The organism is Streptomyces sp. NPDC059247, from assembly GCF_042754005.1.
Classification (GTDB): Bacteria; Actinomycetota; Actinomycetes; order Streptomycetales; family Streptomycetaceae; genus Streptomyces.
In genome coordinates, this window is sequence record NZ_JBHYZW010000005.1 from 1 (window position 1) to 56,279 (window position 56,279).

Sequence of the window (56,279 nt, forward strand, 5' to 3'; positions counted from 1 at the left end):
GGGGGGGTTTTTCCCCCCGGCGGGGGGGCCCCCCCCCCCGCCCCCCCGGGGGGGGGGGGGGCCCGGGGGGGGCCCCCCCCCCCCCCCGGGGCGGGGGCCCGCCCGCCCCCGCCCCCACGGCTCAGGTGCGCAGTTCCCTCGCCTCGAAACGGCCGTCACCGAGGACGAGCACGAACGTGACCTGCTGCCCCTCGGAGAGCGAGCGGTCCCCGCCCTCGATGTCCTCGGCGCGGAAGTAGACCTGCTCCCCCGACCCCACGGGGATGACGAATCCGTATCCGCCGGCGCGGTTGAAGGAATGCACGAACCCCTTGCTCCTGCCTGCCACGGCGACCTCCCGTTCCCGTGTCCTGCCGTCGTACACCTCTCCTGTTCTCCTAGGAGGTGTACCCCGTCGGGGCGCCGTTCGCCCGTCGGGGAGGGCGGGGGCCGGGGCGGAACGAGGGCGGGGCGGGGCCGGTCAGGGGGCGGCGGTCAGGGGCGTGCTCCGGGGCTGATCCGGGGTGCGTCCGGGTCAGGTCCGGGGTGTCTCCGGGTCAGGTCCGGGGTGTCTCCGGGTCAGGTCCGGGTCCAGACCGTGCCCCGGGCCTCGTACTCCAGCATGGTCTCCAGAGCGTTCGCCGCGTCCGGGCCCAGTTCGCGCCGGACCAGCCAGAGGGCCAGTTCCAGGCCGGAGGTGACACCGCCCGCGGTCACCAGATCGCCGTCGTCCACCACCCGCGCGCCCTTCAGGACCCCGCCCTGCCGCTCCAGATCGGGCCGCGCCTTGTGGTGGGTGGTGCAGGGGCGGCCACGGGTGAGTCCTGCGGCGGCGAGGAGCATCACCCCGGTGCACAGGGCGCCGACGGTCAGCCCCGGCCGGACGGCCGCCGCGAGGGCACGGGGCAGGACGCCCCGGTCGATCTCCGCCCACACCCCGGGGTCCTCGCGGCGGGCGTAGCCGCCGCCCGGTACGACGAGCAGATCGGCCCGGTGCGGGGCCCAGGGGTGTTCGACCCGCACCTTCGTGCCGTAGGCGGCGGTGACGGTGCCGGGGCCGTCCACGGAGACGTAGCGGACCTCGACCGGGCGGGCGGCGAAGAACCCGGCGGCGGAGAGCACCTCGTAGGGGGCGGCGAAGTCGAGTTCCTCGACGCCGTCGAAGAGGACGAGGTGCACCCGGAAGGGCCGGCGCGCGGCGGACCCGGCCGGTCCCCCGGCGGCCGGGGTCCCGGTCGCGGTGGTCGCCGCGGCGGCGGTCGTGACACCCGCGAGGGCGCCGCCCGCGCCGAGGGCGGTGGTCGTGCGGAGCAGATGACGGCGGTTCATGGTTCTCCCCGGGAAGACGGTCGGTCCCGATGTCTCGGTCGCGTCCAGGCAGTCGGGCGCACCCGGCCGATGGTTCCCGCCGCCCGCCGCGACGGCGGTGACGGGCGGGTCCGTCGCCCTCGCGGTCGAGGGGACGGGCGGGCGATCGAGACCACCACCGCCCAGGACGTCAGCTGCGGCGACGGGGGCGGCACCGGTCTCCACGACGGCCGAGCCGCATCGGGGGCGCGCACAACGGCTCTGGTCCGTAAGGCCGGAGAGTCCCGTGCGGGGCGAGCGGTCCCGTCGGGAGAGACGGATACCGCTCTTCACCCGAAGTGCCCCGAGGAGGGTCAAAGGTCTCCTACAATACCAATCAGTAGGTTTGATGCCGTCGGGGGACGAGCGCGCCGGGCGCGTTCCCGTACCACCGCGGCGCACGGTGTGACGGGGAGCCAGGAGTGACCAGACAGGAGCGGGCCGCACTCACCCGCGAGGCGCTGATCAGGGCGGCGGCGGCCGAGTTCGAACGGCAGGGCTACGCCTCGGCCACCCTGTCCGCGATCAGCGCGGAGGCGGGGGTGAGCCCCGGCGCGCTCCACTTCCACTTCGAGAACAAGGCGGCCGTCGCCGCCGCCGTCGAGCACGAGGCCTCCGCCCTCCTGCGCAGGACCGCCCGGAGCGTGTACGGACAGCGCTCCAACGCGCTGCAGAACCTCACCGACACGTCCCACGCCCTGGCCCGGCTGCTCCGCGAGGACGTCGTCGTCCGCGCGGGCTTCCGGCTCAGCTGCGCGCAGAACGGGCGGACCGATCTGAACCTGCGCCAGGAATGGCACAGTTGCGTACGGCAGCGGCTCGCGGAGGCGGCCGACGAGGGCCTCCTCACCCCGGACACCGGGCGTCAGCGGGACCTCGCCCGCACGGTCGTCGCCGCCACCGTCGGCCTGGAGACCCTCTGCGGGGACAACGGCGCCTGGCTCTCCGCCGAGACCGTCACCGGCCTGTGGCGAGCGCTCCTGCCGCTGCTCGCCGACCCCCGGGCACTCACCGGCCTCGACCCCTCGGGCACCCCGGCCGCCCACGCCCCGGCCCCCGCACCCGCACCGACCGGCGGAGGGCCCGCCCACCCGGTCGCGGCCGGACCCGGCCCGGCACGATGACCGGATGAGCACCATCGTCGAGTTCTTCGTGGCACCGGACGACACATCATCGACACGGAGACCGCCACGGTGATCGTCAGCGAGCCGGCCGCCCTCGTCGACGGCGCCCGCCGCCGACACCTGGGCGTCTACTGCTGGATCGCGTAGAGGTCCCGCCGGTACGGGGCCGGGCGGCCCGCGTCGGGATCGGCCCCCGGGCTTCGGTGCCCGGTGGTGTCCCGGGCGAGCGCGGAGGCGTTCCTCCCGGGCGGAACGACACAGGACAGGGACCTCAGGGAGGCGAGGATCGCCGACACCGAGGACACCGGTACCGGGGATCGCCGACACCGGGGACGCCGTACCGGGGAGCACCCGGAGCCGCTGAGCCAGTGGGGGCGAGGCCATCTGCCCGTATCCGGTGACCGACCGGCCGAGGGGCACCGGCGCGCTGCGTGCCCGGCGCCACGGGCCGGGCACCCGTCGGGCCGGGGCGTCGGGCCCCCGACACCGGGACGCCCTCGGCGACGGCCGCACGGGGCAAATCGTCATCTAATATTCGAGACGGTTCGGGGTCGCGGCCCCGGAACCGGGTACGGCGACCGTGGTGCGGTCCGGCCTGCGGCCGGGAGGACCGGGCCGCGCGGGTCCAGGGCCCAGGGCCCCGACGCGGGCCCGGCCCGGGGCGCCATGACTCCGGTCACGAGGCTCCCGGGAATCAGGTGACCACCGGCGCGCGTCTCATCGGGGCGGGCCGACCAGCCCGCCCGCGAACAGGAACCATCAGGAGAAGTGAGGTATGCCGGTGATCTGCGTCGGTGGGATGATCGGGATCGGCAAGACGAGTGTGGCCGAGCTGCTCGCCAAGGAACTCGGCAGCCAGGTCTTCTACGAGAGCGTGGAGGACAACCCGATCCTTCCGCTCTTCTACACGGCGAGCCCCGAGGAGATCCAGGCGAAGCGGTACCCCTTCCTGCTCCAGCTCTACTTCCTGCGGACACGTTTCGCCTCGATCAAGGAGGCGTACCGGCAGGGCGACAACGTCCTGGACCGGTCGATCTACGAGGACTGGTACTTCGCCAAGGTCAATCACGACCTCGGCCGGATCAGCTCCCTGGAGATGCAGGTGTACGAGGGCCTGCTCGACGAGATGATGCGCGAGATCGACGGTCTGCCCTACCGCAAGGCGCCCGATCTCATGGTCTACCTCAAGGCGGACTTCGAGACGGTGCTGCACCGCATCGGACTGCGGGGCCGTGACTTCGAGCAGGACGAGAGCCTCGTCGAGTACTACCGGACGCTGTGGTCCGGCTACGACGACTGGGTGCACGAGCACTACTCGGCCAGCGAGGTCCTCGTCGTGGACATGAACCGCACGGACGTGGTGAACGACCCCGAGGACGCGTCCCGTGTGGTGCGGGAGGTCAAGGACGCCCTGGCGCGCGGGCGGCGGCCCTGAGCCGAGGCGCGGGCGCGCCCGCACCCGGGTGAACGGCTTCCCCTCACTCTCCGGCGGCCCCGGGCGCTCGCACCCGCACCCGGGTGAACGGCGCACCGGCCCGGCCCGTGGACCGGCGGACATCCGTGGCGCGGGGCCCGTACCCGAGCAGCCGGGGCGTCCGGCGCCGGTGGCCTCCCGGGACCGGCGGACCGGGGGCCTCACCGGAGAACCGGTCGTCCGGGCGGGCCCGGCGGCCGTACTCCCTTCTCAGCCGCCCAGCAGTTCCCGGTACCACGGCAGGTGCGCGGTGACGTCCTGGCGGAAGGGCGGGCCCGGGGTGCAGCCGAGGTCCTGCCAGGGGCGGCTGTCGGCGAACCAGTGGTCGTGGGCGAGCATGTCCAGGTGGTGTCCGGCGTAGGGGACCCCGGCGAGCAGGACGCGGGCCTCGGCGACGTCGATCGCCGGGCGCCGGGGCAGGTCCGTCCCCCGGACGACCAGCGCTTCGGCCGCCGCGATCAGTTCGGCGACCGGCACCGGTTCGGGATGGCCGACGTAGTACGGGCCCGGCGCGGTCGCGGGCGAGAGCGCGGCGCCGAGCAGGACTCCCGCGAGCGCGTCCACGCCGATCAGGGAGTGCAGCGACGTACCGCAGTCGAGCGGCCCCGGCAGCGCTTCGAGGAGCCGGGCCAGCGCGGGTATCACCTGCCGGTCGCCGGGACCGTACACGAGGTGCGGCCGGAGCACGGTCCCTCCGGCGGCCCGTACGTGCCGGTCCCCCGCCGCCCGGGTGCGGCTGGTCACCGAGCCGGGGGCCATCGGCAGGCTGCCGGGGGCGGCGGCCCTGAAGGGGCCCCGGCCGTGCACGGAGGCGGTGCCGAGGGAGACGATCCGGCCGACCCCGGCGCGTACGGCCGCGTCGACCAGGGCGCGGGTGCCCTCGTCGTTGACGGCGCGGGACCGCTCCTCGTCGGCGCCTATCGCCGAGGCGCAGTGGATGAGGACGTCGATCCCCTCGACGGCGCGGCGCAGCGCGGCGGGGTCGCGGAGGTCACCCCGTACGGTCTCGGTCCTCGGGCGGCCGGGGCGCGGGGGCGTCGGGCGGACGGCGGACGGGCGGCGGACGAGGAGGCGGACGGAGGCGGGCGCGTGGTGCGCCGCCGCCGTCGCCGCGACCCGGCCGCCGATGAATCCGGTGGCGCCGGTGATGAGGATGTGGGGGCCCATGGTTCCGGTGCGGATCAGCCCGCCGACCGGCGGGCGGGGCCCGCTCCGGCCACCGCCGGTTCCCGGGACGGGGCGGTGAGCAGGGAGCGGAAGACGGGGTGGCCGTCCTGGACGCCGACGACCTGGACGGTGGTGCGGGCGGTGTCGGCGCCGGGCACGGTCTCGGCCTCGATCCAGCAGGGGCTGTCGAGTTCGGCGTACCGGAGGAAGGAGACGTTCATGACGGTGGGCAGGTGGCCGGGGTCGCCGTGGGTGAGCGTCGCCGCCTGCCGGGCGGCTTCGAGCAGGAGCATTCCGGGGACGTGGTCGTTGGGGCGGCGGAAGAGGGTGGTGTGGCCGGTGTTGACCCTCAGCCGCCACTGGCCGGGGCGGGTGCCGGGGCCCAGGACCACGTCCTCGGGGCTCTTGCGGCCGACCGCTTCCGGTGCCACCGCCGGGATCAGCGGGACCGGGCGGTCGAGCGCGGCCATCCGCTCGCCCCTGATCCTGCGGTACGCGAGGGCGGAGGTGCAGCTGCTGCGCGCGCCGCCGGTGCCGAGGAACCGGTCGCCCCGGGTGAGGTCGGCGGTGACGCGCAGGTCGCGGAGGCGTCCGCCCCGGCTGCTGAGGTCGGCGCAGACCACGTCGACGGTGACGTCCGAGGGGAGCCCGTCGACGGCGAGCGCCCCGGGGTCGACGTCGTAGTCGAGGCCCCACATGACGAACTGGTCGTCCACGGGTACTCCGAGTTCGGCATGAGCTATCAGCATGGTGGTCTGGCGTATCGTCTCGGCCACCAGGAGAGGGTCGTGCCGGTCCTCAGCCGTCGGAGAGAAGAAGGGATGTGAGGCAGGCCAGCGCGCGGAGACGGAGAACCGGTTCTCCTCCAGCCGTGTCCATCCCGTGGGGATGATGTCCGCCGGATCCTCTCGGTGAACGAACTCCCCGGGGACATGCGTCGTCGTTCCTCGACGGTTCCGATCCATGGGTCCCTCCCGCGTCCCCGCGCCCCCTGAGCGGTGGATCCGCCCGGATTAGAGTACGTACAGCGCGGTTTTCTTTTCAACGCTCCACGTCCCACGGTGAGCACAGACAGCGAGACAGCAGGAGGCGCCTTGGCGCAGCAAGCGCGTGCGATCCGCACCCGGCGGATGATCCTCGAGTCAGCCGCGACCGTCTTCGCGGAGCGCGGTTACGAGCGCACGACCATCGGCGAGATCCTGATGCGCGCCGGGGTGACCAAGGGAGCGCTGTACTTCCACTTCACTTCCAAGGAGGACCTCGCGCTGGGTGTGCTCGACGCCCAGATGCTCGACGTGCCCCTCGGTCAGCAGGAGGTCAAGCTCCAGGAGCTGGCCGACCAGGCGTTCCTGCTGACCCATCGGCTCCAGCACGACGCGCTGGTGCGGGCGAGCATCGCCCTGGCCCTGGACAGCGGCGCCATCAGCGTCGACCGCGCCGCTCCCTACCAGGCGTGGGTCGACCAGGTGTCGGAGATCCTGATGGTGTCGAAGGCGCGGGGCGAGCTGCTGCCCCATGTGAACGTGACGGACACGGCGGAGCTTTTCTCCGGCGCCTTCTCCGGGGTCCAGGCGATGTCGCAGATCATGTGCGACCGCGCCGATCTGGCCCATCGGGTGGCCGTCATGCTCCAGCATTTCGTCCCCAGCATCTGCACCCCGGCGCTGCTGACCCGGCTCGACCTGACGGAGAACCGGGCCCGGCAGCTGGGCATCGAGTACGACGCGAGCCGGCGCCGCCGGGACGAGGCCCTCGCGGACACGCACAGCTGAGAACCGACCGAACGGTTTGGCGGGCCGATCCACCGGCCCTCCGGAGCGCCCCGACGCGGAAAGCGTCGGGGCGCTCTGGCGTCGTGGCACTGAGTGTGTTTTGCTGAGGGTACTCAGTGCCACTAGCGTCTAGGGGAGCTCCACATCATGGGCAAGGACTTCGACCTGTACCGGCCTTCCGAGGAGCACGAGATGCTCCGGGAGTCGGTCCGTGCTCTGGCGGAGGCGAAGATCGCTCCGTTCGCGGCGGCGGTGGACGAGGAGGGCCGGTTCCCGCAGGAGGCGCTGGACGCGCTGGTCGCCAACGACCTGCACGCCGTGCACGTGCCCGAGGAGTACGGCGGCGCGGGCGCGGACGCCCTGGCCACGGTCATCGTGATCGAGGAGGTCGCGCGCGCGTGCGGCTCCTCCTCGCTGATCCCGGCGGTCAACAAGCTGGGCTCGCTCCCGGTGATCCTGTCCGGCTCGGAGGAGCTGAAGGCGAAGTACCTCGGCCCGCTGGCCAAGGGCGACGCGATGTTCTCCTACGCCCTGTCCGAGCCCGACGCGGGCTCGGACGCGGCCGGGATGAAGACCCGCGCGGTCCGCGACGGGGACTTCTGGGTCCTCGACGGCGCCAAGCGGTGGATCACCAACGCCGGGGTCTCCGAGTACTACACCGTGATGGCCGTCACCGACCCCGACAAGCGCTCCAAGGGCATCTCCGCGTTCGTGGTCGAGAAGTCCGACGAGGGCGTGTCCTTCGGCGCCCCGGAGCGGAAGCTCGGCATCAAGGGCTCCCCCACCCGCGAGGTCTACCTCGACAACGTCCGCATCCCCGCCGACCGCATGATCGGCGCCGAGGGCACCGGCTTCGCCACCGCCATGAAGACCCTCGACCACACCCGCGTCACCATCGCCGCCCAGGCCGTCGGCATCGCCCAGGGCGCCCTCGACTACGCCAAGGGCTACGTCCAGGAGCGCAAGCAGTTCGGCAAGCCCATCGCCGACTTCCAGGGCGTCCAGTTCATGCTCGCCGACATGGCCATGAAGCTGGAGGCCGCCCGGCAGCTCACCTACGCCGCCGCCGCCAGGTCCGAACGCGTCTCCGCCGGAAGCCAGAAGGAGGCCCTCACCTTCTTCGGCGCCGCCGCCAAGTGCTTCGCCTCCGACATCGCCATGGAGGTCACCATCGACGCCGTCCAGCTCCTCGGCGGCTACGGCTACACCCGCGACTACCCCGTCGAACGCATGATGCGCGACGCCAAGATCACGCAGATCTACGAAGGCACCAACCAGATCCAGCGCATCGTCATGGCCCGCAACCTCCCGTGACCCGTCCGAACGATCCGGCCCGTTGAAAAACGATCCAGCCCGTTGAAAGGAGACAGGCCGTGACCCTGAAGATCGCCGTCTGTGTGAAGTACGTGCCCGACGCGACCGGCGAGCGCGGGTTCGCCGACGATCTGACGACCGACCGCGAGGCCGTCGACGGCCTGCTCTCGGAGCTGGACGAGTACGCGGTCGAGCAGGCGCTGCGGATCGCGGAGGAGACCGACGGGGCCGAGGTCACCGTCGTGACCGTCGGCCCGGACGACGCCAAGGACGCGCTGCGCAAGGCGCTGTCGATGGGCGCCGACAAGGCCGTCCACGTCGACGACGAGTCCATCCACGGCTCGGACGTGATCGCCACCTCCGCGATCCTCGCCAAGGCACTGGAGAAGACCGGTTTCGACCTGGTCGTCTGCGGCATGGCCTCGACCGACGGCTCCATGGGCGTGCTGCCCGCGCTGCTCGCCGAGCGTCTGGGCCTGCCGCAGGCCACGCTGCTCTCGGAGCTGTCCGTGGCGGACGGCGTGGTGAGGGGCCGCCGGGACGGCGACGCCGCCACCGAGCACCTGGAGGCCCCGCTGCCGGCCGTCGTCTCGGTCACCGACCAGTCGGGCGAGGCCCGTTACCCCTCCTTCAAGGGGATCATGGCGGCCAAGAGGAAGCCGGTCGAGAAGCTCGGCCTGGACGATCTGGACATCGACGCCGACGCGGTGGGCCTGGCCGGGTCCTGGACCCTGGTCGACGCGGTGGCCGCGCGCCCGGCCCGCACCCAGGGCACGATCGTCACCGACGAGGGCGACGGCGGCAAGCGGCTCGCCGCGTTCCTCGCCACCCAGAAGTTCATCTGACCCGCCGTCAGCCACCTACCCGAACAGGAGCGATGATTCATGGCCGAGATCCTGGTTCTCGTGGACCACGCCGACGGCGCGGCCCGCAAGCCGGCCCTCGAACTGCTGACCCTGGCCCGCCGCATCGGCGAGCCCTCCGCGGTCGTCCTCGGCGCGGGCGGGGCCGCCGCCTCGATCGCCGCCACCGCGGGTGAGTACGGCGCGGCGACCGTGTACGTCGCGGACGGCGCCGAGTTCACCGAGCTGTCCGTGGTGCCCATGGTGGACGCGCTCGCCCAACTGGCCGGGGAGAAGGGGGTGGCGGCCGTCCTGGTGACCTCCTCCGGCGAGGGCAAGGAGATCGCGGCCCGGGTCGCGCTCCGCCTCGGCTCCGGTCTGATCACGGACGCCGTGGAGCTGGAGGCGGGCGAGAACGGCCCGGTCGCCACGCAGTCCGTCTTCGCCGCCTCGTACCAGGTGCGTTCGACGGTCTCCCACGGTGTGCCGGTCATCACCGTCAAGCCGAACTCCGCCGCCCCCGAGGCCGCTCCGGCGGCGGGCGCGGTCGAGAACGTCACCGTCGCCTTCACCGGCAACGCGGCGAAGGTCGTCTCGCGCACCGCGCGCGTGTCGACCGGGCGTCCGGAGCTGACCGAGTCCCCGATCGTGGTCTCGGGCGGGCGCGGGGTCGACGCCGCGGAGGGCTTCGCGGTCGTCGAGAAGCTGGCCGACTCGCTCGGCGCGGCCGTGGGCGCCTCGCGCGCCGCCGTGGACGCGGGCTGGTACCCGCATTCCCACCAGGTCGGGCAGACGGGCAAGCAGGTCTCGCCGCAGTTGTACGTGGCGGCGGGCATCTCCGGGGCGATCCAGCACCGGGCGGGGATGCAGACGTCGAAGACGATCGTGGCGGTCAACAAGGACCCCGAGGCCCCGATCTTCGATCTGGTGGACTACGGCGTGGTCGGTGACCTCTTCGAGGTGTTGCCGCAGCTGACGGACGAGATCGGCAGCCGCTGACCTCGGACGACGAGAGGGGGTGGGGTGGCACTCTGTGCCACCCCACCCCCTCTCGTGCTCAGTACCAGTTGTCGAGCGGCGCGTCCTCGCAGAGCCGTACGACGGGGCGGCGGCCGGTCACGCCGACCCCGGAGGCGACCTTCACCCGGACCCCGGGGCGCACCGCGTGCAGCGGTCCCTCCACCCGGCAGCGGACCGTGAAACCCTCCGCCATGTAGACCGGCCAGAGGTCCGAGTCGGCGGCGGAGACCCCGCGCCGCACGGAGATCACGCCCTCCCCCTCGCTGAGTTCGGGGTTCAGCTCCGTCGACCCGCAGGTCGGGCAGAGCAGGCGCTGGAACGTCGTGGTGCGGCACCAGCGGCAGCGCTGGAAGTGGAGCTCGGTCCCGGCGGCCGACTCCTCGTCGGGCCGGACGGCGGTCCCGCTCCTCAGTCCCGTGTGGAACACGATGCCTTCTCCTCGCACTCGGCGGCTCGACCGTGCATGGAGAAAAGATATGGCACTGAGTGCCATCAAATAAAGACCCGAGTTCCCTCAATCCGAGATACCGCGAACCCTGTCGGGCCCTGGCGGAATCTGCCGGGGGCCCTGTCGGACCCCTCAGCCCTCACCGAGGCTCGACTCCACCTCACGCACCACGCGCCACATCGGGGTGGACCGCTTGGTGATCACCACCACCACGTCCTCGGTCTCCTCCCCGGGCGCGTCGGGGGCCGCGTCCGGACTCCAGGCCGCGCGGACGAACTCCAGGGCCCGGTCCATCTCGGCGAGCGCGTCGCCCTCGCCGCCGGAGCGCAGCCAGCGCCGCAGGGCGTGGTTGTGGGCGGCGACCACCGCCGCCGCGGCGACGTTGGCGCGCAGGGTGCCGTCCTTGCGGTCGGCCCAGCGGGTCCTGAGGTGGTCGCCGAGGGTCTTCTCGTACCGCCAGACGACGGAGAGTTCGTAGGTGCGCAGTCCGGCGACCTCGCGGGTGAGCCGGTAGCGCTGGACGGAGAAGGTGGGGTTCTCGGCGTACATCCGCAGGACGAGCCGGGCGGCGTCGCAGACGCGGACCATGGGGTCGTCGGAGTCGGCGCTCGCCGCGAGGAAGCGGGTCATGTCGTCGAGGCAGTGCTCGTGGTCGGGGAAGACCACGTCCTCCTTCGACGGGAAGTACCGGAAGAAGGACCTCCGGCCGACGCCCGCGAGGGTGACGATGTCGTCGACCGTGGTCTGTTCGTAGCCCCGTTCCAGGAAGAGCTGGAAGGCCGCCGCGATGAGGGAGTCCCGCATCGCGGGCTTCGCGGAGTTCGTCGGCGTCGTACCCATGGCCCGAACCTAACACCCGCCCGCCCTCCGCGCGGCACTAGGTGCCGGGAAGATCCGGCACCGAGTGCAGCATCAGGGGTACGGAGGTCAGCGGGCGCTCATCCGCAGCGCGCCGTCCATCCGGATCGTCTCGCCGTTGAGGTAGTCGTGCTCCACGACCATCGTGACGAGCCGCGCGTACTCCTCCGGGCGGGCGAGGCGCTGCGGGAAGGTGACGCTCGCGGCGAGACCGGCCCGGACGTCCTCGCCGAACCCGGCCATCATCGGGGTGTCCACGATGCCGGGGGCGATCGTGACGACCCGGATGCCGAACTGCGCCAGATCACGGGCGGCGGTGACGGTCATGCCCGCGACGCCCGCCTTGGAGGCGGCGTAGGCGATCTGGCCGACCTGTCCCTCGAAGGCGGCGATCGAGGCGGTGTTGACGACGAGACCGCGCTGCCCGTGCTCGTCGGGCTCGTGCCGGGCGATGGCCTCGGCGGCGAGCCGCATCACGTTGAAGGTGCCGAGCAGGTTGATGTCGAGGACCGTACGGAAGAGGGCGAGGTCGTGCGGGCCCTTGCGGCCCAGGACACGGGCCGAGGGGGCGATGCCCGCACAGTTGACGGCGAGCCGCAGTTCCGCGCCGTCGGCGTCGATCGCGGCGAGCGCCGCGCGGACCTGCTCCTCGTCGGTGACGTCGGCGGCGAGCAGCCGGACGCCGTCGGGCAGCGGTCCGGCGGCGGACACGGCCTTGTCGAGGTCGATCCCGTACACGGTGGCGCCCCGGGCGGCGAGCGCGGCGGCGGTGGCCGCGCCGAGACCGGAGGCGGCGCCGGTGACGAGAGCCGCTGTGCCGGCGATGTCCATGGAACTCCTCGTTCGTGTCGTGCGGGAGCGGCCCTGCCGCCGGGATGGCCGCCGGACCGGGCGCGTGCCCGCGGGGGACCGCGCGGTCCGCGCGATCTGCGCCGCCCACCATAGAACCGCGGGACGCGCTCCCGGAAGCGGACCCCGAGGGGATCCGTCCGGAAGCGCGTCGCCGTGCGGGAGCCGCCCGGCGGGGGCGGGTCAGAACGGCTTGGTCGGCAGGTACTTGCCGTCCAGGGTGATCACCGCGCGCTCGCCGCCCTCGGGGTCGGCGACCTTCTTCACGTCCAGCTTGAAGTTGATCGCGGAGATGATGCCGTCACCGAACTGCTCGTGGACCAGGGCCTTCAGGGTGGTCCCGTAGACCTGGAGCATCTCGTAGAAGCGGTAGACGGTGGGGTCGGTCGGGACGCCGTCGAACGAGCCCCGGGTGGGAACGGTCCGGAGCAGCCGGACGGCGTCCTCGTCGAGGCCGAGGAGGGCGGCGACGGCGCGGGCGGCGGGCTCGGGCAGGGCGTGCTGGCCGAGGAGGGCGGCGGTCGTGAAGGCGACGGAGTAGCCGGAGACGTCGGCGATCTCCTGCCAGCTCAGGTCCTTGACGATCTTGGCCTCGACGGCGGCCAGGGCCAGCTCACGACGGGCGGCGGGGTCGAACTGGGCGTGCACCATGAGAGGTACGTCCTTTCCATGCAAAGAGGGGTGAAGAGGAAAAACAGAGGGGGACAGAGGGGGACAGAGGGGGAGGGCGGCCGGTGGTTCAGGCGGCCCGGGTCAGGGGGGCGAGGTCCTCGACGGTGCCGTCGGCGATGTCGAAGACCCAGCCGTGCAGCCGTATGTCGCCTTCGGCGAGGGCTCGGGCCACGGAGGGGTGGGTGGCCAGGTTGGCCAGCTGGGCGGCGACGTTCTCGCGGACCAGGGCGGCCACGTCCCCGGCCCGTCCGGCGGCGGCGGTACGGGCCAGCGAGGCGTCGGCGTGCCGCAGCCAGCCCGCGACGGCGGGCGCCCCGGACAGGTCGTGGCCCTCGGCGAGCGCGGTCATCGCGCCGCAGGCGGAGTGCCCGCAGACGATGACGTCCCGCACCCCGAGGACGGTGACGGCGTACTCGACGGCGGCGGCGACCCCGTCGGTGCCCGGGGCGTGGGCGGGGACGAGGTTCCCCGCGGTGCGGACGACGAAGAGTTCACCCGGATCGGTCTGGGTGATCAGCTCGGGGACGACCCGGGCGTCCGAGCAGCTGATGAACAGGGTCCCGGGACGGTGATCGGAGGCGAGACGGGCGAAGAGACCGGACTTGGCAGGGAAGACCTCCCGCTGGAAGCGGGCGATTCCCTCGGCGAAATGAGGCATGTCCACACCTTGCATGAACAGGAGCTATAGCGTCCAAGACCTGTCATCGATATCTGTCATAGATGAGGTCTATAGTCGGCTGTATGCAGCCGGAACTCCGCCATCTCCGCTATCTGCTCGCCGTCGCCGAGCACGCCAACTTCACCCGCGCCGCCGAAGAGCTGCGGATCGCCCAGCCGACCCTTTCCCAGCAGGTCAAGCAGTTGGAGAAGGCCCTCGGCGTCCCGCTCCTCGACCGCACCGGCCGCACCGTACGGCTCACCGACGCCGGGGAGGCGTACGCGGAGTACGCCCGGCGCGCCCTCCGGGACCTCGCGGCGGGCGAGCGCGCGGTGCTCGACGTCCACGACCTCTCCCGGGGCAGACTGCGGCTGGCCGCCACCCCCACGTTCACCGCCTACCTCACCGGCCCCCTGGTCGCCGCCTTCCACAGCCGCCACCCGGGCATCGACGTGGAGGTCCGGGAGCTGACCCAGGACCGCGTCGAGACCGAACTCCTCGCCGACCGGCTCGACCTCGGCATCGCCTTCGAGGGCGGCCATCTCCCGGGCGTCGAGGCGACCGGGCTGTTCACCGAGACCCTCGGTCTGGTCGTCGGCCCCGGACATCCCTTCGCCGGGCGGACCGAACCGGTCCCGGCGGCGGAGCTGAACCGTCATCATCTCGCCCTGCTCGGCGGGGACTTCGCCACCCGTCGGCACATCGACGCGTACGTCTCCGAGCACGGCGTACGGCCCCGGATCGCGGTCGAGACCAACGCGGTCGGCGCCCTCATCGAGATCGTCCGGCGGACCTCCCTCGCCACCGTCCTGCCCGACGCCGTCACCCGCGACCACCCGCACCTGACCCCCGTGCCCCTCTCCCCCGCCCTGCCGCCGCGCGGGGTCACCCTGCTGCGCCGCGCGGCCGGATACCGCAGCGCGGCGGCCCGCGCCTTCGCCGCCCTGGCCGTGAGCGGCGAGGGCGGCGAAGGCGCGGGCGGGGAGGGTGCCGGGAGCGCGGGCGGCTACTCGAAGTAGACGTTCGCGATCAGGGCGTGCCAGGTGTAGCGCCCCACCACCCCGTCCGCGCCGCCCTGGACCGAGACGCCCCGCTGGAACTTCACGACCGCGTTGTAGGTCTTGGTGCCGAACACCCCGTCGACGAAGCCGGGCTGGTCCTCGGCACGGACCGCGCCGACCTCCAGGAGGTCCAGCTGGAGCTCCCGGACGCACACCCCGGTCGAGCCCTTGGCGAGGACCACGGTGGGGATCTCCCAGGCCATGTAGACCTCGGAGCCGTAGAGGTTCTTGCACTGCTGGAGTTCCTGGAACCACCAGGCCTGGGCCGGGGAGGCGCCGGGACCGGCGAGGAGGGCGGTGGCGGCCACGAGGAGCGCCCCGGCCCAGGCGGTACGGAAGCGGGTCGCGCGGGTCTTCATGTCGTTCGGTCCTTCGGAGGGGAGAGGGAGGGGAGAGGGAGAGCGAAGTCGGGAGAACTACGGGAAGGGGCGCGGGACTCAGCGGGTCCAGCGGGTTCCAGTCGGCCCACCGGGTTCCAGCCGGTCCAGCCGGTCCAGTCGGTCCACGGGTTCCAGCCGGTTCAGCCGGTGAGGAGCTTCTCCCAGGTCCTCGGGCCGACGATGCCGTCGGAGGCGAGACCCCGGTTGCTCTGGAAACGGCGGATCGCCGAGTCGGTGCGGGCGCCGAACTGGCCGTCCACGAAGGGTCCGCCGCTCTGCTCCCACGCCGTCAGGCCGTAGCGCGAGACGAGTTCCTGGAGCCCCCGGACGCAGTCGCCGGTGGAGCCGACCGCGTAGTCGCCCGCCGGGACGGTGTACCCGCCGGGGGAGAGACGGGTGCCGTACGCGTCCTTGCAGATCTTGTACGCGGAGTCGTCCGCGTGGGCGGCCGGTGCGGTGACCAGCAGGGCGCCGGTCGCGGCGGCGGCCAGGACGACCGCCGCGAAGCCCTTCGCGGGGCGGAACTTGCGCATGTCGGGGAGCCTTTCCGAACGTTTTCGCCGAGGACGCCGCAAGCGTGCACCCGTCCGGCCGGGCCCGCCGGGGCGTCCCGCCGTCCCGGGACCCGCCCGGTGGACGACCTCCCAGGCCGAGCCGGGGTCCGCCCGGCGCGTCCCAGGGACGTGCCGACCCGCCCGGCGGGACCCCGGGACCACCGGAACCCCCTCCCGGGGTCGGCCGATCGGATGACCCCGGGGTCCACCGTTCCGGGCGCCCGGCGCAGCCGGGACGACGACGGCCCGGCCGGGAGGCCGGTCCCACGATGGAGGGGCGGCGGGCCGCACGGCCCCGGCAGTCGTCCGAGTCCCCTGGAGCAGACCCCATGAAGCACGTGAAGAAGGCCGTCTCGCGCACCCGCGTCGTGACCGGCGGGGCGGTCGTCGCCACGCTGGCCCTCGGCGGCTTCGGTGCCTACTCGGCCGGTGCCACCGGCGGGGACACGGCCGCTCCGGCCGCCGCCGTCACCGAGACCGACGCCAAGAACCGCGACACCACCCGGTCGACGCACCTGACGGTCGAGGCGGCGACCAAGGCGGCGCAGGCGACCCTGAAGGCCGCCGAGAAGGAGAACCAGCGCGTCTCCGTCGCCGTCGTCGACCGCAACGGCAACACCCTCGTCACCCTCCGCGGCGACGGCGCGGGCCCCCAGTCCTACGAGTCCGCCGTGAAGAAGGCCTTCACCGCCGTCTCCTGGAACGCCCCCACCTCCGTCCTCGCCGGACGCCTCACCAGCACCCCCAACCTCAAGGACATCCCCGGCACCCTCTTCCTCGCCGGAGGCGCCCCCGTCACCGCCAAGGGCGCCCCCGTCACCGCCAAGGGCGCCCCCATCGCCGGCATCGGCGTCGCCGGAGCCCCCTCCGGCGACCTCGACGAGAAGTTCGCCCAGGCAGGCATCGCCACCCTCAACCGGTGACCACCCCCACCCACCCCGGCAGGCGACGGCACCCGGCTCACCGGCCGGGCGGCCCGGGTCCCGTCGCGCTGTCGGCCCGGGCCGTTCCCGCCCGTACCGGCGTCACTGCTGGGTGCGGGACAGCCCCCGGCTGATGACGAGGCGCTGGATCTGGTTGGTGCCCTCGAAGATCTGGGTGATCTTGGCTTCGCGCATGTAGCGCTCGACCGGGAAGTCCCGGGTGTAGCCGTAGCCGCCGAGGACCTGGACCGCGTCCGTGGTGACCTTCATGGCGGTGTCGGTGGCGATCAGCTTGGCCGCGCTGGCCTGCCTGCTGAAGGGGCGGCCCAGGTCCCGGCGGCGGGCCGCGTCGAGATAGGTGGCGCGGGCCGCGTCGACGGCCGCGGCCATGTCGGCGAGGAGGAAGCCGAGGCCCTGGTGGTCGACGATCCGGCGGCCGAAGGTGGTGCGTTCGTTGGCGTAGTCGACGGCGGCGTCCAGGGCCGCCTGGGCCAGGCCGGTGGCGCAGGCGGCGATGCCGAGGCGGCCACTGTCCAGGGCGCTGAAGGCTATCTGGAGTCCCTGTCCCTCGTCCCCGATCAGCCGGTCGGGGGCCAGGAGGGCGCCGTCCCAATAGGCGGAGGTGGTGGGGACCGCCTGGAGGCCCATCTTGCGCTCGGGGGCGCCGAAGCTGAGGCCCTCGGTGGTGCCGGGGGCGAGGAAGCAGGAGATGCCGTGGCTGCCGGGGGCGGTGCGGGCGAAGAGGGCGTAGAAACCGGCCTTGCCGCCGTGGGTGATCCACGCCTTGGTGCCGGTGATCCGGTAGCCGCTGCCGTCCTCCTGGAGTTCGGCCTTGCAGCTCAGGGCGGCGGCGTCGGATCCCGCCTGGGGCTCGGAGAGGCTGTAGCCGCCGACCGTACGGCCCTCCAGCATCGCGGGGAGCCAGCGTTCCTTCTGCCCGGTGGTGCCGAAGGTGTGGAGCGGGTGGCAGGCCAGGGTGTGGACGCTGGTGGCGACGGCGACGGCGGCCCAGCGCGCGGCGAGTTCCTCCAGGACCTGGAGGTAGACCTCGTAGGGCTGGCCCCCGCCGCCGTACTCCTCGGGGTACGGCAGGCCGAGGAGGCCCGCCTTGCCGAGGGTGGCGAAGAGCCCCTCGGGATAGGTCTCGGCGGCCTCGTACGCGTCCACCAGGGGAGAGAGTTCCCTGTCGGCGATCTCCCGGGTGAGGGCGATGAGGTCCGCTGCCTCGGGGGTGGGAAGCAGGCGGTCGACATCCATGGCGACTCCAGCGGCGCGCAAAGTGGTACTGGGGCAGGTACTGCAGTACCGCTCAGCGTAGCGCCGACGGGTCGGCCCGTCACCCCCCGGCCGTACCGGGCCTGGAATACTGGGTGCGTGATCGAGACCTCAGCCGTCGATGCCCCGAAGCTGACGGGCCGTGGCGCCGCGCGCCGTTCCGCCCTCTTCGAGGAGCTGGTCGCCCTGCTCGTCGGCGAGGGTTTCGCCCGGCTGACGCTCGACGACCTCGCCGCCCGCCTCCGCTGCTCGAAGCGGACCCTGTACGGCCTGGCCGGAAGCAAGGAACAGCTGGTCAGAGCGGCCGTCGTGCACTTCTTCCGGCGGGCCACGGGCCGGGTCGAGGCGGTGCTGGCCGCCGCGACCGATCCGGCGGACCGGCTGGCCGCCTATCTGCGGGCGGTCTCGGCCGAGCTGGCGCCGGTCTCGCCGCAGTTCTTCGACGACGTGGCCGGTTTTGAACCGGCGGCGGAGGTGTACGAGCGGAACACGCGCGCGGCGGCCGGGCGGGTCCAGCAGCTGATCGAGGAGGGTGTGCGGGCCGGGGTGTTCCGGGAGGTGCACGTGACCTTCGCGGCCGATGTGATCTCCTCCGTGATGGTCCGCATCCAGCGGCGGCAGGTGGCCGCCGCGACCGGTCTGGCCGACGCCGAGGCGTACGAACAACTGGCGGAACTGCTGCTCAGCGGCCTGCGCCGGACCTGAGCCGGTACGCCGACGAGGCCCGGCATCCGCTCCCGGGCCTCGCTGGTGGCGGGGCGGCTACCGGGCGTCGAGGGCCCGGTGGGCGCGGACGATGTCCGCGTACCGCAGACCGCTCGTCTTGAGGGTCCTGCGCTGGGTCGCGTAGTCGACGTGGACGAGCCCGAAGCGCTTGTCGTAGCCGTAGGCCCACTCGAAGTTGTCGAGCAGCGACCAGGCGTAGTACCCGGCGAGCGGGACGCCCTTGCGCAGGGCGCGGGCGCAGGCCGCGAGGTGCTGTTCCAGGTAGCGGGCGCGCTCCGGGTCGTGGACCTCGCCGCCGGGGCCGGGGGTGTCGGGGAAGGCCGAGCCGTTCTCGGTGACGTACAGCTCGCGGACGCCGTACTCCTCGGTGAGGCGCAGCAGCAGGGCCTCCAGGCCCCCGGCGTCGATCTGCCAGTCCATGCCGGTGCGGGGCACCTCGGGCAGCCGTACCTCGCGGGCGTACGGCACCGGTCCCGTCGGGTCGTCGGCGACGGTGACCGGGAAGTAGTAGTTGAGGCCGTGCCAGTCGAGGGGCGCGGCGATGGCCGCCGGGTCGCCGGGCCGTTCGGGGAGGTCGACCCCGTACAGCTCGCGGAGGTCGGCGGGGAAGCCCCGGCCGTACACGGGGTCGAGCCACCAGCGGTTGGTGTGGCCGTCGGCCCGGACGGCGGCGGCGAGGTCCTCGGGGCGGGTGGAGGCGGGGGCGACGGTGGAGTGGTTGGTGACGAGTCCGACGCGGGCGCCGGGCACGGCGGCGCGGACGGCGGCGACACCGAGGCCGTGGGCGAGCAGCAGGTGGTAGGAGGCGCGGACGGCGGCGGTGAGGTCGGTGAGGCCGGGGGCCATCCGTCCTTCGAGGTGGCCGATCCAGGCAGAGCAGAGGGGTTCGTTGAGGGTGGCCCAGCGGGTGACCCGGTCGCCGAGGCGTCCGGCGACGGCGGAGGCGTAGGCGGCGAAGTGCTCGGCGGTCTCGCGGACGGTCCAGCCGCCCCGGTCCTGGAGGGCCTGGGGCAGGTCCCAGTGGTAGAGGGTGACGCAGGGGGTGATCCCGGCGTCGAGGAGGCCGTCGACGAGCCGGTCGTAGAAGTCGAGTCCCGCGGTGTTGACGGGTCCGTCGCCGCCGGGCAGGACGCGGGGCCAGGCGACGGAGAGCCGGTAGGCGTCGGTGCCGAGGCGCCGCATCAGGGCGATGTCCTCGGGCCAGCGGTGGTAGTGGTCGCAGGCGGTGTCGCCGTGGTCGCCGTGGTCGACGGCGCCGGGGACGCGGCAGAAGGTGTCCCAGATGGAGGGGGCGCGGCCGTCCTCGGCCGCCGCGCCCTCGATCTGGTAGGCGGAGGTGGCGGTGCCCCAGGCGAAGGAGGGCGGGAAGGCGGCGAGGTCGAGCGGTTCGGGCACGGGGTTCCTTTCGGGCGGGGCGCCCTCGGCGGGCGTCACTTGACCGCGCCCGCGGTGAGGCCGGCGACGAGGTAGCGCTGGAGCAGCAGGAACCCGGCGACGACGGGGACGCTCACCACGAGGGAGGCGGCCATCACCTGGTTCCAGTAGACGTCGTTCTGGGTGGCGTACCCCTGGAGGCCGACGGCGAGGGTGCGGGTGGCGTCGCTGGTCATGACGGAGGCGAAGAGGACTTCGCCCCAGGCGGTCATGAAGGCGTAGACGCCGACGGCGACGATGCCGGGCACGGCGGCGGGGACGACGACCCGGAAGAGGGCGCCGAGGGGGCCGCAGCCGTCGACCGCCGCGGCTTCGTCGAGCTCGCGCGGGACGCCGTCGAAGTAGCCGATCAGCATCCAGACGGAGAAGGGCAGCGAGAAGGTGAGGTAGGTGAGGATCAGCCCGCCGCGCGAGCCGAAGAGGGCGATGCCGGTGGCGTCGCCGATGTCGACGTAGAGGAGGAACAGCGGCAGCAGGAAGAGGATGCCGGGGAACATCTGGGTGGAGAGGACCGTCACGGTGAAGACGCGTCGGCCCCGGAAGGCGTAGCGGCTGACGGCGTAGGCGGCGAAGACCGCGACGACGAGCGAGCAGACGGCGGACGCCCCGGCGACGATCAGGGAGTTCACGAAGTAGTCCGCGAGCGGGACGGTCTCCCAGATGTCGAGGTACGGGCGGAGAGTGAGCCCGGAGGGCGTCCAGCGGAACTTCCCGGAGACGTCCTCCAGGGGTTTGAGGGAGCTGGAGACCATCACGTACACCGGCAGCAGGACGAAGCCGGTGAGCAGGGTGAGGAAGATCCGGCGGCTCCAGAGGAAGGAGCGGGGGGCGGCCATGGGTGAGCGGGGCCGGGTGCTACGGGGCATCGGTGGCCTTCCTTCCCCGGGTGGTGAGCAGCAGGTGGAGGCCGGTGACGACGAGGAGGAAGAGCAGCAGGAGGACGGACATGGCGGAGCCGGTGCCGAAGTTCCAGGTCTGGAAGGAGGACTGGTAGATGTGCAGGGAGATCAGGTCGGCGGATTCGGGGGCCGCCCGGCCGAAGAGGACGAAGGGGGTGGTGAAGTCGTTGAAGGTCCAGAGGAAGAGGACCAGGACGAGGACCTGGTTGACGGGCCGCAGCGAGGGCAGGGTGATCCGGCGGAGCTGCTGCCGGAGTCCGGCGCCGTCCAGGGCGGCGGCCTCGTACATCTCGCGGGGGATGTTCTGGAGTCCGGCCATCACGATGAGGAAGGCGAACGGCCAGCCCTTCCAGACGGAGACGACGAGCAGGGTGACGAAGGCGTTGTCGCCGATGAGCCAGAAGGCGGGGCCGTCGCCGATGCCGAGCTGGTCGTGGAGGACGTGGTTGATCAGGCCGTTGTCCCGCTGGAACATGAACGCCCAGGTGATGACGGCCGCGTAGACCGGCAGGGCGTACGGGACGAGGAAGAGGGCGCGCAGCAGGCCCCGGCCCCGGAAGTTCTCCTGGAGGAAGACGGCGGCGGCGGTGCCGAGGAGCCAGCACAGGGCGACGGCGCAGAGGGTGAAGACGCAGGTGGTCAGGAAGGACTTCAGGAGCGAGGCGCCGACGGGGGCGTCGAAGTCGACCGAGACGGCGTAGTTGCCGAGTCCGGCCCAGGGGGCGGCGGTCCAGTCGCGGATGAAGAACTGGGTGAGTTCCTTGAAGCTCATCACGATGCCGATGAGCATCGGCACCAGATGGACGAGGAGTTCGAGGGCCAGGGCGGGCAGGAGCAGCAGATAGGGCAGTGCGGCGGTCCGGAGGCGCCCGGGGCGGCGGCTGCGGGGGACGGCCTTCGCCTTCCCTGGGGCGGGTCGTCGTGCGCCGGGGGCGCCGGTCCGCTCGGTGGCGGTGGTGGCCATGGTGGCGTCCGGGCTCACTTCTCGGGCATCTGCTGCTGGGCCTTGTCGAGCTCGGCCCGTACGGACCCGGTGGTGACCGGGCGGCCCGCGGCGGCGTCGGCGAAGAGCTTCTTGACCGCGGTGCCGACGACGGTCTCGAACTGGGACTCCTCGGGGACCTGCGGGAGGGCGGCGGCGCTGGTGGCGAGGGTCTTCTTGAGGACGGCGACGGTGGGGGTGTCGAACGCGGGGTCCTGCTGGGCCGTCTTGACCGGGGGGATGGAGCCGTAGGCCTTGTTGAGGGTCTTCTGTTCCTCGTCGCTGGTCATGAACTTCACGAATTCGAGGGCGCCTTCGGTGTTCCGGGTGTTCTTGAAGACGGCGAGGTTGATGCCCGCGACCATGGAGTTGACGCCCCGGCCGGGGCCGGGGGTGCCGGAGGCGACGGGGGCGGGGGCGACGCCCCATTCGTCGGCGCTCATGCCCTGGGCGGTGAAGGTGGTGCCGGGGGTCTGCCAGAGGAGCATCGCGGTGCGGTTCTTGGCGAAGTCGCTGAGGGACTGGTTCTGGGCGTACTCGGCGTTGCCGGGGGCGACGATCTTGTGGGCGGCCATGAGGTCGACGTACTGCTTGACGGCGGCGACGGCTCCCTCGGAGGTGAAGTCGGCCTTGCCGTCGGGGGTGAAGAAGTCGGCGCCGTGCTGCTTTCCGAGGACGAAGACCTGGTGGATGTTGTTGGCGAGGTTGCCGCCCTCGACGCCGATGGCGGACCTGCCGTCCCCGCTGATCCTCTTTCCGGCGGCGACGAGTTCGTCCCAGGTGGCGGGCGGGGCGGTGATGCCCGCGTCCTTGAACATCTTCTTGTTGTAGTAGAGGGCGTAGGCCATGGAGTAGAGGGGGACGGCGGCGGGGTCCTGGCCGGTGGAGCCGGTGGAGCCGAGCGCGGACTCGACGAAGCGGTCCCGTCCGCCGATGGCGGCGAGCTTCTCGGCGTCCCAGGGCAGCAGTGCCCCGCTGGCCTGGAGGGAGGCGCTCCAGGTGTTGCCGATGTTGAGGACGTCGGGGCCCCGTCCGGAGGTGGTGGCGGTGAGGATGCGGTTGAGGAGGTCGGACCAGGGGACGACCTCCAGCTCGACCTTGATGCCGGTCCGCTTCTCGAAGCGGTCCAGTTCGGGCTGGAGGACCTTCTTGTCGATCTCCGTGCTGGCGCCCTGGTTGGAGGCCCAGTAGGTGAGGGTCCTGGTGCTTCCGCCGGAGCCGCCGGCCGGGGAGCCCCCTCCGCAGGCGGTGGCGGTGAGGACGAGGGCGAGGGTGGCGGCACCGACGGCCGCGGCTCTGATTGGGCGCATGGCTCCTCAGGACCCTTTCGGGGAGTGGTGGGGAGCTGGGGAGAAGGGTCGTCGACGCGTCCCGCGTTCAGGCCCTGAAGCCCTCCCCGGCTTAATTTAGGATGTGAGTTAAACCTCAAGAGAAGGTCGCGTCAAGGGTCCTGACAGCGGTATGTTGCGCCCAGGACTACTTCACCAGGGGGCCCAAGTGACCATGCGGAACGGCCGCACCGTACGTGACCTGCGACGCGAGAACCGCACCGCCGTCCTCCAACGCCTCTACTTCGACGGCCCGATGAGCCGCTTCTCGCTCGGCCCCGCGACCGGCCTCAGCTCGGGGTCCGTCAGCAACGTGGTCGCCGAACTCGTCGCGGAGGGCCTCGTCGAGGAGGCGGGCAGCGTCGACTCGGCCGGGGGGCGCCCCCGCACCCTGCTCCGGATCACCCCCGGCAGCGGCTGCATGATCGGGGTGGACGTCGGCGAGACCCGGGTCAGGATCGAGCTGTTCGACCTCACCCTCACCGAACTCGCCCGCACGGAACGCCCGTTGGCCGTGGACGGGGCCGACCCGCACGAGCGGTACGAGGTCGGGGTGGTCGTCGGCCACGTCCGGGAGGGCATCGCCGAGGTGCTGCGCGCGGCGGACGTGCCGCCGGAGCGGCTGCTCGGCGTCGGCGTCGGCGTGCCCGGCATCGTGGCGCGCACCGCCGAGGACGGCGCGGTCGTGCACGGCCAGACCATCGGCTGGGACGCCGTCCCCCTGGAGCGGCTGCTGCGGGCGAGCGTGGTGCTCCCGGAGGGGGTCCCCTACTGGATCGACAACGGCGCGAAGACCCTGGGCCAGGCCGAGATGTGGTTCGGTGCCGGGCGCGGCGCGCGCAGCGCCGTGGTCGTCCTCTTCGGCTCGGGCGTCGGCGCCTGCGTGGTCACGGACCCGATGGGCCCGGGGCGGGCGATCGAGTGGGGCCATCTGACGGTACGGGTGCGGGGGCGCCGCTGCCGCTGCGGCGCCCGGGGCTGCCTGGAGGCGTACGCGGGCGCGGAGGCGCTCCTGGAGCGGTGGCGGGAGGCGGGCGGACGGCCCCCGGCGGGCGCGGACGAGGAGACGGCGCTCACGGCGATGCTGGCGGCGGCCTATCCGGCGGGGTCCGGGACGGAGCCCGACGCGACCGCGCTGGCCGTCCTGGAGGAGACCGCCGAATACCTGGGCGCCGGTTTCTCGGATCTGATCAATCTGTTCCAGCCGGAGCGCATCCTCGTCGGCGGCTGGGCGGGGCTCCAGCTCGGCGCCCGCTTCCTGGAGACGGTGAAGGGCCACGCGACGGCGTACGCGCTGCGCTACCCGGCGGCGCGGGTCGGCATCGGTCTCGGCACCCTCGGCCCCGACGCGGTGACGGTCGGCGCGGCGATCCTGCCGCTCGCGGACTTCTTCGCCCGGGGCGGGCGGCGGGCGCGGGCGGAGACCGCCGAGGAGCAGCCCGCGTGGGCGTCGACCGTGCGGGAGAGGGCGGCGCACTGAGGGTGCGCCGCCCGGCCCCGTACCGGCGGGGTCAGGGGTAGGAGACCACCGTGGACGGGACGGTGGCGGTGCCCGAGGTGGGGGCGCCGACGCCGTTGATCACGTGCTCGTACTGTCCGTTGCCGCCGAGCGAGACGACCAGCAGGTCGTGGAACCTCACGCCGGGCTTCACCGGGGCCCGGAAGCCGTGGTCCTGACGGATCGTCGGGTCCACGTTGTAGTAGCAGTAGCTGCCGAGCGCCCAGCCCTCGTGGGTGTTCACGGAGTCGTCGACGCGATAGGCGGCGTAGCCCTTGTACGGGCCGTCCTGGACGGCGGCCTGGTTCGGGGCGTCGTACGCCTTCTCGTTCTGGAAGAAGATCGTGCGGCCACGCTCGCCGAACCACTCGACGTCGTACTTGTTGAAGTGCTCGACGAAGAGTCCGGTGGCGAGCACGTCGTCGCCGTACACGCGGACGCCGTAGTCGGCGCGGTTGGTCTCCCAGCCGACGCCCTCGCCGTGGTCGGCGCGCCAGACCCAGGTGTGGTCGACGATCACGTCGTCGCTGTGCACCGCCATGGCGACGGTGGCCTTCCCGGGGCCCGCGCCGCCGACGCGGAGGTACACGTCCTGCACGGTGGTCGGGTTCGCCGCGTGGTCGGCGGCGGAGTCCGGCGCCCCGATCTCCAGCAGGACCGGGGAGTTGACCGGTCCGGCGTCGACGAGGAACCCGGCGAGCCGGACGCCGTCGACGTCGGCGACCCTCATCGCGGTGACGCCGTTGTCCGGGACGAGCGTGGCGAGGCCCAGACCGAGGACGATCGTGTCGGCCCGGTCGATCTGGACCGGCCGGTCCAGGTGGTAGACGCCCGGGGTGAGGAGCAGGTGGAGGCCCTGGCGCAGGGCGGCGTTCATGGTGGCGGCGGTGGTCCCGGGCCTGACCACGTAGAACCGGCTCAGCGGGACCGACCGGCCCTGCGGGGTGCCGGAGGCCCAGCTGGTGCCGCGGGCGTTGACGCGCTTGGCGGGGGCGAAGACCTTGTACTCGCCGCCCTCCCAGTACAGGAAGGGCTTCTCGCGGGAGACCGGGGTGGTGTCGAGGGTGGTGTACGGCGGGTTCGGGAAGCCGGTGGCCGGGGCGCCCTCAACACCGGAGAAGGCCATGTTCCAGACGCCGTTGAGCCAGCCGCCGACGGCGCTGTCGCGGGTGTACCACTGCTGCTGGGAGTACGGCTGGACGGTGCCGTCGATCCTGGAGTCGGCGATGTAGCCGCCGCTGGCCCAGCCGTAGCCGCTGGGGGCGAGGTTGAGGTTGCCCTTGACGTGCATCCGGCGGAAGGAGGCGGCCTGGGAGACGGCCCAGCGGTCGGTGCCGTTCGCCGGGGCGAGGGCCAGGTTCTCGGCGGCGCGCCAGAAGTTCTGGGTGGCGTTGCCGTTGAACCAGCCCGCGTCGACGGTGACGTCCCCGTTGACGGTGGTGTCGTCGGGGCGCAGTCCGAGACCGGCGATCTGGGTGTAGAAGCCGATCTGGGCGTTGAGTCCGTCGTAGGTGCCGGGCTTGAGGAGGAAGGCGTGCCGCCCGCTGCCGAACTGGGCCGACTCCTGCTGGGCGAAGACCTGGTCCAGCTCGGCCTGGATGCCGGGCGTGCCGGGGTCGAAGACGTGCACGTTCGGCCCGAGGTCACCGCCGCCGGGGAGGGCGGGACCGTCGCCGCCGGGGGTGCCGTACACCTGGAACTCCCAGAGCGAGTAGCCGTATCCGGTGGCGCGGGCGGTGCCGGACACCCGGACGTAGCGGGCGGTTCCGGTGACCGGCAGCGACTCGTCGCCGCCGGGGCCGTTCGCCGTGCTGTGGGCGGTGGTCCAGTCGGTGCCGTTGCCGGAGAGCTCGACGCGGTACGCCTTGCCGTACGCGGTCTCCCAGCGCAGGTCCACCCGGCTGAGGACCGCCGGGGCGCCCAGGTCGACCTGGATCCACTGGGGGTCGGCGAAGGCGCTGGACCAGCGGGTGCCGGGGTCGCCGTCGACGGCGGCGCTCGCGGGGGTGCCGCCGTTCTCCTGGCTGGAGGCGGTGGCGGGGCGGCCCTGGGAGAGCAGTACGGGCGCGGCGGCGGCGGGGGGCGCGGCGACGAGCGCGAGCAGTCCCGCGAGCAGCGCGGTGACGAGGGCGGCGGCGGTGACGCGCCGAGGCGGCCTGAGGGCGGCCGGGGCGGGCCCGGGACGTGGAGGGGGCGGGGGCGGTGTCGGGACGCGGGTTCCGGCTGGGGGCATGGCTCGATCTCCTCGTGAGCGAGGGGGAGTTGGGGAAAGGGAGCGCGCTCTCCGCAGCAGATGCTCGCGGGCCCCCGCGCGGGGGTCAAGGCATCCGACCGCACTTTTCTTTTGGCTTGCATTAAGTGTCGAGTGATCGGGGAGGGGGTGAGGGCCTCCACCTCGGGACCTGTCGGCCGCCCGGCGGCCGGGGGCGGTGGCGGCTGGGCGCGCGGGCGGCTTGGGGGTCCGCCGGGGGTGGGGCGGATGGTCCGTTGGGGGGCGGGGGCCGGGTGGTCCGGGTGGTCCGGGAGGCCCAGGAGATCTGGGAGATCCGGGAGATCCGCCGAGAGCGGGCGCGGGCGGCCCGCCGGGGGTGGGGGCCAGACGGTCCGGAGATCCGGGGGGCTCAGGGGATCTGGGAGATCCGCCGGGAGCGAGGGCGGGAGGTCCGCCAGAAACGGGGGCGGGCGGTCCGGGAGATCCGTCGGAGGCGGAGGCGGGTGACCCGGGAGATCCGTCGGGGGCGAGGGCGGGCGGTCCGGGAGAGCCACCGGAGGCGAGGGCGGGCGGTCCGGGAGAGCCACCGGAGGCGAGGGCGGGGCCGGGGCATCCCGACGGGCGGGGTGCCCCAGGACTTCCGGCGATCCGAGGGGCGCAGGGCTTCCGGCGATCCGGGAGGAGGCGCGGACGGGGACAGGAGGTCTTCCTGTGACACAGGGGCTCGGGGTCGCTCCTCGACGGCCGGGACCCACGGCTTCCCCGTGCGGGGCCCCGGAGCGGTCGGCGGCTTCCCGAGGCCGGGACGCGGGCACCCGCCCGACAGGCCGTGGAACAGGCCCGGTCGAGGAGGTCCCCCGCTTCAGGAACCGGACGAGCGTTCCTCCCCCGGTTCCGGCTCCAGCAGTTGCCGCAGCATCGGGCCCGAGAGGCGCAGCACGTCCTCCAGGTCCGCTTCGGCGATGTACGGCATCCGCAGCATCTCCCGCTGCACCGCGATCCCGAACATGGCCGCCGACACCAGGGCCGCCCGCAACCGCGCGTCCGGGCCCTCCAGCACCTCGGCCAGCGGGTCCACCGCGCCCGTGGTGGTCTTCTCGCGGAGCAGCTGCGCCGCCTGCTCGTTGGTCATCGCGGAGCGCAACAGGGCGAACATCGGGTCGTTGCGGGGCCCGGCGAAGTCCGCGAGCATCACCCGGAGGTACTCCTCGGCCTGCTTGTCGGACACCTTCAGCTCGGACGCGTCGAACGACGCCTGCCATTCCACCGCCTCGCGGAACAACTGCTGCTTGGTGCCGAAGTACTTGATGACCGACGACTTGTCGCACTCGGCGGCTGCCGCGATGCCCCGGATCGTGGCGCGTTCATAGCCCTGCCGGGCGAACTCCTGGCGGGCCGCCTCCAGGATGCGCCTGCGGGTCCGCTCGCCCTTGCGCGCCTTCTCCGGCATGGCGGTGCTCCTCGTTCCTCGTTCCTCACGTGGCCTGGAGGGTGATCGTACGCGGACGGCCGGGCCGGGGATTCCTCACGACCCGGCCGTCTTCGCACGTCAGCCCATGTGCACCGGGGTCGGCCGGTCGGCCGCCCCGGGCGTCGGGCGCTTGGCGTTGACCGCGAGTCCGACCACGGCGATGCCCGCGATCATCAGGACCGCCGAGCCCACGAGGGCCGCGGTGTAGCCGTCGGTCAGCGCGCTCGCGGCGCGTTCGAGCAGACCGGTGTCCTTCGTCGCCAGCGCCTGGTAGTAGGCGCCGTCCGCGTGGGGCAGCTTCTCGTCGGCGGTGGTCGTCGAGACCGTCGCCAGTACGGCCAGACCGATCGCCCCGCCGATCTGCTGGGCGGTGTTGAGCAGCGCCGAGGCGATGCCCGCGTCCTTGTGGCCGACACCGGAGACCGCACCGAGGGTGACGGGCAGGAAGGCCGTACCGAGGCCGACCGCGGTGAGGAACATGGCGGGCATGAGGTGGGCCCAGTAGGAGGACTCCGGGGTCATCGTGCCGAACCACAGCATCCCCGTGGCGGCCAGCGCCAGACCCGGGATCGTCAGGGTGCGCGGGGCGAACCGCGCCACCAGCTTCGAACCGGCACCCGTCGCCATGCCCATGCCGAGGCTGAACGGGATGTAGGCCAGACCGGTCTCCAGCGCGTTGAAGCCGAGCACCTGCTGCATGTAGAGCGACAGGAAGTAGAACATCGCGAACATGCCGGCGCCGATGAACAGCATCGTCGCGTACGAGCCCGCGCGGTTCCGGTCGGCCAGCAGGCGCAGCGGCAGCATCGGCGCCGCGACCCTGCCCTGGAGGAACACGAAGACGGCCAGGAGGACGGCGGCGGCACCGAAGAACGCCAGCGTCCCGCCGTTGGTCCAGCCGTGCTCACCGCCCCGGGTGATGGCGTAGACCAGGGAGACGAGACCGGCGGTCCCGGTCACCGCGCCGGGCAGGTCGAGGCGTCCGCGCACCCGGTCGCCCTCGGCGAGCACCTTGGTGCCGAAGAGCACCGCCAGACCGATCGGGACGTTCACGAAGAACACCCAGCGCCAGTCGAGGTACTCGGTCAGCACGCCGCCGAGCAGCAGACCGACGGTCGCGCCGATGCCGGACATGCCGGCGTAGACGCCCATCGCCTTGTTCCTCGGGGCGCCCTCCGGGAACGTCGTGGCGATCAGCGACAGCGCGGTCGGAGCCGCCACCGCGGCCCCCATGCCCTGGAGCACGCGCGCGCCGATCAGCAGCTCCGGGCTGCTCGCGAAGCCCCCGAGCAGCGACGCCACGGTGAACAGCGCTATGCCGACGCGGAACATCCTGCGGCGCCCGAACAGGTCGCCGACGCGACCGCCGAGCAGCAGGAGACCGCCGAAGGCCAGGACGTAGGAGTTGACGACCCAGGCGAGCCCGGAGGCGGAGATGTCCAGGTCTTCCTTGAGGCTCGGCAGCGCGATGTTGGTGATCGTGCCGTCGAGGACGACCATCAGCTGCGCCGAGGCGATGACGATGAGGGCCAGCCCCAGATGACGGCCGGTTCCCGGGGGTGCTGCGGTGGGTGACGACATGACTACCAATCCAGAAAAGTGTACAGGCGTTGCTTTTTTCGGTTCGCACAACCTAACACCTCTCGATTCCATTCCCCCCGGGGGTATGTCATCCAGGTCACACCACCCCGAACGGAACATCCCTGGGTCGGGAATACCCCTGGGGGGTATATTGCTGGGGCGGGTGTACGACGTACGGAGCAGGCGCGGGACACCGCGTACACCGGACACCGCACGGCACGGCGGACATCGCGCGACAGGCACCACGGCAGCGGACATCGCAAGGCAGGCACCACGGCAGCGGGCACCGCACGGCAGGCACCACCCAGCACCCGTCCGGCGGTACGCGTCACTCAGCGGGAGACACGATGAAGAGCACGTCCGGCCAGGACACGGCGACCGGCCACGGCGGTCAGGGCGGCGCGACACGTCCGGGAGCGGCACCGGGGCACCCGCCCTGCCCGCCCCCCTGTCGGGGGAGGACCCCGGCACACGAAGTCGTCCCAGCGCCCCTCCGTGGGGCACGGCCACCGCCCCGGGGCCGCGCCCCACCGCATGGACACGGAAGGAACCCGCCATGCGCCTCTTCGCCCTCCGCGACTACCGCCACCTGTTCGCCGCTCAGGTCATCGCCCTGTTCGGCACCGGTCTGACCACGGTGGCCCTCGGACTGCTCGCCTACGACCTCGCCGGACCCCGGGCGGGTCTGGTCCTCGGCACCGCCCTCACCATCAAGATGGTCATGTACGTGGTCATCGCCCCGCTGGCAGCCGCGTACGTCGACCGCCTCCCCCGCAGAACCTTCCTGGTCCTCCTCGACGTGGTGCGCGGCGCGGTGGTCCTGGCACTGCCGCTGATCACCGAGGTCTGGCACGTCTACGTCCTCATCGGCCTGATGCAGGCCGCCTCGGCCGCGTTCACCCCGACGTTCCAGGCCGTGATCCCCGACATCGTCACCGACAGGTCCGCCTATACGCGGGCGCTGTCCGCCTCCCAGGTCGCCTCCACCATGGAGAGCCTCCTCAGCCCCGTACTGGCGGCCGTCGCCCTGGCGTTCATGAGCTTCGACCTGCTGTTCCTCGGCACCTCCGCCGGATTCCTGCTGTCCGCCGCGCTGGTCCTGTCGGCGCGCGTCCCCCAGGCCCGTCCCAGCGCCGAGACCCGGGCGTGGGACAGGGCGACGGCGGGGATCAGGACCTTCCTGAGGACACCCCGGCTGCGCGGTGTGATGGCGCTCAACCTCGTGGTCGCGGCGGCGGGTTCGATCGTCGTCGTCAACACCGTCACCCATGTCCGCACCGGGCTCGGCGGCTCGCAGTCGGACGTGGCCTGGATGCTCGCCGCCTCCGGCGGCGGAACCCTCCTCGCCGCCCTCGCGCTCCCCCGCGTCCTCGGACGGGTCTCCGCCCGTACGGTCATGATGACCGGCGCGGCGGTCCTGGTCGGCGGCACGACCGCCGCGGTGACGCTCCTGACGGCCGGACTGCTCACCTGGGCCGGGACGGCGGTCGTCTGGAGCGCGATCGGTGTCGGCATGGCGCTGGTCATCACGCCGACCGGCGGCGTCCTGCGCGGCTCCGTCGCACCGGAGGCGGTCCCGGGGGCCTTCGCGGCCCAGTTCTCCCTGTCGCACCTGGCCTGGCTGATCACCTACCCCGTCGCGGGATGGCTCGGCACGGAAGCGGGCTTCGCTCCCGCCTGGTCCACCCTCGCGCTCCTCGCCGGGGCGGGCGCCGTCGCCGCCCTGCTCCTGTGGCCGCGCCACGAGGGACGAGAGGCCGTGACCGCACCCGTGAGCCCGGCCCTGACCGCTCCCCGGACGGACCGGTCGACCCTGACGGAAGCCGCGTAGGGACAACCCGGCGCGCCACCCACCCCGCTCGGCGCGGTGGGTGGCGCGCCGGAGCAGGTGGGTCTACGCCACCGATCCGATCCGTCCGGTGGGCTCGCGGGGGGCGTCGTGGTGGATCGGGGTGTGGGCGCCCGTGAGGGAGACGCCCGTGCCGCCGCGCCGGTTGGCGACGATCTCCGCACCGATCGACAGGGCCGTCTCCTCGGGCGTACGGGCGCCGAGGTCGAGGCCGATCGGGGAGCGCAGCCGGGCGAGTTCGAGTTCGGTGACGCCGACCCCGCGCAGCCGCTCGTTGCGGTCCTCGTGGGTGCGGCGGGAGCCCATCGCGCCGATGTAGGCGACGGGGAGCCGCAGGGCCGCCTTGAGCAGCGGTACGTCGAACTTGGCGTCGTGGGTCAGCACGCACAGCACGGTGCGGCCGTCGACCTCCGTCGACTCCAGATAGCGGTGGGGCCAGGCGACGACGATCTCGTCGGCCTCGGGGAAGCGCGCCGCCGTCGCGAAGACGGGCCGCGCGTCGCAGACGGTGACGTGGTAGCCGAGGAGCTTGCCGACCCGCACCAGGGCGGAGGCGAAGTCGATGGCACCGAAGACGATCATGCGCGGGGCGGGGACGGAGGACTCGACCAGGAGGGTCAGCGGCTGTCCGCAGCGGCTGCCGTCCGCCCCGATCTCCACGGTGCCGGTGCGGCCCGCGTCGAGCATCGCACGGGCCTCGCCCGCCGCCGTGCGGTCCAGCTCGGGGTGGCCGCCGAGCCCGCCCTCGTATCCGCCGTCGGGGCGGACCAGAAGGGCCCGGCCCAGCAGGTCGTCGGGGCCGGAGACGATCCGGGCCAGGGCCGCCGCCGCTCCGTCGGCGGCGGCGCCGAGCGCGGCGGGGAGGACCCCGCCGCGCACCGGTGTGACGAGGATGTCGATGACGCCGCCGCAGGTCAGGCCGACCGCGAAGGCGTCCTCGTCGCTGTAGCCGAAGCGCTCGACGACGGTCCTGCCGTCGTCGAGGGCCTGGACGCACAGGTCGTACACCGCGCCCTCCACGCATCCTCCGGAGACCGAGCCGATCGCCGTGCCCTCGCTGTCGACGGCGAGGGCGGCGCCGGGCTGCCGGGGCGCGCTGCCGCCGACGGCCACCACGGTGGCGACGGCGAAGGCGCGTCCCTGCTCGACCCACCGGTGCAGCTCCTCGGCGATGTCCAGCATCTCGGTTCTCCTCTGGGAAGGGGCGGGGAGGGGCGGGGGGCGTCAGCCGACGCCGAGCCAGCTCTCGACGGGGTGGATGGCGAAGTACACGAGGAAGATCGCGGTGAGTCCCCACATGAAGGCGCCGACCTCGCGCGCCTTGCCCTGCGCCGTCTTGATCACCACGTAGGAGATCACACCGGCGGCGACGCCCGTGGTGATCGTGTACGTGAAGGGCATGAGGACCACGGTGAGGAACACCGGGATGGCGACGGAACGGTCGCTCCAGTCCACGTGCTTGGCGTTCTGCATCATCATCGAGCCGATGACGACCAGGGCGGCGGCGGCCACCTCCTGCGGCACGATCGTGGTGAGCGGCGTGAAGAAGAGGCAGAGGGCGAAGAATCCGCCGGTGACCACGGAGGCCAGACCCGTGCGGGCGCCCTCGCCGACGCCGGTCGCGGACTCGACGAAGACCGTCTGCCCGGAGGCTCCGCCCACACCTCCGACGATACCGCCGGCGCCGTCGATGAAGAGCGCCTTGGAGAGGCCGGGCATCCGGCCCTTGTCGTCGGCGAGCTTCGCCTCGGTGCCGACACCGAGGATGGTCGCCATGGCGTCGAAGAACCCGGCGAGCACCAGGGTGAAGACGATCATGCTGATGGTGATGTAGCCGACGTCTCCCCAGCCGCTGAAGGACACGTGCCCGATCAGGGAGAAGTCCGGTGCGGAGACCGCGCTGCCGTGGAGCTCCGGCGGGCCGGAGAACCAGGCCTTGGCCGGGATGTCCGCGACCGCGTTCAGGACGACGGCGACGAGGGTGCCCGCGACGATGCCGATCAGGATGGCGCCGGGGATGCCGCGGGCCTGGAGCGCGAAGATCAGCAGCAGGGTGACGGCGAAGATCAGGACGGGCCAGCCCTGGAGTTCACCGGCCGGGCCGAGGGTCACGGGACCGCCGCCCGGGGCGGGGTTCTCGTGCACGAAACCGGCCTTCACGAAGCCGATGATCGCGATGAAGAGGCCGATGCCGATGGTGATGGCGTGCTTCAGCGCGAGCGGTATCGCGTTCATGATCATCTCGCGGAGGCCGGTGACGACCAGGAGACAGATCACGGCGCCGTAGGCCACGGACATGCCCATGGCCTGCGGCCAGGTCATGACCGGCACGACCTGCGAGGCCATGACGCCGGAGACGCTCAGGCCCGCGGCGAGGGCGAGGGGCACCTTGCCCCAGAAACCCATGAGCAGGGTCGTGGCAGCCGCCGCCAGGGCGGTGGCGGTGATCAGGGCGGGCTGGCTCAGCAGCTCGCCGTTGACGTCCTTGCCACTGAGGATCAGGGGGTTGAGCAGGAGGATGTACGCCATCGCCATGAAGGTGGTGACGCCGCCTCGGATCTCCGTCGGGACGGAGGAGCCTCTCTCCGATATGTGGAAGTACCGGTCGAGCCAGGATCTGCCTGCGGGGTTGCGCGAGCCGGAGCCCGCGTCCTCGGCGCTGGTCCTGGGCTCCACGGACTGGGTCATGGGGCCTACTCCCAAGGTTCAAAGGGGCACCCGCGCGGGACCGGAGAGGGACTCCGGTCCTTCGAAGTCGCGGGATTTGGGATGGTGCGTGGCTGCACGACACGGGGGACGGCCCGGGACGAACGAATGGATCGGTACTGCGGGATGGATCGGTGCTGCGGGATGGTGCGGTCACCGCGGATCTCGCGGTGCGGTGCGGTGCGATGCGATGTGGTGCTGTGCTGTGCTGTGCTGTGCTGTGCTGCGGTGGTACTGCCCTGGGGCGGGCTCCGGGCGGTGCGGGCGGCGGACCTGTGACGTCCGGGGAAGGCACGGACCGCCCGGAGGGTCCTACAGCGTGCCGGTGAGCGCCTCGGGGCGGACCGGCGTCTTGTTGAGCTCCAGACCCGTCGCGTTCCGGATCGCCGCGAGGACGGCCGGGGTGGACGACAGGGTCGGGGCCTCGCCGACGCCCCGCAGGCCGTACGGCGCGTTGGGGTCGGCCAGTTGGAGCACGTCGACCGGGATGGTCGGCGTGTCGAGGATCGTCGGGATCAGGTAGTCCGTGAAGGACGGGTTGCGCACCTTCGCGGTCTTCGGGTCCACGATGATCTCCTCCATCACCGCGACGCCCAGGCCCTGGGTGGTGCCACCCTGGATCTGGCCGACGACGGAGAGCATGTTGAGCGCCTTGCCGACGTCCTGGGCGGTGGCCAGCTCGACGACCTTCACCAGGCCCAGCTCGGTGTCCACCTCCACCACCGCGCGGTGCGCGGCGAAGGTGTACTGGACGTGGCCGGAGCCCTGCCCGGTGACCAGGTCGAACGGCTGGGTCGGGCGGTGCCGGAACTCCAGCTCGACGTCGATCGGCTCCTCGCCGTCCAGGACCTCGGCGAGGGTCGCCAGGACCTCGCCGCCGTCGGTGACGACCTTGCCGTCCTCCAGGAGGAGTTCGGCGGTCGCCCAGGCGGGGTGGTAGGAGCCGTTCTTGCGGCGCCCGATCTCCAGGACCTTCTCGCGGACGGCCTCGCAGGTGTTCTTCACCGCGCCGCCGGTCATGTACGTCTGCCGGGAGGCGGACGTCGAACCGGCGGAGCCGACCTGGGTGTCGGCCGGGTGGATCGTCACCTGGGTGACGCCGAGTTCGGTGCGGGCGATCTGGGCGTGCACGGTGACACCGCCCTGGCCGACCTCCGCCATGGCGGTGTGGACCATGGCGACGGGCTCGCCGTTGATGAGCTGGAGGACCACGCGGGCGGTCGAGTAGTCGTCGAAGCCCTCGGAGAAGCCGACGTTCTTGATGCCGACGGCGTAACCGACGCCCCGGACGACGCCTTCGCCGTGCGTGGTGTTGGAGAGGCCGCCGGGCAGCGCGCGGACGTCCGCGCCCTCGCCCGCGGTCTCCCACTGGCGCTCCGGCGGCAGCGGGCGCGCCTTGACCCGGCGCAGCAGTTCGGCGACCGGGGCGGGCGAGTCCACGACCTGCCCCGTGGGCATGACCGTGCCCTGTTCCATGGCGTTGAGCTGACGGAACTCGACCGGGTCCATGCCGAGTGCCGCCGCGACCCTGTCCATCTGGGCCTCGTAGGCGAAGCACGCCTGGACCGCGCCGAAGCCGCGCATCGCGCCGCAGGGCGGGTTGTTGGTGTAGAGCGCGATCGCCTCGATGTCCACGTCGTCGATCACGTACGGGCCGGCGGAGAGCGAGGAGGCGTTGCCGACGACGGCCGGGGAGGCCGAGGCGTAGGCGCCGCCGTCGAGCACGATCCGGCACTTCATGTGCGTGAGCTTGCCGTCCTTGGTGGCGCCGTGCTCGTACCAGAGCTTCGCCGGGTGGCGGTGCACATGGCCGAAGAAGGACTCGAAGCGGTTGTAGACGATCTTGACGGGCTTGCCGGTGCGCAGGGCGAGCAGGCAGGCGTGGATCTGCATCGAGATGTCCTCGCGGCCACCGAAGGCGCCGCCGACGCCGGAGAGCGTCATGCGGACCTTGTCCTCGGGCAGGCCGAGGACGGGGGCGATCTGCTTGAGGTCCGAGTGCAGCCACTGGGTGGCGACGTAGAGGTCGACGCCGCCGTCCTCCGCGGGTACGGCGAGGCCGGACTCGGGGCCGAGGAAGGCCTGGTCCTGCATCCCGAAGACGTACTCGCCGGAGACGATGACGTCGGCGCGCTTGGCGGCCTCGTCCGCGTCGCCGCGGACGATCGGCTGGCGGTGCACGATGTTGGGGTGCGGGACGTGGCCGATGTGGTGGTCGTCGCGGCCCTCGTGGATGAGGGGCGCGCCGGGGGCGAGGGCGGACGCCTCGTCCGTGACGACGGGCAGCTCCCGGTAGTCGATCCGGATCTTGGCGGCGGCGCGGCGGGCGGTCTCGGGGTGGTCGGCGGCGACCAGCGCGACCGGTTCGCCGTGGTGCCGGACCCGGCCGTGGGCGAGGACGGGGGTGTCCTGGATCTCCAGGCCGTAGTTCTTCATCTCGGCCGGCAGGTCGTCGTACGTGAGCACGGCGTACACGCCGGACATCGCGAGGGCCTCGGAGACGTCGATGGAGACGATCTCGGCGTGCGCGACGGTCGAGCGGAGCGTCTGGCCCCAGAGCATGTCCTCGTGCCACATGTCCGAGGAGTAGGCGAACTCGCCGGTGACCTTGAGGGTGCCGTCCGGGCGGAGGGTGGACTCGCCGATGCCGCCCATGGCGTGGTTCTGGGTGACGTCGGTCGGCGTACCGGCCGGTGCGGTGCGGGTGTGCTGCGTCATGGTCAGACCGCCTCTCCCTGCCGGACGGCCGCCAGGCGGACCGCGTCGAGGATCTTCTCGTAGCCCGTGCAGCGGCAGAGGTTGCCGGAGAGGGCCTCCCGGATGTCCTGGTCGGACGGGTCGGGCCGCCGCTCCAGGAGTTCGTCGGCGGCGATCAGCAGGCCCGGGGTGCAGAAGCCGCACTGGACTGCGCCCGCGTCGATGAACGCCTGCTGGATCGGGGAGAGTTCGACGCCCTCGCCGGTCTGCGAGTCCTGACCGGGCCTGGCCCGCCACTTCTTGGCGGCGTCGAGGGAGGTGCCGCAGGAGCCGGTGGCGCAACCGCCGCGCTCCTCGCGCTCCTTGACGTACTCGGCGAGGCCTTCGACGGTGACGACCTCGCGGCCCTCGACCTGTCCGGCGGCGACCAGGCAGGAGCACACCGGCACCCCGTCCAGGCGGACCGTGCAGGAGCCGCATTCGCCCTGCTCGCAGGCGTTCTTGGAGCCGGGCAGGCCCAGCCGCTCCCGCAAGACGTAGAGGAGGGACTCGCCCTCCCAGACGTCGTCGGCCTCCTGCGGGCGTCCGTTGACCGTGAAATTGACGCGCATGGTTATGCAGCTCCCTCAAGCGTGCGACCGCTGCCGCGGTACTGCTCCCAGGTCCAGCCGAGCTGGCGGCGGGCCATGATGCCGACGGCGTGGCGGCGGTACTTGGCGGTGCCCCGGACATCGTCGATCGGGTTGGCGGCGCCGGAGCACAGGTCGGCGAACCGCTTCGCGACCGACGGGGTGATGATCTTGCCGTTGTCCCAGAACCCGCCTTCCTCCAGAGCCGCGTTGAGGAATTCCTCGGCCTCCTTGGCGCGGATCGGAGTGGGCGCGGCGGAGCCGATGCCGGTCCGCACGGTCCGGGTCCGCGGGTGCAGGGCCAGGCCGAACGCGCAGACCGCGATGACCATCGCGTTGCGGGTGCCGACCTTGGAGTACTGCTGGGGGCCGTCCGCCTTCTTGATGTGGACGGTCTTGATGAGTTCGTCGGGCTGGAGCGCGTTGCGCTTCACCCCGGTGTAGAACGCGTCGATCGGGATGAGGCGGCTGCCGCGGACCGATTCGACCTCGACCTCGGCGCCCGCGGCGAGCAGCGCCGGATGCGCGTCGCCCGCGGGGGAGGCGGTGCCGAGGTTGCCCCCGACGCCGCCCCGGTTGCGGATCTGCGGGGAGGCCACCGTGTGCGAGGCGAGCGCGAGGCCCGGCAGCTCGGCACGGAGGTTCTCCATGATCTGGGTGTACGGAACGGAAGCGCCGAGGCGGACGTCCTCCTCGCCGACCTCCCACTCGCGCAGCGGCTCGATGCGGTTCAGGTCCAGGAGGTACTCGGGCCGCCGGTGGTCGAAGTTGATCTCGACCATCACGTCCGTGCCTCCGGAGAGGGGCACGGCCGTGGGGTGCTCTGCCTTGGCGGCGAGCGCCTCCTCCCAGGTGGCGGGACGAAGGAAGTCCATGGTGGCTCTCTTCCAGTGATTCTGGTGATCAGGGGTCTCACGCGGGGTTCCGGGGAGACGGCCGGCCCTCGACGTCGTCACGTTCATGTGCTGTTCACGCGGTGTGTGGCCTAGTACACAAGCCACGATGGCCCGGGTGCAGTCACCGAAAACATGAAGGAGTTGGCTGGGTCCCGTCGTCGTCTTGTAGATTCGAACGAAAGACGGGGAACCGGAACCTCTCTGTTTCCCCCTGGAAACGGTGGCCCCACGCCACCGTCGACAACGCGACACCTTCACCACACCGACAAGGAACGGCGGCGACCCGATGCGGCTGCGCGCACTGCTGGAGAACGACGCGCTCGGGCTGCGCCTGCTCGGCGGCGAGGAGGAGCTGGACCGCAGTGTCCGCGGCGTGATGACGACGGACCTCAAGGACCCCAGCCGGTATCTTTCCGGCGGCGAGCTGGTCCTCACCGGGCTCGCCTGGCTGCGGGAGCCGTCCGACGCGGAGCCCTTCGCCCGCATCCTGGCCTCGGCCGGGGTCGCGGCGCTCGCGGCGGGCGAGGCCGAGCTCGGAGACGTACCCGAGGACCTCGTACGGGCGTGTTCGCGCCACCGGCTGCCGCTGTTCGCGGTCAACGAGTCCGTTGCTTTCGCGACCATCACGGAGCATGTTGTTCGACAGGTCTCCGGCGAGCGGGCCGGGGACCTGGCCGCCGTCGTCGACCGGCACCGCAGGCTGATGACCTCGGGCCCTGCGGGCGGCGGCCCGGAGGTCGTCCTCGACCTGCTCGGCTCCGACCTGGACCTCCGGGCCTGGGTCCTCTCCCCCACCGGCCGCCAGATCGCGGGCGCGGGCGAGCCCCTTCCGGCCGGTCTGGCCGCTTCCCTGGCCGGGGAGCACCTGGCCGCCACCCGGACCGGGAGGCGCGGCCCGCACCGGCTGACCACCGGCGGAACGACCTACTCCCTCTTCCCGATCCGCAACACCGGCCGGGGCGCCGTCCCCGCCTCCCGGGACGTGCGCGAGACCGTCCTGTCGGACTGGCTGCTCGCCGTCGAGGCGGACGCCGGGGACTGGCCCGCCGCCCGGCTCGACCTGCTCCAGGGCGTGACGCAGCTGATCGCCGTCGAGCGGGACCGGCGCGACGCGGCCCGTACGGTCCGCAGACGGCTCGCCCAGGAGGTCCTGGAGCTGGTGCAGACGGGCGCGGCGCCCGCCGAGATCGCCGCCCGGCTGCGGGTCGCCGCCCCGGTGCTGCTGCCCGGCCTCGGTACGGCCCCGCACTGGCAGGTGGTCGTGGCCCGGGTCGAGTGGGAGCAGGAGGCCGGTCAGGGCCCCGCCGTGGAGGCGGGTCCGGTCGCGCAGGCGCTCCTGGAGGAGATCCTGGTGGACCCGGCGACCGTGGGCGCCGAGTCGGCCGACCGGATCGCCGTCGCGCACAGCGGCGACGAGGCCATCGCGCTGGTCCCGCTCGTGGCGGGACCGCTGCCGGACAGCGAGGACGAGGGCACGGCGTCCGCGCTCGGTCTGCACGCCGACGCCCTCCTGGCGGCCGTACGGGCTCCGCTGTCGGCCGGGCTCGCCGACGACGGGCGGCTCACCCTCGGCGTCAGCGCCGCCGTGCACTCGGCGGAGGGGCTGCGCGGGGCCCTGGAGGAGGCCCGGCACGCCCGCCGGGTCGCCGCCGCCCGGCCCGGCCGGGTCTGCGCCGCCGGGCACCACGAGCTGGCCTCGCACGTGCTGCTGCTGCCGTTCGTGCCGGACGACGTCCGGCGGGCGTTCACGGCCCGGCTGCTCGACCCGCTGCGCGACTACGACCGGCGGCACCGGGCGGAGCTGATCCCCACCCTGGAGGCGTTCCTGGACTGCGACGGCTCCTGGACGCGCTGCGCGACCCGGCTGCACCTGCACGTGAACACGCTCCGCTACCGGGTCGGCCGGATCGAGCAGCTCACCGGACGCGACCTCTCCCGCCTTGAGGACAAGCTCGACTTCTTCCTCGCTCTGCGGATGAGCTGAGGGGCCGGACCCTGCCGGGGGCCCGCCCGGCGGGCGGGGTGAGCCGGGGAGCCCGCGCCCGGCGGACGGGCCGGACCGGGGGCCGGGCACGGTTCTCCGGACCAGGGGCCGGACCGGGGGCCGGGCACGGCGGACGAACCGGGCCGGGCCGGGCCCAGCCGAGCCGAACGGGTGGGCCGAAGAGGTGGGCCCGGCGGACGGCCTCGGGGTCCCGTCCGGCGGACGGGCCAACGAGGCGGGCCGGGCGGACGCGCCGAGGGGCGCGTCGGACGAGCGGGCGCCCGGCGGACGTGCCGGGGCCGTGCGCGCCGGAGGCGCCGCCTGCGGATGAGCCGGGAACATCCGCGCGCGCTTCACCCGTTCGGGCGAGTTCCGACGGGTGACGGCCGGGCCCGCGAGGGCGCTCGGGGCCGGACCGCCGAGGGGCCCCGCCGGGGCCTGATCACGGGCCCCGAGGCGGTCCGAGGCCCTCCCGGGTACCCGCGCGGGGGCGGCTCCCCGGCGCACCGGACTCTTGTGAATTCTTTCACCTGACCCCTTGGCCAGGTGCTCCCCTTCGTGCTGAGATGCGGGTCTACTCAACAGCTCAATGGCGCGCTCGGGGAGGGCAATGTGGCGGACACCGCCATGTCTGGTTCCGAATCAAGGGGTGGCGAAGAAGATCCGTCCCTCGCCTATGGCAAGGAGACTCCCGTGGAGACCGCCATATGGCGTCTCCGCTCCCGTGGCTGCTGGACGGACGCGGCGGCGCTGCTCGCGCCGCACGCGACGGAACCGGCCGCCGCACTCGAACGGGCCGCGCTGCTGATCGAGCGCTGCCTCTACACCGAAAAGGGCTGGGCCGACGCAGAGGAGGCACTGAGGGCGGCCGAGGCGGTCGCCCGTACCGACGAGGAACGCGGCGCCGCCGCCTGCGAACGCGGCTACCTCGCCTACGCGTCCACGCTCCTCGGGGTCCGCGACCGGGCCGACGAGGCACGGATGGCGCTCGGCAGGGCCGCCGCCCTGATCGCCCCCTCCGGCGAGGGCCGTCCCCTGCTGGACCTGCGGCGCGGGCTCATCGCGCAGAACCTCGGCGACTCCCCGCAGGCGGCCCGTGCCGCGTACCGCAGGGCGCACGCCGGGGCCACCGCGCAGGGCGACTCGCTGCTGCTCTCCTCCACCTGGCGGCACCTCGCCGGACTCGCCCTGCGGGAAGGGGAGTTGGCGGAGGCCCGGCACGGCTTCGCGGAGTCGCTCCGCATCCGGGAGGAACTGGGCTTCCTGGTGGGCACGGCCCCGGCCCTCACCGCGCTCGCCGACACCGAGACGGAACCGGAGGCGGGCCGCCTCCGCGCCGAGGCCCGGCGGCTCTTCCGGCTCCTGGGCGGGGTGCCGACCTGGCTCGCCGGTCAGCTGATCCCCCGCACGGTGGCCTGAACCACCGTTTCCTGAGGGTTTCTTGACACTCCCTCAGGAAACGGTCCGGTTCCTCGGGGCCAGGCACACCAGGCTCTCGTCGGTGCCGACGAGCAGGGAGCCCGCGCCGGTGACGGCGACCGCGCGGACCGGCGGCCCCGGACGGAAGGCGAGCGCGGGACCGCCCTCGGGACGGTGCAGCTCGACCACGCCGTCGGCCCAGGCAGCGGCGACCACCGGACCGTACGGGGTCTCCGCCGCGTGGAGCGACACCACCGGCGAGGGCCGCTCCGCGAGGGGCTCGGGCAGCGGATCGCGGCCCGGGGTCCAGAGCCGTACGGTCCCGTCCGTCCCACCGGAACAGACGAACGGGGACGCGGAGTCCACCGCAGACACCGCCGTCACCCGCCCACTGTGCGAGGCCGCCTGATGCAGCCCCCGCAGCCCGAAGGCGTGTACGGAACCGAGCCTGTCCCCCACCACCACCGAGCCCGCGACGGCCGCGAGAGCCGTCCCCGGATGACGGGCCAGGGTCGCCGAGACCGCCTCCGTGAGCCGCTCCAGATAGGGGGCGCGCGGCGCCGCCCCCCGTACGGTGTGCAGCCTCCCCCGGTCGTCGAGGAGCAGCACCGTGCCGTCCGGCGCGGGCGCGAGCGCCGTGATCCGGCCCGGCACGGTGTGCGCGAGCCGCCCGGCGGGGCTCGCGTCGGCCTCGTGCAGCAGCCGTACGGCTCCGGTGCGGTCGCCGACGAGCAGGGTCCCCTCCAGCGGGCCGCCCGCCGCGCCGAGCACGGCGACCGGGCCCGGCCAGGGCGGGGTGAGGTCACCCCGGTGGCGCGCCCAGCGCAGCCGCCAGGGCGCCCCCGCCGCCAACTCCGCGAGCGCGGGCCGCAGTCGGGGGTCCGCGCCGTCGCCCAGGGCGGACAGCAGCACCAACGCCCGCTCCGCCGGGGGCTGTTCCCGGCAGAGCGACTGACCGGCCCGCATCCAGGCCGCCCGCAGCCCGCCGTGGTCCTCGGCCGCGTCCTCGCCCGGTCGCGCGGGCGGTTCGGGACCGTCGAGGGTGCCCGGCAGCCCGGCGGCGGCGGACCCGGTGACGTACGCCGTGGTGACGAGCAGCGGATCGGCAAGGCACACGGCCACCGGGTCGGCGAGGTCGGGCACCGGCCCGCCGAGGAGCCCGGTCCGCTCCCGTACGGGCTCCTCGGGCCGGTCCTGGCCCGGTCCTCCCGGACGGTCGGCGTCGCCGTCGAGTTCGTCGAGTTCCACGACGGCGACCCGGTGTCCGGCGCCCAGGGCGGCGGCGGTCGTGGTCCCGCCGCGCGCCTCGACCACCAGCCGGACCCGGCCCACCCCCGCCAGCTCGGCGATCAGCCGGACGAGCGCCTCCGGCTCGGCGGCGGCGTGCAGATCGGTCAGGAGGAGGACGGTCCGGCGCGCCTCGCCGGTCGCCAGGGCGTGGACGAGGTCGCCCGGCGATCTGGCGACCACGCCGAGCCGGTCCGCGATCGTCCAGGTCGCCCCGAGCGCGCTCTGCCCCGCGAGCGGGACGAGGGCACGGGCCGCGCGCCGACGCGGCCGTCCGGCGCGCGGACCGTACCGGGCCAGCCAGTCGAGCAGCGCCGTCTTCCCGGTGCCGGGCGCCCCGGTGACGAGGCAGAGCCGGGGCGACTCGGGGTCGGTGAGCCAGCCGAGCAGGGCCGTGGCCTCGGCCCCCGTACCTATGACGGAGCGGCGTCCGTCCCATGCCGGGGACGGGGTCGCGGACGGCATGGGGCAACCTCACGGGTGACGCGGCGGCGGGCGGCTGACGTTCTCGACCTTAGTCGCCCGGCGCGCTCAGCACTCCGATCCGGTGAAGTGCTCCAGGACCAGGGCCCGCACGACGGTCAGGTCCTGGGCGATCAGGGCGTCGAGGAGGGCGGTGTGCTCGGCGGCGTCCGCGACGAGCGTCCCGTGCCGGAGGGCGGGGGCGCTGATCAGGGGCCACTGGGAGCGGCGGTGGAGGTCGTCGGCGACGGCGAGCAGCTGCTGGTTCCCCGCGAGGGAGAGGACGGCCCGGTGGAAGGCGCGGTCGGCCTCGGCGTAGTGGGCGCGGTCTCCCCGGGCGGCGGCCGTCGAGGTGGCCTCGGCCAGCGGGCGCAGCTCGGCCCAGCGGGCGGCGGGGACCGTGCGGGCCAGCCGCAGCATGACGGGGACCTCGATGAGCGCCCGGATCTCGGCCAGTTCGGCGAGTTCGCGGGGGGTGCGCTCGGTGACCCGGAAGCCCCGGTTCGGCACCACCTCGACGGCGCCCTCGACGGCGAGGCGCTGCATGGCCTCCCGGACGGGGGTGGCGGAGACGCCGAAGCGCTCGCCGAGGGCGGGGGCGGAGTACACCTCGCCGGGCACGAGCTCACCGTCGACGAGCGCGGTCCGCAGCGCGTCGAGGATCTGCACGCGCACGGAGTGCCGCACGACGCGCGCGGGGCCGGGGGGCGGGTCCAGGACGGTGTCCTCGTCCGGGAACACGTCCCCCTTCACGCGCGCGCGTGAAGAGGGCCCGGGGACGGCCGAAGGCCCGCAGCGGGTGTGCTCACCCCGCACCGCCTCGGCGGAAGCGGAGGCGGAGCCGGACACGGAGCCGGGGGGCGGAGTGGGAGCGGGCACGGGAACGACGGAGCCGGAACCCGGAACCGCCGCACCGCCGGACGCGGGACCAAGAACAGGCCCGGAAGAGGGAAGGGGGGCGGAGGAAGGAACGCCGGGAACGGTGGGAACGGTGGGCGCGGCTGCGGGAACGGCGGAGCCGGAGCCGGGAGCCGTCGCGCCGCCGGACGCGGGGCCGGGGACGGAACCAGGCGCGGAATCGGGGACGGAACCAGGCGCGGTGGACGCGATGTCCCGCGCCGTGGTGCCGGTGGGCCCGGAAGCGGGGCCCGGGTCGGCGGCGCGCGACGCGGGGACGACGGGCGCGGCGGGCGCGGCACCGAGCCCGGGAACGGGGACGGCGGGCGCCGCGCCGGGCCCGGGAACAGGATCGGGAACCGTGGCGGCGACGGGCGCGGGCCTGGGAACAGAACCGGGCGCCGGGGCCGTCGGGCCGGTGCCGGGCGCCCTGTGGTGCCGCGTCTCCTCGCGGGCCCGTTCCGCCGTCCTCCCGGAGGCGGTCCCGGTCGGCTGCCGGGTGGCCGCGCCCCGGGCCTGTTCCGGTACGCGCGCGGGGTCGCCGAAGGACGGAGACGTTCGTTCCGTCGCCCGCTCGCGCGCTGCGCCCTGCTCCACCCGGGTCCTCCTGCGGCCTCGTGCCGGTCCCGGCTCGCGTCGCCCGGGTCCTCTGTGCACCATAGGCGAACGGACCACCGTCGGGGGTGCGCGGGCTGCGCCGCTGGTGGGAGAGGTACGGCGGTAGTGAGACGGCACCCAGGATCGGGTAAGGTAAGGCTTACCTGTCAACGCTCGCGATTCGGTGGTCCGCCCATGACCGTCCCCGCCCTGTTGCCCGCCCTCCCGGTCTCGCCCGTCGCGGCCGCCTATGCCCGCCTCGCCGAGGTCTTCCCCGGCCTGCGGACGACGGAAACGGACCCCGGCGAACGGCTGCCGCGCGGAGCCGGCTGGGTCGGCGCGGACGAACTCGCGGCCGGAGGCCCCGCCCTCGACGCCTTCCTCGCCTGGGACGACGCGCAGGTGCTGCGCGACTACGGCACCCGCGCCCGCCCCGACGTCGTGGCGAGCTTCGGACTGCACCGGTACGCGTGGCCCGCCTGCCTGCTCGTGACGGTGCCCTGGTTCCTGGACCGCAGGGTCCCCCGGCTGCCCGCCCGCAACGTGTCCTTCCAGCGCGCCCTCGGCCATCTGGCCGTACGGATCGAGGAGTTCGCCTGTCTGCCGGGCGACCCCGCGGCGGCACTGCCCGGCGCACGGGTCGTCGCCGACGAGGACGCGCTGCGGGCCGAGGTCCGCGCCTCCCTCGCCGAACACTTCGAAGCGGTCCTCGACGGCTTCGGCCCCCGGCTGCGGCGGGGCCGCCGGGCCCAGTGGGGCATGGCGACGGACGAGATCGTCGAAGGCCTCTGGTACATCGGCACCCTCCTCGGGGAGGAGCGACGGGCGATGGCCGAGCTGGACCTGCTGATGCCGGGCACCGCGAAGCCGTACAAGCCGTACGCGGGCTCGGCGGGCTTCCGCGAACTGCCGGGTTCCGAGGGGCCCGACGGGCTGCCGCGCGCCACGCGCTCCCGGGCGGCCTGCTGTTTCTTCTACACCCTGCGCCCCGAGGACACCTGCCTCACCTGCCCGCGCACCTGTGATGCCGAGCGGGTCCGCCGACTGGCCGCGACGGGCTGAGCCTCCCGGACGATTACGCCACCCGGGAGGGTGACGTAAATCGAACTCAACCCCGTCCCCTTGAGCGGGCGTTCGATCAGATCACACCTATTCGTATGTCCTGCGCCCCCGATGGCGTTCTCTTGCCCGGAAAACGCCTGAGCGCCGCACGGGGTCGGCCAGTATGGGCCGCCAAGACGCCCCACTGCGATGCAAGGGACACCGCATGAGACTGACCGACATATCGCTGGACTGGCTGCTTCCGGGCGGCGTGATGGTGGCCGGGGTCCTGACGGCGGTGGCGGTCCTCGCGCGCGGGAAGCGCGCCGGTGACCAAAGCTCGGCCGACGACTCCTGGGAACGCAACGAGGAGCGCCGCAGACGCAAGGAGGCGGTGTACGGCACCGCCGCCTACGTCCTCCTCTTCTGCTGCGCCGCGGTCGCCGCGGCACTCTCCTTCCACGGACTCGTCGGTTTCGGCCGGCAGAACCTCAACCTCTCCGGGGGCTGGGAGTACCTCGTCCCGTTCGGCCTCGACGGCGCGGCCATGTTCTGCTCGGTGCTCGCGGTCCGCGAGGCCAGTCACGGCGACGCGGCCCTCGGTTCGCGCCTGCTCGTCTGGCTCTTCGCGGGCGCGGCGGCCTGGTTCAACTGGGTGCACGCACCGCGCGGTCTGGGCCACGACGGGGCACCGCAGTTCTTCGCGGGCATGTCCCTCTCGGCGGCGGTCCTCTTCGACCGGGCCCTGAAGCAGACCCGCAGGGCGGCGCTGCGCGAGCAGGGCCTGGTGCCCCGCCCGCTGCCGCAGATCCGGATCGTGCGGTGGCTGCGGGCGCCGAGGGAGACCTTCGCCGCCTGGTCGCTCATGCTCCTCGAAGGGGTGCGGACCCTGGACGAGGCCGTGGACGAGGTGCGCGAGGACCGGCGGGAGAAGGAGCAGAACCGGCTCCGGCGGCGCGACCAGGTCAAGCTCGACCGGGCACGGCTCAAGGCGATCAACCGCCAGCACCGTGCCTTCGGGCTCGGCAGGGGCGGCGGCCGTCAGGTCGAGGTGGCGGCGCTGGCCGCCCCGGCGGGGGCCCCTGGCCCCGGCTCGGGCGGCGGCAGCGGTACGGGTTCCGGCTCCGGTTCCGCGACGGCCGTCCAGGCCGCCGTCGCGGAACCGGCCATAGCGGACGGACAGCTGCCTCTTCGCCCCCGGCCCTCCCTCCAAGCCGTCGGGGGAGCTGACTCCCGGACGGTGGACCTCACGGCGGAGGACGACACACAGGCGCTGCCCCGTCTCGATTCCCTGGAGCGCAAGCTCAAGGATCTGGAGCAGCAGTTCGGCTGAGCGCCGGACCGTCCGCGCCGGAACGGCGGGGCCGCCCCTTCAGGCGGCCCCGCCGTTCAGTTCGAACCAGACCACCTTCCCCACCGTCCGCTCCTCGACTCCCCAGGAGTCGGCCAGGGCGTCCACGAGGACCAGCCCCCTGCCGTGCGTACCGTCGTCGGCGGGCGGTGCGAGCGGTGGGGCGAGTCCGGGGACGAAGTCGCGCACCTCGACCCTGAGCTGCTCGGGGACGACCGTCGCGGTCACGACGGCACCCCGCCCGGTGTGGATCAGGGCGTTGGTCACCAGTTCGCTGGTCAGCAGTTCCGCGACGTCGGAGGCGCCCGGACCGCCCCATTTCCGCAGCAGTTCGCGCAGGGCATGTCGTACCTCCGGCACCGCGGTGAGATCCGTTCCTCCCACCTTTCTGAGCAGTTGAGTCGGCTGTCGTGCCTCCCCGGCCATAACCCCCACCCACAGATCGTGTCGAACAGGCTCACCGGGATGAATGCCCCGACGAACCGTCCGCATTCCCTCAGGGCCGGGGTACGTTGCGCAGGTTGGACCGGGCCATCTGGAGCATCCGGCCCACTCCCCCGTCCAGGACGATCTTGCTGGCGGAGAGGGCGAAGCCCGTCACCATGTCGGCGCTGATCTTGGGCGGGATGGAGAGCGCGTTGGGGTCGGTGACGACGTCGACCAGCGCCGGGCCCTTGTGCCGGAAGGCGTCCTTGAGGGCTCCGGCCAGCTGTTTCGGCTTCTCGACACGGACGCCGTGGGCCCCGGCGGCCCGTGCGACGGCGGCGAAGTCCGGGTTCTTGTTGGTCGTTCCGTACGAGGGGAGTCCGGCCACCAGCATCTCCAGCTCCACCATGCCGAGCGAGGAGTTGTTGAACACGATCACCTTCACCGGCAGGTCGTACTGCACGAGGGTGAGGAAGTCGCCCATCAGCATGGAGAACCCGCCGTCGCCGGAGAGCGACACGACCTGCCGGTTCCGGTCGGTGAACTGCGCGCCGATGGCCTGCGGCATCGCGTTGGCCATCGAGCCGTGGCTGAACGAACCGATGATCCTGCGCCGTCCGTTGGGGCTGAGGTAGCGGGCCGCCCAGACGTTACACATCCCGGTGTCCACGGTGAACACGGCGTCGTCGTCGGCGAGTTCGTCGATCACCGAGGCCACGTACTCGGGGTGGATCGGGAGGTGCTTCTCGACCTTGCGGGTGTACGCCCTGACGACCCCTTCGAGCGCGTCGGCGTGCTTCTTGAGCATCTTGTCGAGGAAACGCCGGTCGTTCTTGGCCCGGACGCGGGGGGTCGTACAGCGGAGGGTCTCGCGGACGTCCCCCCAGACGGCGAGGTCGAGCCGGGAGCGGCGGCCGAGGCGCTCGGGCCGCACGTCCACCTGCACGATCTTCACGTCGTCGGGCAGGAAGGCGTTGTACGGGAAGTCGGTGCCGAGCAGGATCAGCAGATCGCACTCATGGGTGGCCTCGTAGGCGGCGCCGTACCCGAGGAGACCGCTCATCCCCACGTCGTAGGGATTGTCGTACTGGATCCATTCCTTGCCGCGCAGGGCGTGGCCGACCGGGGACTTGATCCGTTCGGCGAACCGCATGACCTCGGCGTGCGCCCCGGCCGTGCCGCTGCCGCAGAAGAGCGTCACCCGGTCGGCCTCGTCGATCATCGCCACCAGGGCGTCGATCTCGGCGTCCCCGGGGCGCACGGTGGGCCGGGAGGTGACGAGCGCGGTCCCCGGCGTCCGTTCCGGGGCGGGCCGGGAGGCGATGTCGCCGGGGAGCGACACCACGCTGACGCCGCCCTGTCCGACGGCGTGCTGGATCGCGGTGTGAAGCAGCCGGGGCATCTGCTCGGGGTTGGAGATGAGTTCGCTGTAGTGGCTGCACTCGCGGAACAGCTGGTCGGGGTGGGTCTCCTGGAAGTAGCCGAGGCCGATCTCGCCGGACGGGATCTGCGAGGCGAGGGCCAGCACCGGGGCCATGGAGCGGTGGGCGTCGTACAGCCCGTTGATGAGGTGCAGGTTCCCCGGGCCGCAGGAGCCCGCGCAGGCGGCGAGGCCGCCGGTGATCTGGGCCTCGGCGCCCGCGGCGAAGGCGGCGACCTCCTCGTGGCGCACCTGGATCCAGTCGATGTCCCGGGTCCGGCGGATCGCGTCGACGACCGGGTTGAGGCTGTCACCGACCACGCCGTACAGGCGCCGTACGCCCGCGCGCACGAGGATGTCGACGAACTGTTCCGCCACGTTCTGTCTGGCCATGGATCCATCAACACACGGCCCGGCCCGTCACGCCTCCCAGACGCCCGCCCCCGTGCGGTCGTCGGCGTAACCGGTCACCCTCAGCTGGATGTCGGCGAGGAAGGCGGCCAGTCCCGGCGGCTCGGGGTCGGCCCAGCGGTCCGCCAGCTCCCTGGCCAGGGCGGGTTCGCCCCGGATCGGCTCGGCGAGGCCGGACGAGGCCAGGAGCAGGATGTCACCGGGCCGGGCGACGGAGGCGCGGAAGCGGAACGGCTCGGCGGGCGGCGGTACGGGGTCCTCGACGAGCGGCCCGGGGGCGGTGGTGATGCCGAGGTCCATGGTGAAGCGGTCGCCCTCCTCGTCGGTCTCGGGGGCGGCCCCCGTGGCGGGCTCCGCGGGGGTCTCCGCGGCGCGGGGCGGGGGCGAGCCGAAGCCGACGACGGGGGCGCCGGTGACGGCCTCCGGTTCCGGTGCGAGGGGCTCGATGTCGTGCCAGACGCCGTCCCTGAGCCGGAACAGACCGCCGCCGCCGATGCCGAAGAAGACCCGGGTGCGGCAGGTGGGGTCGGCGGGGACGAGCAGGCAGCGGAGGGTCGCGGTGTACTCGTCGGGGGCGAGACCGCGCTCGGCCGCCCGGCTCCTGAGCTTGCCGTAGGTCCGGTCGGTGAGCCGGTGCAGTCCCGACTTCAGCTCGCCCCGGCGGCCCGACCTGATGTCCTCGGAGAGCCGGGCGTGGCTGCGGCAGACGGCTTCGGCGATCCACCGGCAGGCGTCCGCCGCGGCGAGGTGGGCGTCCTCGGCGGCGCGGGAGCCCGCGGCGACCGCGACGAGGACGAGCGCGGTCTCGTCGTAGCCGAAACGGGCGGTGAGCAGGGCGTCGCGGCGGGGTTCGCCACGGTAGCGCGCGGAGTCCCCGCGCACGGAGGCCGCCCGCAGGGTGCTGGTGCCGTAGCGGGCGCCGTCGAGGACGGTGTCGGCGACGAGTTCGCCCAGTTCCCCGGGGCGCGCGACGGGCAGTGCGGTCGGCTCGGCCTCGTAGGTGGGAGGTCTGCCGCCGACGAATCCGGTACGGGGCCGGGGCACCGTCACCTGGACGGTGAGGTCGGGGTCGGCGCCGGGCGGCTCCTCGTCGGGGTCCGGGAGGTGGATCTGAACGGTGGGCGCCTCGACGGGCGGGGGTGGCGGAGGTCCGGGGAACGTCCTGGGCCCGCTCCCGGGCGCCTCCCAGGGCGCGGGCGCGGCGGGGAGGGGCGGCGCCGGGGCGGGTGGCGGCGCGGGCGCGGGTGGCGGCGCGGGCGCCTCCCGGAGGGGCGGTGGCGCGGGGGGCGCGGCGCGCGGGTCCCTCGGGGCGGGGGGCGCGGCGGGTTCCGGCGGGGTGCGGTGCGGTACGGCGAGGGGCGCGGCCCCGGGGTCCGGGGCGGCGGTGTCCTGAAGGGACGCCGGGCCGGGCGCCGGGCTGTGGGCCGCGACCGGGTCCGTGCTCCGGTCGGGAGCCGTGCTCGGGTCCGTGTCCGCAGCCGGGTCCCGGTCGGAAGCCGTGCTCGGGCCGGGGGCGGGCTCTTGAGCGGTCTCCGGGGCCGTGCTCCGGTCGGGAGCCGTCTCCCGGTCCGTATCCGGGGCCATGCTCCGGCCGGGAGCCGTCTCCCGGTCCGCGTCCAGGGCCGTGCTCCGGCCGGGAGCCGTCTCCCGGTCCGTATCCGGGGCCGTGCTCCGGTCGGGGTCCGTGCTCCGGGCCTGGATCTGGCCCGGAAGGGCCGTGGGTGGGGCCGCCGGGGCCCGTGGGGTGGTCGGGGCGGCGCGGAGTGCCGTGGCGAAGTGGTCGTCGAGCGTGTCACCCGGGACCGTCGGGGCCGTGGCCGGCGCCGACTCGTCGTAGAGCTTGTCCCACCAGCTGTCCCCCTGCTGAGTCATGCCCTTATTGTCCACCGCTCGCGGCGCCCGGGAACGGGACACCGGAAAAACCGTTGCCCCGAATGGGTGATCCGCCGGGCGACCCCACCCCCCACGGGAAGGACGCCCGGCGGACCGGCGTGATCAGCGCACGTCGTAGGCGCGGACCACGGTCTGGGTGACGGAGTTGCCGTGGGCGTCCGTCAGTTCGGTCTTCAGGGTGACCGGCTTCCCGGACGCGCCCGCGTGGTTCACGGTCGCGGTCCAGCGCCCGCCCTGCCGGGAGACCCGCGCTTCGGTCCAGGTCCCGCCTCCGTCGTAGGAGTACGAGAGCGTGGCCGAGGTGAGCGCCGCGGGGGTGTAGCCCGCGTGACCCGTCACGGTCAGGCCGATGTGCTGGCCGTCGGTCGCGGCGAGGGTCTTGAGACCGTCCTCCGGAAGGTCGTACCGGGGGAAGAGAATCGGTATGCCCTGAGAGTAGACGCTCTCGTCGAGCTTGGAGGTGAATTTCCACGCCGAGTTGACGGATGTGGAGCGGTTCCACACCTTGCTGCCGAGCTTCATGCTGTTCAGTTCGAGCGTGTACGCGCCCGCTCCGGCGGGGACTTCGAAGGCGCCGGACGGCCAGCCGGTCTCACCGACGGTCTTCCCGTCGCGGCTGAGCCGCAGGTTGCCGATGTCGCCGAAGGAGCCCGGTTCGGCGTGGTGGGTGCCGTCGCCCCAGAGGGCGGCGGAGAAACCGATCAGGTTGCCCTGCCGTTCGGCGACGAGGACCTCCTCGCCCGTGGTGTCGCGCGGGGCGGTCGGGGCGAGGACGCCGTCGTACCAGCGTTCGGTGCGCCGCTCGCCGGGCCGGTAGACGTGCCGGGCGCCGCTCATCAGCTCGCCGAAGGGGAAGCTGCTGCCGATCATCTCGGACCAGGCGGTGTCTCCGGTCGAGTAGTAGTCGGTACGGGTGCCGGGGGCGGCGACCGTCTCCAGGGAGCCGAAGGAGACGGTGGTGCCGTCGGGCCGGTGGGCGGCGGGGAAGTGCGTGAAGTCGGCGGCGGCGCCCGCGGAGCCGTAGCGGGAGTCCGTACGGCCGAGGCGGTGGTCGCGGACCCGGTAGGTCTTCTCGGAGCGGATCGCGCCGTCCTCGGGGAAGGCCAGGTTGTACGCGTACGGGCTCTTCGCGGTGGCCCGCCAGGTGAGCGTGACCGGGCCGGTCGTGAGCCCGCGCAGGAGTGCGGTCGCCTCGCCGGACGGGACGGAGAGGACGGGCAGGCCGAGGGTGGTGAACGAGCCTCCCGGGTACCAGCGTTCGGGCGTGGTGTGGTGGACGAGGACGGCGACGGCACCCGCGTCCCGGGCGGCGCGGGCGACCTCGGCGGCGGAGGTGGAGCCGTCGGGCAGCCGGACGAGGGCGATGCGGCCCCGGACCCCGGCGGCGGCCAGTTCCCCGGGGGTGCCCGTTCCGGCGTCGACGAGCCGGGCGGAGCCGGTGCCGTCGAGGTTGTCGGAGCCGGTGGACCCGGTGAGCGGGTGCAGGGTCAGACCGCCGGTGGTGCGCAGCGAGGTGATCTGGGGGGCGGTGGTGCGCCAGTAGCTGCCGAACTCGAAGTCGCCGTCGGTGGCGGTCCCTTCGACGGAGGCGTAGTAGGAGCGGATGGTGCGGGGGCCCGCGGCGGTTCCGGCGTGCAGCCAGGCGCCGTCCCAGGACCGGGCGAACGCGAGGGTGGCGCCCCGGAGTTCGGAGGGCCGGTCGGTCCGCACGGACAGTTCGTGGGCCTTGCGGGCGTCGAGGACGACCGTGGTGTCCTTCTTCAGTTCCAGCTGCGGGCGGCCGAGGTAGCTGAGGGAGTCGGTGAGGGTGGCGGTCGCGCCCGGGTCGGCGGTGGTGACGAAGGAGGAGAGGAAGTAGGCGCCGGGGCGCAGGCGGTAGACCTGTTCGGTGGCGCCTTCGTTGAAGCGGCGTTCGCCGCTCGCGGTGTCGGTGCCGATGACGTCGAGCGAGGAGGCGCCGGTGGCGGGCCCGCCCCGCCGGTCGATCAGCTTGACGCGGAGGGTGACGGTCTCCGGCTCGACGTGGAGCGAGAAGGGGGTGGAGACACGGACGCCCCGGGCTCCGGTGGCCAGGACGCGGCCGGTGACGTCACCGTACTGGGCGCGGTCGAGGCGGGCGGTCGGGTCGATCTCCAGGGGGACCCGGACGGTGGCTCCGGCGGGGACGGTGACGGTCCGCTCGGCGAGTCGGGCGACCGAACTCCGTATGCGGGAGCCGTCGTTGCCGGTGACGGCGGCGACGGTCAGGTTCAGGGTGACCGGGGTGCCGGAGGTGTTGGTGTAGGGGACGGAGACGGTGGTGCGGTCGCTACGGTCCTGCGGCCAGGAGAAGGTGCCGGCCTGGACGGCGGGGGCGCCGAGGACGGTCTGACCGATCGCCGCCCTGACGTCGAGGCGACCGCCGCCCACCTCGCGGACGTCGCCGGGCACGGAGCTGTCGGCGGAGGCGACGAGCGCGGCCTTGATCTGCCGGGCGGTCCAGTCGGGGTGTCGCTGCTTGACGATCGCGGCGGCGCCCGCGACGTGCGGAGCGGCCATCGACGTACCGGACATGGACCGGTAGGCGTACACGCCCCGGCCGCCCGCGGCGGCGGCGGAGATGCCGACGCCGGGCGCCGCGATCTCGGGCTTGAGGGTGTGGTTCCCGATCGTCGGGCCGCGACTGGAGAAGTACGCGGTGGAGTCGTCGCGGTCGGTGGCGCCGACGGTGAGCACGCTAGGGGCGCAGCCGGGCGAGGAGACCGTGTTGAGGGCGGGACCCGAGTTGCCCGCCGCGACGACGAACAACGTGCCCTCGTCACGGGCGAGTTCTTCGGCGGCGAGGCTCATCGGGTCGGTGCAGTCGGTGGGTTCGGGGCTGCCGAGGCTCATCGAGACGACGTCGGCGCCCTGGGCCACGGCCCATTCCATGCCCGCGATGATCCAGGAGGCGGCGCCGGAGCCGGAGTCGTCGAGGACCTTGCCGTTCAGGAGGGCGGCGCCGGGCGCGACGCCCTTCTTCCGGCCCTCGCTCGCGGCGCCGGAGCCGCCGACGGTGGAGAGGGTGTGGGTGCCGTGGCCCTGGTGGTCGCCGGTGGTCTCCGAGTCGGTGAAGTTCTCGGAGGCGGTGATCCGGCCCTTGAGGTCGGGGTGTTCGGCGTCGGCGCCGGTGTCGAGCACGGCGACCTGGGTGCCGGTGCCGTCGTATCCGGCGGCCCAGGCTTCGGGGGCGTGGACCTGCCGGGTGGAGCGCTCCAGGGTGGCCCGGACCTTGCGGTCGAGCCAGAGCTTCTTGATCCCGGTGGTGGCGGTACGGGCCCGGGGGGCCTCCACCTCGGCCCAGAAGGTGGCGGCCCGCTTCTTCTCCGCCTTCATCGCGACGGCGTCGACGGTCCTGAGGACCTGGCCGCGCCGGGCGCCGCGCGGGGCGGCGGGGACGGAGCGGCCGAGGTCGGAGCCGTAGACCGCGATCAGGGGCAGGGTGGCGGTGGCGGTGTCGTCGTAGCCCTGGCGGACGAGTCCGGTGACGTTGAAGAGTTCCTCGTCGACGCGTCCGGCGGCGAGCGCGGCGGTGGCGGTCTCGGGGTAGACGTACAGGTCCTGGCCGGAGCGGCGGGTCTGGACGAGGGGGACGGTGCCGTCCTCGCGGGGCAGGGCCGTGGCGGCCGGGGCTCCGTCGGCGCCGTGGGTGACCAGGACGCGGTCGCCGGTGACCAGGGTCACCGTGGCGGCGCGGTCCCCCGCCCGGGTCGCGGCCTCGCCGCCGACCAGTGGTCGCTTCTCCGCCGCGCCGTCCCCAGGCTCGTTCGCCATGGACGGCGCGACCGCGGTGACGGCCAGGGCTACGGCGGTCGCCGCCCCCAGGGCCGTACGCGAGATCGGACGCATCGCTCTCCCCCATCTGATTCCGGAGGAAAGGCACAAGTCGCCCGGCTCCGGAAGCTGTTGGTGCTGCGGTGGCGCCACATTGGCAGAGGTGAGGGCGGTACAGGGATGATGGGCGAGGCGGGAATACGCCGTGGCCGTTTCCCGCCAGGTCACCAACGGAACGAATGCCTCCGGTGAATGTCCCGGGAAGATCCGGAGCGCCGCCGGGGGGTGCGGCGAGGGACGGGGCATCCATGCTGGGAGCGATAGGACTCGACGAGCGCCAGGAGTCCGCCTACCGGGCCCTGGTGGCGCTGGGCGCGGCCGAGGTGACCGATCTCGCGCACCGGCTCGCGCTGCCCGAGCGGGACACCGAGCGGGCTCTGCGCCGACTGGAGGCCCAGGGGCTCGCCGCCCAGTCGTCGGCCCGCACCGGGCGGTGGGTGGCGGCGCCGCCCGGGGTCGCGCTCGGCGCGCTGCTGACCCAGCAGCGGCACGAGCTGGAGCGGGCCGAACTGGCGGCGAAGCTGCTCGCCGAGGAGTACCGGGCGGAGGCGGCGGAGGCCGCCGTGCACGACCTGGTGGAGGTGGTGACCGGCGCGAGCGCCGTCACCCACCGC

47 protein-coding genes (1 of these 47 running past the window's edge) are annotated in these 56,279 nt (G+C 73.2%); 16 read left to right on the forward strand and 31 right to left on the reverse strand.

All coding sequences use genetic code 11. From position 1 onward, the window contains the following. Window positions 1–121 precede the first annotated feature (121 nt). The gene (locus ACFXGN_RS11990; RefSeq protein WP_384856868.1) at window positions 122–328 is read right to left on the reverse strand and encodes a cold-shock protein; all 207 of its coding nucleotides are present in this window, start codon (window positions 326–328) and stop codon (window positions 122–124) included. A gap of 230 nt (window positions 329–558) precedes the next feature. Further along, the gene (locus ACFXGN_RS11995) at window positions 559–1,308 is read right to left on the reverse strand and encodes a DJ-1/PfpI family protein (protein WP_384856871.1); all 750 of its coding nucleotides are present in this window, start codon (window positions 1,306–1,308) and stop codon (window positions 559–561) included. A gap of 440 nt (window positions 1,309–1,748) precedes the next feature. Here ACFXGN_RS11995 and ACFXGN_RS12000 point away from each other — a divergent pair, with 440 nt between their 5' ends. Further along, complete coding sequence (locus tag ACFXGN_RS12000) at window positions 1,749–2,450, forward strand: ScbR family autoregulator-binding transcription factor (RefSeq protein ID WP_384856874.1); 702 nt, start codon at window positions 1,749–1,751, stop codon at window positions 2,448–2,450. 128 nt (window positions 2,451–2,578) lie between these two features. Here the strand turns inward: ACFXGN_RS12000 and ACFXGN_RS12005 are convergent, their stop codons facing one another. Continuing rightward, entirely contained in the window at window positions 2,579–2,746 is a 168-nt protein-coding gene (locus ACFXGN_RS12005) for a hypothetical protein (protein WP_384856877.1), read from the reverse strand. 479 nt (window positions 2,747–3,225) lie between these two features. On the opposite strand from ACFXGN_RS12005, the gene ACFXGN_RS12010 reads away from it, so the two are divergent. Beyond that, window positions 3,226–3,885 carry a deoxynucleoside kinase gene (locus ACFXGN_RS12010; protein WP_384856880.1) on the forward strand — a complete coding sequence of 220 codons (660 nt, stop codon included), beginning with the start codon at window positions 3,226–3,228 and terminating at the stop codon, window positions 3,883–3,885. A gap of 249 nt (window positions 3,886–4,134) precedes the next feature. On the opposite strand, the gene ACFXGN_RS12015 is transcribed toward ACFXGN_RS12010, so the two are convergent. Beyond that, window positions 4,135–5,091 carry an NAD-dependent epimerase/dehydratase family protein gene (locus ACFXGN_RS12015; RefSeq protein WP_384856883.1) on the reverse strand — a complete coding sequence of 319 codons (957 nt, stop codon included), beginning with the start codon at window positions 5,089–5,091 and terminating at the stop codon, window positions 4,135–4,137. Window positions 5,092–5,105: 14 nt separating this feature from the next. Further along, the gene (locus ACFXGN_RS12020; protein WP_384856886.1) at window positions 5,106–6,056 is read right to left on the reverse strand and encodes a ScbA/BarX family gamma-butyrolactone biosynthesis protein; all 951 of its coding nucleotides are present in this window, start codon (window positions 6,054–6,056) and stop codon (window positions 5,106–5,108) included. Between the two features lie 129 nt (window positions 6,057–6,185). Here ACFXGN_RS12020 and ACFXGN_RS12025 point away from each other — a divergent pair, with 129 nt between their 5' ends. The 4 genes from ACFXGN_RS12025 (at window position 6,186) to ACFXGN_RS12040 (ending at window position 10,018) form a co-directional block, all read left to right on the forward strand. Further along, the gene (locus tag ACFXGN_RS12025; RefSeq protein ID WP_384856890.1) at window positions 6,186–6,863 is read left to right on the forward strand and encodes a ScbR family autoregulator-binding transcription factor; all 678 of its coding nucleotides are present in this window, start codon (window positions 6,186–6,188) and stop codon (window positions 6,861–6,863) included. Window positions 6,864–7,010: 147 nt separating this feature from the next. Then, window positions 7,011–8,177 carry an acyl-CoA dehydrogenase family protein gene (locus ACFXGN_RS12030; protein WP_384856894.1) on the forward strand — a complete coding sequence of 389 codons (1,167 nt, stop codon included), beginning with the start codon at window positions 7,011–7,013 and terminating at the stop codon, window positions 8,175–8,177. A 59-nt stretch (window positions 8,178–8,236) separates the two neighbouring features. Continuing rightward, entirely contained in the window at window positions 8,237–9,022 is a 786-nt protein-coding gene (locus ACFXGN_RS12035; protein ID WP_384856897.1) for an electron transfer flavoprotein subunit beta/FixA family protein, read from the forward strand. A gap of 39 nt (window positions 9,023–9,061) precedes the next feature. Beyond that, on the forward strand, window positions 9,062–10,018 hold the full coding sequence (locus ACFXGN_RS12040; RefSeq protein ID WP_384856900.1) for an electron transfer flavoprotein subunit alpha/FixB family protein: 957 nt from the start codon (window positions 9,062–9,064) through the stop codon (window positions 10,016–10,018). Window positions 10,019–10,076: 58 nt separating this feature from the next. Here the strand turns inward: ACFXGN_RS12040 and ACFXGN_RS12045 are convergent, their stop codons facing one another. From ACFXGN_RS12045 to ACFXGN_RS12065, 5 genes are all read right to left on the reverse strand, one after another. Then, on the reverse strand, window positions 10,077–10,466 hold the full coding sequence (locus ACFXGN_RS12045; protein ID WP_384856904.1) for a zinc ribbon domain-containing protein: 390 nt from the start codon (window positions 10,464–10,466) through the stop codon (window positions 10,077–10,079). A 153-nt stretch (window positions 10,467–10,619) separates the two neighbouring features. Next, window positions 10,620–11,327: a TetR/AcrR family transcriptional regulator gene (locus ACFXGN_RS12050; RefSeq protein WP_384856907.1), complete on the reverse strand. Its 708-nt coding sequence runs from the start codon at window positions 11,325–11,327 to the stop codon at window positions 10,620–10,622. Between the two features lie 87 nt (window positions 11,328–11,414). Then, complete coding sequence (locus tag ACFXGN_RS12055; RefSeq protein ID WP_384856910.1) at window positions 11,415–12,176, reverse strand: SDR family NAD(P)-dependent oxidoreductase; 762 nt, start codon at window positions 12,174–12,176, stop codon at window positions 11,415–11,417. A gap of 201 nt (window positions 12,177–12,377) precedes the next feature. Beyond that, window positions 12,378–12,845 carry a cyanase gene (gene cynS / locus ACFXGN_RS12060; protein WP_384856913.1) on the reverse strand — a complete coding sequence of 156 codons (468 nt, stop codon included), beginning with the start codon at window positions 12,843–12,845 and terminating at the stop codon, window positions 12,378–12,380. Window positions 12,846–12,933: 88 nt separating this feature from the next. Further along, entirely contained in the window at window positions 12,934–13,524 is a 591-nt protein-coding gene (locus ACFXGN_RS12065) for a carbonic anhydrase (RefSeq protein WP_384856916.1), read from the reverse strand. Window positions 13,525–13,607: 83 nt separating this feature from the next. Between ACFXGN_RS12065 and cynR the strand changes: the two genes are divergently transcribed. Next, window positions 13,608–14,543, forward strand: a complete 936-nt coding sequence (gene cynR, locus ACFXGN_RS12070) for a transcriptional regulator CynR (RefSeq protein WP_384856919.1) — start codon at window positions 13,608–13,610, stop codon at window positions 14,541–14,543. Here cynR and ACFXGN_RS12075 read toward each other — a convergent pair. Together ACFXGN_RS12075 and ACFXGN_RS12080 are read right to left on the reverse strand one after the other, a co-directional pair. Next, window positions 14,531–14,944 carry a peptidoglycan-binding protein gene (locus tag ACFXGN_RS12075; protein WP_384856922.1) on the reverse strand — a complete coding sequence of 138 codons (414 nt, stop codon included), beginning with the start codon at window positions 14,942–14,944 and terminating at the stop codon, window positions 14,531–14,533. The two genes, cynR and ACFXGN_RS12075, sit on opposite strands and share 13 nt — an antisense overlap. A gap of 161 nt (window positions 14,945–15,105) precedes the next feature. After that, complete coding sequence (locus ACFXGN_RS12080; protein ID WP_384856924.1) at window positions 15,106–15,498, reverse strand: peptidoglycan-binding protein; 393 nt, start codon at window positions 15,496–15,498, stop codon at window positions 15,106–15,108. Window positions 15,499–15,857: 359 nt separating this feature from the next. On the opposite strand from ACFXGN_RS12080, the gene ACFXGN_RS12085 reads away from it, so the two are divergent. Next, on the forward strand, window positions 15,858–16,442 hold the full coding sequence (locus ACFXGN_RS12085) for a heme-binding protein (protein ID WP_384857709.1): 585 nt from the start codon (window positions 15,858–15,860) through the stop codon (window positions 16,440–16,442). Between the two features lie 102 nt (window positions 16,443–16,544). Here the strand turns inward: ACFXGN_RS12085 and ACFXGN_RS12090 are convergent, their stop codons facing one another. After that, entirely contained in the window at window positions 16,545–17,699 is a 1,155-nt protein-coding gene (locus tag ACFXGN_RS12090) for an acyl-CoA dehydrogenase family protein (RefSeq protein WP_384856927.1), read from the reverse strand. Window positions 17,700–17,816: 117 nt separating this feature from the next. Between ACFXGN_RS12090 and ACFXGN_RS12095 the strand changes: the two genes are divergently transcribed. Then, window positions 17,817–18,422, forward strand: a complete 606-nt coding sequence (locus tag ACFXGN_RS12095; protein WP_384856930.1) for a TetR/AcrR family transcriptional regulator — start codon at window positions 17,817–17,819, stop codon at window positions 18,420–18,422. A 57-nt stretch (window positions 18,423–18,479) separates the two neighbouring features. On the opposite strand, the gene ACFXGN_RS12100 is transcribed toward ACFXGN_RS12095, so the two are convergent. The 4 genes from ACFXGN_RS12100 to ACFXGN_RS12115 are packed head-to-tail and all read right to left on the reverse strand — an operon-like array spanning window position 18,480 to window position 23,068. Continuing rightward, window positions 18,480–19,838, reverse strand: coding sequence for a GH1 family beta-glucosidase (locus ACFXGN_RS12100; protein WP_384856933.1), 1,359 nt, complete (start codon window positions 19,836–19,838; stop codon window positions 18,480–18,482). A gap of 35 nt (window positions 19,839–19,873) precedes the next feature. Further along, complete coding sequence (locus ACFXGN_RS12105; RefSeq protein ID WP_384857712.1) at window positions 19,874–20,713, reverse strand: carbohydrate ABC transporter permease; 840 nt, start codon at window positions 20,711–20,713, stop codon at window positions 19,874–19,876. A 19-nt stretch (window positions 20,714–20,732) separates the two neighbouring features. Beyond that, window positions 20,733–21,740 carry a carbohydrate ABC transporter permease gene (locus ACFXGN_RS12110; protein WP_384857715.1) on the reverse strand — a complete coding sequence of 336 codons (1,008 nt, stop codon included), beginning with the start codon at window positions 21,738–21,740 and terminating at the stop codon, window positions 20,733–20,735. 14 nt (window positions 21,741–21,754) lie between these two features. Further along, window positions 21,755–23,068: an extracellular solute-binding protein gene (locus ACFXGN_RS12115; RefSeq protein WP_384856936.1), complete on the reverse strand. Its 1,314-nt coding sequence runs from the start codon at window positions 23,066–23,068 to the stop codon at window positions 21,755–21,757. A 193-nt stretch (window positions 23,069–23,261) separates the two neighbouring features. On the opposite strand from ACFXGN_RS12115, the gene ACFXGN_RS12120 reads away from it, so the two are divergent. Continuing rightward, window positions 23,262–24,566, forward strand: a complete 1,305-nt coding sequence (locus ACFXGN_RS12120; protein ID WP_384857718.1) for an ROK family protein — start codon at window positions 23,262–23,264, stop codon at window positions 24,564–24,566. Between the two features lie 31 nt (window positions 24,567–24,597). Here ACFXGN_RS12120 and ACFXGN_RS12125 read toward each other — a convergent pair whose 3' ends face one another. The 3 genes from ACFXGN_RS12125 to ACFXGN_RS12135 all read right to left on the reverse strand — a co-directional run bounded on the left by ACFXGN_RS12125 (window position 24,598) and on the right by ACFXGN_RS12135 (window position 29,848). Further along, window positions 24,598–26,817 (reverse strand): discoidin domain-containing protein, encoded by a 2,220-nt coding sequence (locus ACFXGN_RS12125; protein ID WP_384856939.1) that lies wholly within the window; start codon window positions 26,815–26,817, stop codon window positions 24,598–24,600. A gap of 841 nt (window positions 26,818–27,658) precedes the next feature. After that, on the reverse strand, window positions 27,659–28,246 hold the full coding sequence (locus ACFXGN_RS12130) for a TetR family transcriptional regulator (protein WP_384856942.1): 588 nt from the start codon (window positions 28,244–28,246) through the stop codon (window positions 27,659–27,661). Between the two features lie 99 nt (window positions 28,247–28,345). Continuing rightward, window positions 28,346–29,848: an MFS transporter gene (locus tag ACFXGN_RS12135; RefSeq protein ID WP_384856945.1), complete on the reverse strand. Its 1,503-nt coding sequence runs from the start codon at window positions 29,846–29,848 to the stop codon at window positions 28,346–28,348. Between the two features lie 556 nt (window positions 29,849–30,404). Here ACFXGN_RS12135 and ACFXGN_RS12140 point away from each other — a divergent pair. Further along, window positions 30,405–31,679, forward strand: coding sequence for an MFS transporter (locus ACFXGN_RS12140; protein WP_384856948.1), 1,275 nt, complete (start codon window positions 30,405–30,407; stop codon window positions 31,677–31,679). 63 nt (window positions 31,680–31,742) lie between these two features. Here ACFXGN_RS12140 and ACFXGN_RS12145 read toward each other — a convergent pair whose 3' ends face one another. The 5 genes from ACFXGN_RS12145 to ACFXGN_RS12165 all read right to left on the reverse strand — a co-directional run bounded on the left by ACFXGN_RS12145 (window position 31,743) and on the right by ACFXGN_RS12165 (window position 38,604). Then, window positions 31,743–32,879, reverse strand: a complete 1,137-nt coding sequence (locus ACFXGN_RS12145; RefSeq protein WP_384856951.1) for an XdhC family protein — start codon at window positions 32,877–32,879, stop codon at window positions 31,743–31,745. A 42-nt stretch (window positions 32,880–32,921) separates the two neighbouring features. After that, window positions 32,922–34,385: an NCS2 family permease gene (locus tag ACFXGN_RS12150; RefSeq protein WP_384856954.1), complete on the reverse strand. Its 1,464-nt coding sequence runs from the start codon at window positions 34,383–34,385 to the stop codon at window positions 32,922–32,924. Window positions 34,386–34,715: 330 nt separating this feature from the next. Continuing rightward, a complete protein-coding gene (gene pucD, locus ACFXGN_RS12155) occupies window positions 34,716–37,121 on the reverse strand; it encodes a xanthine dehydrogenase subunit D (protein WP_384856956.1) in 2,406 nt (801 codons plus the stop codon). Window positions 37,122–37,123: 2 nt separating this feature from the next. Continuing rightward, window positions 37,124–37,711: a (2Fe-2S)-binding protein gene (locus ACFXGN_RS12160; protein WP_384856958.1), complete on the reverse strand. Its 588-nt coding sequence runs from the start codon at window positions 37,709–37,711 to the stop codon at window positions 37,124–37,126. A 2-nt stretch (window positions 37,712–37,713) separates the two neighbouring features. Further along, window positions 37,714–38,604 (reverse strand): FAD binding domain-containing protein, encoded by an 891-nt coding sequence (locus ACFXGN_RS12165; protein ID WP_384856961.1) that lies wholly within the window; start codon window positions 38,602–38,604, stop codon window positions 37,714–37,716. A gap of 307 nt (window positions 38,605–38,911) precedes the next feature. On the opposite strand from ACFXGN_RS12165, the gene ACFXGN_RS12170 reads away from it, so the two are divergent. Together ACFXGN_RS12170 and ACFXGN_RS12175 are read left to right on the forward strand one after the other, a co-directional pair. Continuing rightward, on the forward strand, window positions 38,912–40,609 hold the full coding sequence (locus tag ACFXGN_RS12170; RefSeq protein WP_384856964.1) for a PucR family transcriptional regulator: 1,698 nt from the start codon (window positions 38,912–38,914) through the stop codon (window positions 40,607–40,609). Window positions 40,610–41,236: 627 nt separating this feature from the next. Next, complete coding sequence (locus ACFXGN_RS12175; RefSeq protein ID WP_384856966.1) at window positions 41,237–42,028, forward strand: hypothetical protein; 792 nt, start codon at window positions 41,237–41,239, stop codon at window positions 42,026–42,028. 33 nt (window positions 42,029–42,061) lie between these two features. Here ACFXGN_RS12175 and ACFXGN_RS12180 read toward each other — a convergent pair whose 3' ends face one another. After that, window positions 42,062–43,780, reverse strand: a complete 1,719-nt coding sequence (locus tag ACFXGN_RS12180; protein WP_384856968.1) for a hypothetical protein — start codon at window positions 43,778–43,780, stop codon at window positions 42,062–42,064. A 66-nt stretch (window positions 43,781–43,846) separates the two neighbouring features. Further along, on the reverse strand, window positions 43,847–44,656 hold the full coding sequence (locus tag ACFXGN_RS12185; protein WP_384856971.1) for a GntR family transcriptional regulator: 810 nt from the start codon (window positions 44,654–44,656) through the stop codon (window positions 43,847–43,849). 810 nt (window positions 44,657–45,466) lie between these two features. On the opposite strand from ACFXGN_RS12185, the gene ACFXGN_RS12190 reads away from it, so the two are divergent. Both ACFXGN_RS12190 and ACFXGN_RS12195 read left to right on the forward strand, forming a co-directional pair. Next, window positions 45,467–46,333 carry a (2Fe-2S)-binding protein gene (locus ACFXGN_RS12190; RefSeq protein ID WP_384856974.1) on the forward strand — a complete coding sequence of 289 codons (867 nt, stop codon included), beginning with the start codon at window positions 45,467–45,469 and terminating at the stop codon, window positions 46,331–46,333. Between the two features lie 205 nt (window positions 46,334–46,538). Further along, window positions 46,539–47,645: a DUF2637 domain-containing protein gene (locus ACFXGN_RS12195; RefSeq protein WP_384856977.1), complete on the forward strand. Its 1,107-nt coding sequence runs from the start codon at window positions 46,539–46,541 to the stop codon at window positions 47,643–47,645. 39 nt (window positions 47,646–47,684) lie between these two features. On the opposite strand, the gene ACFXGN_RS12200 is transcribed toward ACFXGN_RS12195, so the two are convergent. From ACFXGN_RS12200 to ACFXGN_RS12215, 4 genes are all read right to left on the reverse strand, one after another. After that, window positions 47,685–48,089: an ATP-binding protein gene (locus ACFXGN_RS12200; RefSeq protein ID WP_384857720.1), complete on the reverse strand. Its 405-nt coding sequence runs from the start codon at window positions 48,087–48,089 to the stop codon at window positions 47,685–47,687. 70 nt (window positions 48,090–48,159) lie between these two features. Continuing rightward, window positions 48,160–49,902, reverse strand: coding sequence for a pyruvate dehydrogenase (locus tag ACFXGN_RS12205; protein ID WP_384856980.1), 1,743 nt, complete (start codon window positions 49,900–49,902; stop codon window positions 48,160–48,162). 27 nt (window positions 49,903–49,929) lie between these two features. Next, window positions 49,930–51,792, reverse strand: a complete 1,863-nt coding sequence (locus ACFXGN_RS12210; RefSeq protein WP_384856983.1) for a protein phosphatase 2C domain-containing protein — start codon at window positions 51,790–51,792, stop codon at window positions 49,930–49,932. A 123-nt stretch (window positions 51,793–51,915) separates the two neighbouring features. Beyond that, window positions 51,916–55,680 (reverse strand): S8 family serine peptidase, encoded by a 3,765-nt coding sequence (locus ACFXGN_RS12215; RefSeq protein ID WP_384856986.1) that lies wholly within the window; start codon window positions 55,678–55,680, stop codon window positions 51,916–51,918. Window positions 55,681–55,913: 233 nt separating this feature from the next. Here ACFXGN_RS12215 and ACFXGN_RS12220 point away from each other — a divergent pair, with 233 nt between their 5' ends. Beyond that, a protein-coding gene (locus tag ACFXGN_RS12220; protein WP_384856989.1) for a helix-turn-helix domain-containing protein crosses the window boundary here: on the forward strand, window positions 55,914–56,279 show its beginning. It continues 618 nt past the right edge of the window; only the first 366 of its 984 coding nucleotides appear in the window; its start codon is at window positions 55,914–55,916; the stop codon falls past the right edge of the window.

Coding starts and splice junctions, on each gene's coding strand:
- cynS (WP_384856913.1), bottom strand. CDS start 12,845: ATGGTGCACGCCCAGTTCGACCCCGCCGCCCGTCGTGAGCTGGCCCTG.
- ACFXGN_RS12050 (WP_384856907.1), bottom strand. CDS start 11,327: ATGGGTACGACGCCGACGAACTCCGCGAAGCCCGCGATGCGGGACTCC.
- ACFXGN_RS12065 (WP_384856916.1), bottom strand. CDS start 13,524: ATGCCTCATTTCGCCGAGGGAATCGCCCGCTTCCAGCGGGAGGTCTTC.
- ACFXGN_RS12180 (WP_384856968.1), bottom strand. CDS start 43,780: ATGCCGTCCGCGACCCCGTCCCCGGCATGGGACGGACGCCGCTCCGTC.
- ACFXGN_RS12030 (WP_384856894.1), top strand. CDS start 7,011: ATGGGCAAGGACTTCGACCTGTACCGGCCTTCCGAGGAGCACGAGATG.
- ACFXGN_RS12075 (WP_384856922.1), bottom strand. CDS start 14,944: ATGAAGACCCGCGCGACCCGCTTCCGTACCGCCTGGGCCGGGGCGCTC.
- ACFXGN_RS12110 (WP_384857715.1), bottom strand. CDS start 21,740: ATGGCCACCACCGCCACCGAGCGGACCGGCGCCCCCGGCGCACGACGA.
- ACFXGN_RS12145 (WP_384856951.1), bottom strand. CDS start 32,879: ATGCTGGACATCGCCGAGGAGCTGCACCGGTGGGTCGAGCAGGGACGC.
- ACFXGN_RS12200 (WP_384857720.1), bottom strand. CDS start 48,089: ATGGCCGGGGAGGCACGACAGCCGACTCAACTGCTCAGAAAGGTGGGA.
- ACFXGN_RS12205 (WP_384856980.1), bottom strand. CDS start 49,902: ATGGCCAGACAGAACGTGGCGGAACAGTTCGTCGACATCCTCGTGCGC.
- ACFXGN_RS12115 (WP_384856936.1), bottom strand. CDS start 23,068: ATGCGCCCAATCAGAGCCGCGGCCGTCGGTGCCGCCACCCTCGCCCTC.
- ACFXGN_RS12135 (WP_384856945.1), bottom strand. CDS start 29,848: ATGTCGTCACCCACCGCAGCACCCCCGGGAACCGGCCGTCATCTGGGG.
- ACFXGN_RS12150 (WP_384856954.1), bottom strand. CDS start 34,385: ATGACCCAGTCCGTGGAGCCCAGGACCAGCGCCGAGGACGCGGGCTCC.
- ACFXGN_RS12125 (WP_384856939.1), bottom strand. CDS start 26,817: ATGCCCCCAGCCGGAACCCGCGTCCCGACACCGCCCCCGCCCCCTCCA.
- ACFXGN_RS12170 (WP_384856964.1), top strand. CDS start 38,912: ATGCGGCTGCGCGCACTGCTGGAGAACGACGCGCTCGGGCTGCGCCTG.
- ACFXGN_RS12020 (WP_384856886.1), bottom strand. CDS start 6,056: ATGGATCGGAACCGTCGAGGAACGACGACGCATGTCCCCGGGGAGTTC.
- ACFXGN_RS12130 (WP_384856942.1), bottom strand. CDS start 28,246: ATGCCGGAGAAGGCGCGCAAGGGCGAGCGGACCCGCAGGCGCATCCTG.
- ACFXGN_RS12120 (WP_384857718.1), top strand. CDS start 23,262: ATGCGGAACGGCCGCACCGTACGTGACCTGCGACGCGAGAACCGCACC.
- ACFXGN_RS12165 (WP_384856961.1), bottom strand. CDS start 38,604: ATGGACTTCCTTCGTCCCGCCACCTGGGAGGAGGCGCTCGCCGCCAAG.
- ACFXGN_RS12195 (WP_384856977.1), top strand. CDS start 46,539: ATGAGACTGACCGACATATCGCTGGACTGGCTGCTTCCGGGCGGCGTG.
- ACFXGN_RS12190 (WP_384856974.1), top strand. CDS start 45,467: ATGACCGTCCCCGCCCTGTTGCCCGCCCTCCCGGTCTCGCCCGTCGCG.
- ACFXGN_RS12010 (WP_384856880.1), top strand. CDS start 3,226: ATGCCGGTGATCTGCGTCGGTGGGATGATCGGGATCGGCAAGACGAGT.
- ACFXGN_RS11995 (WP_384856871.1), bottom strand. CDS start 1,308: ATGAACCGCCGTCATCTGCTCCGCACGACCACCGCCCTCGGCGCGGGC.
- ACFXGN_RS12140 (WP_384856948.1), top strand. CDS start 30,405: ATGCGCCTCTTCGCCCTCCGCGACTACCGCCACCTGTTCGCCGCTCAG.
- ACFXGN_RS12105 (WP_384857712.1), bottom strand. CDS start 20,713: ATGGCCGCCCCCCGCTCCTTCCTCTGGAGCCGCCGGATCTTCCTCACC.
- ACFXGN_RS12080 (WP_384856924.1), bottom strand. CDS start 15,498: ATGCGCAAGTTCCGCCCCGCGAAGGGCTTCGCGGCGGTCGTCCTGGCC.
- cynR (WP_384856919.1), top strand. CDS start 13,608: ATGCAGCCGGAACTCCGCCATCTCCGCTATCTGCTCGCCGTCGCCGAG.
- ACFXGN_RS12040 (WP_384856900.1), top strand. CDS start 9,062: ATGGCCGAGATCCTGGTTCTCGTGGACCACGCCGACGGCGCGGCCCGC.
- ACFXGN_RS12055 (WP_384856910.1), bottom strand. CDS start 12,176: ATGGACATCGCCGGCACAGCGGCTCTCGTCACCGGCGCCGCCTCCGGT.
- ACFXGN_RS12175 (WP_384856966.1), top strand. CDS start 41,237: ATGTCTGGTTCCGAATCAAGGGGTGGCGAAGAAGATCCGTCCCTCGCC.
- ACFXGN_RS12090 (WP_384856927.1), bottom strand. CDS start 17,699: ATGGATGTCGACCGCCTGCTTCCCACCCCCGAGGCAGCGGACCTCATC.
- ACFXGN_RS12215 (WP_384856986.1), bottom strand. CDS start 55,680: ATGCGTCCGATCTCGCGTACGGCCCTGGGGGCGGCGACCGCCGTAGCC.
- ACFXGN_RS12210 (WP_384856983.1), bottom strand. CDS start 51,792: ATGACTCAGCAGGGGGACAGCTGGTGGGACAAGCTCTACGACGAGTCG.
- ACFXGN_RS12160 (WP_384856958.1), bottom strand. CDS start 37,711: ATGCGCGTCAATTTCACGGTCAACGGACGCCCGCAGGAGGCCGACGAC.
- pucD (WP_384856956.1), bottom strand. CDS start 37,121: ATGACGCAGCACACCCGCACCGCACCGGCCGGTACGCCGACCGACGTC.
- ACFXGN_RS12015 (WP_384856883.1), bottom strand. CDS start 5,091: ATGGGCCCCCACATCCTCATCACCGGCGCCACCGGATTCATCGGCGGC.